We start from the raw sequence: 48,970 nt of genomic DNA on the forward strand, positions 1-48,970 counted from the left end.
TCTCGACAGCAGGGATGCTGTCGTGAAGCCTACAGGGACGTATTCACGGCGTCCCCCGCCAGCTGCAACCCAGCCCGTAGAAAGCGAAAACCGAGATGCGACGGGTATAAAAACACCCATCCTGAGTGCCCGCGTCCCCACAGGCATTAGACATTATCCGCGGCATCTGCAATGATTTCGCCCCCGAGCCAAAAGCAGCTGCCCAGGCGGCATCGCAGAAGGTCCCACCGCCAGTAAACGTTGTCTGGGTCGTTGCATGTGGCATGAGCTTCTGGTGGCGTTGGCGCTGCTCCTGGTGATCGAGGGGGTACTGCCTTTTCTAACGCCGAGCCTGATGCGTCGTGTGCTGTTGGAGGCAGCCCAGCAGAGTAACCAGAGCTTGCGCCTGAGCGGACTGTTCAGCATGCTCGCCGGTGTCGCCCTGCTTTACCTGATCAATTGAATCGATGTTCCCTAGGCCTGGCTGATGACTGACGCACGCTGGCGACTGCCAGACGGCATCGATGAGGTGCTGCCTCCCGAGGCCGCACAGTTGGAGCACCTGCGCCGCGCGCTGCTGGACCTCTACGCGAGCTGGGGCTATGAGCTGGTGATCCCGCCGTTCATCGATTACCTCGAGAGCCTGCTCACCGGCACCGGCAGCGACCTGGACCTGAAAACCTTCAAGCTCACCGATCAGCTGAGCGGGCGCCTGCTGGGGGTGCGCGCCGACATGACGCCGCAGGTGGCGCGCATGGATGCCCATCGGCTGCGTCGCGCTGCACCGACGCGGCTGTGCTATCTCGGCACGGTGCTGCACACCCGCTCCGACGGCTTCGCCGGCACCCGGGCACCCTTGCAGATCGGCGCCGAGGTCTTCGGCCATGATGGCGTCGAGAGCGACGTCGAGATGCTGCGTCTGCTGGTGGCGACCCTGACCACCGCAGGCATCGACAACGCCTATCTCGATCTGGGGCATGTGGGTATCTACCGTGCACTGGCGGCCCAGGCGCAGCTCGACCGAGGACAGGAGCTGGCGCTGTTCGACGCCATGCAGCGCAAAGCGATTCCGGAAATTCATACGTTCATCGAGCGCGCCGGCGTCCCGGCCGCGGTCGGAGACATGCTCCTGGCGCTGCCGGAGCTGAACGGGGATGACGCGCTGACCCGCGCAGAGACGGCACTGGCCCGGGCGGATGCTCCCGTGCAACGGGCCCTGGAGCGCCTGCGGGCGGTGGCCGATGAGCTGTCGCGCTGGCTGCCCGCGCTCTCGGTGCATTTCGACCTGGGCGAGCTGCGTGGCTACAACTACAAAACGGGCATCGTGTTCGCGGCCTTCGTTCCCGGGTGGGGACTGGAGATCGGCCGCGGCGGGCGCTACGACGACATCGGCCAGGTGTTCGGGCGCTCACGCCCGGCGGTGGGCTTCAGCACGGATCTGAAGGGTCTCATCGCGCAAGCGCCGACGCCGGCAACCGGGCAGCAACCGCCGGTCGTGGCGCCCTGGAGCGCCGATCCCACCCTGCAAGCCACGATTGCGCGCCTGCGACGTGCCGGGCGCCGGGTGGTCTATCGCTTGCCGGGGGCGGCGGATGCCAACGATCCCGACGCCGAAGTGTTGGTGGCGGACGGCGACGGCTGGACGCTCAGGCCCGCCGCCGAGGCCTGAAGGAGCGGGTACGGGCGCCGGGGCAACCGGATGGCGCCACCGGCGCGCGGGCTTGCCCCGCGCGCATGAACATCATGTTAACGTATCGGCCAACGAGGCAAGCGGCCGCCAGCGGAGAGCGAACCGAGATGGGCAAGAGTGTTGTTGTCATCGGTACCCAGTGGGGCGATGAGGGCAAGGGCAAGATCGTGGACCTGCTCACCGAGCGCGCCGACGCCGTCGTGCGCTTCCAGGGCGGCCATAATGCCGGCCATACGCTGGTCATCGGCGGCGAGCAGACCATTTTGCACCTGATTCCATCGGGCATCCTGCACCAGGGCGTGACCTGCCTCATCGGCAATGGCGTGGTGCTCTCGCCCGAGGCCCTGCTGGAGGAGGCGGCGACGCTGGAGGCGCGCGGCGTGCCGGTGCGCGAGCGACTCGGCATCAGTCCCGCCTGCGCCCTCATCCTGCCCTATCACAAGGCCCTGGACATCGCCCGCGAGCGCGCCCGGGGCGCCAAGGCCATCGGCACCACCGGCCGCGGCATCGGGCCGGCATACGAAGACAAAATTGCCCGCCGCGGCATCCGTCTCGGCGAGTTGCTGGAGCCCTCGCACTTCGAGGAACGCCTGCGCGAAGTTCTGGAGTACCACAATTTCACCCTCCAGCACTTCCTGCACGCCGAGCCGGTGGATTTCTCCGAGGTGCTGGACGCCACGCTCACCTACGGCGAGCAGCTGGCGCCGATGGTGGACGACGTGGTGGGACGCCTCGCGCGCATGCGCCGCGACGGTGCCAATATCCTCTTCGAGGGTGCCCAGGGCGCGCTGCTGGACATCGACCACGGCACCTATCCCTTCGTGACCTCGTCCACCACCACGGCGGGCGGTGCCGCCAGTGGCAGCGGTGTTGGCCCCCGGGACCTCGACGATGTGCTCGGCATCGTCAAGGCCTACACCACCCGCGTGGGTGGCGGCCCCTTCCCGACGGAGCTGTTCGACGCCGATGGCGCGCGTCTCGGCGAGCAGGGCCATGAGTTCGGCGCCACCACCGGGCGCAAGCGCCGCTGTGGCTGGCTGGATATGGTGGCGCTGAAGCGCGCCTTCATCGTCAACAGCATTTCCGGACTCTGCATCACCAAGCTCGACGTGCTCGACGGCATGGACAGCATCCGTATCTGTACCGCCTACGAGCTGGACGGCGAGCTCCTCGATGCTCCCCCGGTGGGGGCCGACGCACTCGCGCGCTGCAAGCCGCATTTCATCGAGCTGCCGGGGTGGCAGGCATCCACCGTGGGCGTGGAGTCACTCGACGAGCTGCCGGCGGCGGCGCGCGCCTATCTGGACAAGATCGAAGCGCTGGGTGGCACGCCCATCGACATCGTCTCCACCGGCGCTGATCGTGCGCAGACCCTCATCGTGCGCCACCCCTTCGACGCCCGCTGAGTCAGATCCCGGCCACCGCCATCTCAGGCCCCGCCGGGACCGGCGGCACCGATGCCCGCCCGACGCTCCGCACCTCCGAGCAATTGCGCACAGGTCTCCGTAGCCCATGAGCGAAATGACCCTGCTAACCGAAAGCCTGCGCCTGTTGCTGATTGGCATGGGCATCGTTTTCAGCTTTCTGTTGTTGCTGGTGGGCATTTTGCGCTTGATGTCCTGGCTGGCGCTACGCTTGGCACCCGTGCCGCAGACGGGACCATTATCGCCGCCGGCCGCCGACCCCGACGGGCCGCCCATCGCCGCCATTGCCGCCGCCATCGCCCGCTATCGCGCCGGGCGGCGGCGCTGAGACGGCACGGCCTGCAACCCCCTTTCTGTATCCGCGCCCACTGGGCCAGGGATTCGACATGACAGAACAGAAGCCGCTAGGGATCACCGATGTCGTGCTGCGCGACGCGCATCAGTCGTTGCTCGCCACACGCATGCGCCTCGAAGACATGCTGCCCATCGCCGGAAAGCTGGACCAGGTGGGCTATTGGTCCCTCGAGAGCTGGGGCGGCGCAACCTTCGACGCCTGTATCCGTTACCTCGGCGAAGATCCCTGGGAACGTCTGCGCCAGCTGCACGCGGCCATGCCCAACACGCCGCAGCAGATGCTGCTGCGCGGTCAGAATCTGCTCGGCTACCGGCACTATGCCGACGATGTGGTGGACAAGTTCGTCGAGCGGGCGGCGGTGAACGGCATCGGCGTGTTCCGTATTTTCGACGCCATGAATGACCTGCGGAATCTGGAGCAGGCGGTGCGCTCGGCACTCACCACCGATGCCCACGCCCAGGGCACCCTGGCCTACACGGTGAGTCCGGTGCACAACATGGACTACTGGGTCGATCTCGGTCGACGCCTCGAGGATATGGGCTGCCACTCCATGTTCATCAAGGACATGGCCGGGCTGCTCCGGCCCTACGTCGCCGAGGAACTGGTCTCGCGGCTCAAGGAGCACTGCAGCATCCCCCTCGCCATGCAGTGTCATGCCACCACCGGTCTCAGCACGGCCACCATCGTCAAGGCCGCCGAGGCCGGCATTGACCTGGTGGACACCGCCATTTCCTCCATGAGCATGACCTACGGTCACTCACCCACGGAGTCGGTGGTGGCGATCATGCAGGGCACGCCGCGGGATACCGGCCTCGACCTGAAGCTCCTGGAAGAAATCGCCGCGTACTTTCGGCAGGTACGGAAGAAGTACGCGCGCTTCGAGGGCTCGCTGCGCGGCGTGGACTCCCGCATCCTGGTGGCGCAGGTGCCGGGGGGCATGCTCACCAACATGGAGAACCAGTTGCGCGAGCAGGGCGCCAGCGACCGCCTGGACGAGGTGCTGGAGGAGATCCCGAAGGTCCGCGAGGATCTGGGATTCATTCCCCTGGTGACCCCCACCAGCCAGATCGTCGGCAGCCAGGCGGTGCTGAACGTGCTCATGGGCGAGCGCTACAAGTCCATCACCACCGAAACCGCCGGCGTCCTCAAGGGTGCATACGGCAAGACACCGGCGCCGGTGGACCAGGCGCTGCAGGCGCGGGTGCTCGCCGACGGCGAGGCGCCCATCACCTGCCGGCCCGCCGATACCCTCAGCCCGGAACTGGAGCGGCTCACCGCCGAGCTCGAGGACATCGTCACCGAGCGCAAGCTGAGCCTGGCGCAGGCACAGATGGACGACGTGCTCATCTATGCCATGTTTCCGCAAGTGGGGCTCAAGTTCCTGGAGCACCGCCACGATCCCTCGGCCTTCGAGCCGCCACCCTGGGAGCTGGACGCAACAGATCAGGCCGCGCGCGAGGCGGCAGCGCAGCCGGCGCCGGCCGCGGCGTCGGGACCAGAGCACTATCGCGTCGACGTGGACGGACGCAGCTACTCGGTCACCGTCTCCCCCGAGGGCAGCATCGAGCAGGTGGCCGCCGCCCCGGCGGTCTCGCATCCGGCACCGACACCCAGCGCCGCGGCGCAAACGGTGGACTCCCCTCTCGCCGGCAACATCGTGCGCATCCAGGTACGCCCCGGCCAGCAGGTGGCCACCGGTGACGTGCTTTTGGTGCTGGAGGCGATGAAGATGGAGACCGAGGTGCGCACCACCATCGCCGGCACGGTGGTGGAGGTGCGGGTGAAGGAAGGCGACGCGGTGGCGCTCGGCGCGCCGCTGCTGTCCGTCGCCTGACGCCAAGACAAGACGCACACCAATGGATCAGCTGCTGAAGCTCTGGCAGTCCATGGGCATTGCCAACATGGACCTCGGCCAGGTGTTGATGATGGCGGTGGGCTGTGGGCTCATCTACCTCGCCATCGCCAAGAAGTTCGAGCCCTTGCTGCTCGTGCCCATCGGCTTCGGGGCCCTGCTCAGCAACATCCCGGTGGCGGGCATCGGCGGGCCCGACGGCATGATCGGCATGATCTACACCGTGGGTGTCGAGACCGGCATCTTCCCGCTGCTCATCTTCATGGGTGTGGGCGCGCTGACGGACTTCGGGGCACTCATCGCCAGGCCTTCCACGCTGTTGCTCGGTGCGGCGGCACAGTTCGGTATCTTCGCAACCTTGATCGGCGCCGTGCTGCTGAATTTCATTCCCGGCTTCGAGTTCACGCTGCAGGACGCCTCGGCCATCGCCATCATCGGCGGCGCCGACGGGCCCACGGCCATCTTCCTGGCCTCCAGGCTGGCGCCGGATCTGCTCGGCGCCATCGCGGTCGCGGCCTACTCCTATATGGCGCTGGTGCCCATCATCCAGCCGCCCATCATGCGCGCCCTGACCACGCGCGAGGAGCGCCGTGTGGTGATGCAGCAGCTGCGCCCGGTGTCGCAGTTGGAGCGCATCCTGTTTCCCTTCGTGGTGCTCTTGCTCTGTGCCCTGCTGCTACCCTCGGCGGCGCCACTGATCGGCATGCTGACCTTTGGCAATCTGCTGCGCGAATGCGGCGTCGTGGAGCGCTTGAGCCGCGCCGCCCAGAACGAGATCATCAATATTGTCACCATCATGCTGGGGCTCGCCATCGGCTCCAAGCTGTCGGCCGACAATTTCCTGGCGCTGGAGACGCTGGGAATCCTGGTGCTGGGGGCACTCGCGTTTTGTATCGGCACCGCCTGCGGCGTGCTGATGGGGAAGGTGATGCACCGGGCCACGGGCGGGAAGGTCAATCCGCTGATCGGCGCCGCCGGCGTGTCGGCGGTGCCCATGGCGGCCCGGGTGGTGAACCGGGTGGGGCTGGAGGAAGATCATCACAACTTCCTGCTGATGCATGCCATGGGCCCGAATGTCGCCGGAGTCATCGGCTCCGCCGTCGCCGCCGGCGTCCTGCTCGCCCTCACGGGCACGTGATCATGTGGTTCAGGAGGCCTCCGGCGGTGCGTATCCGGTGTGCCTCGTTGCTGACTCCCTTGTGATCCCTAGCCCAGCACGTTACACTTGACGGCTTATGCGCGAGGCATTACCCCTCTCCATCGATCCACGCCGACTGGCCGAGCTGAAGCGTGAGTTCGTCGGCACCCTGACACTGGCGAGATTACCTCGCCTGGCGCAGGTGGTGCTCGCTCCGACGGACACCGCCGCAGGCTATGTCGGTTACAAGCTCGCATTCCATCGCGACGCGAGTCATCGGGATCTGGTGCATGGCGAAGTCAGCGCAACCCTGGGGCTGCGCTGCGAGCGTTGCAATGAGATGCTGCAGCTGCCCGTGGTGAGCGAATTTGCACTGGCGGTGGTGCATGGGCTAGACGAGGCGGCGCAACTGCCTGAAGGCTACGAGCCGTTGCTGCCCGAGGAGGCGACCCTGGACCCGGCGACGCTCGTGGAAGACGAGTTGTTGCTCGCCATACCCGCAGTGCCCAGGCACGCCGCGGGCACCTGTCGTGCGCCGCAGTACGTCAGCGCCGACGCACGCGCAGGAGCTGAGCCGGACGCCGCGCCCGTCGACGATAATCCCTTTGCCGTGCTGCAAGCACTGAAACGCCAGCACTGATTTCGCCGGCCGCACCATCGCCCAGGGCCCGAGTACGGCGTTGGGTCGGCGGCGCTCGCCGTCATCATGCTTTTCGCGAGAAGTTATAGGACAACGGAGCCCCATCATGGCCGTTCAGCAAAACCGCAAAACCCCGTCCAAGCGCGGCATGCGTCGCTCGCATGACGCCCTCAGCAGGCCCACGCTGTCGGAGGATCCGACCAGCGGCGAGATCCATCGGCGTCATCATGTGACCGCGGATGGCTTCTACCGTGGCCGCAAGGTCGTGAATCGCAACGACTGAAGCCCCCCGTCGGGACTGCGAGGTCTGCGCAGGAGCCAAGCGTGAGCCGACGTCCAATCATTGCACTGGACGCGATGGGTGGCGACCACGGCGCCCGAGTGGTCGTGTCCGCCGCGCGCGCATTCCTCGCCGAGGATACGGGCGTCGACCTGATCCTGGTGGGGCAGCGCACGGTCATCGAAGCGCTGCTGGCCGCCGATCCCCATCCGGAGCAGAGCCACAGGCTGCGCATCCATCATGCGAGTCAGACCGTCGGCATGGACGAACTGCCCTCGAAGGCGCTGCGCGGCAAAAAAGACTCGTCCATGCGGGTCGCCATCGACCTCGTCAAGACCGGCGAGGCCGACGCCTGCGTCAGCGCCGGTAATACCGGCGCCCTGATGGCCACCGCCCGCTTCGTGCTCAAGACCCTGCCCAACGTCGACCGACCGGCCATCATCAGCGCCATGCCCTCGGTCAAGGGCAGCACCCACATGTTGGATCTCGGCGCCAACGTCGACTGCACGGCCGAGCATCTCTTTCAGTTCGCGGTCATGGGCAGCGAGTTGGTGAAGGCCGTCACCGGTATCGAGCGCCCCAAGGTCGGATTGCTCAACATCGGTCAGGAAGAGATCAAGGGCAACGATCAGGTGCGCCGCGCGCATGACCTCATCACGGCCTCGGATCTCAACTACGCGGGCTACGTGGAAGGCGACGATATCTTCATGGGCGAGGTGGACGTCGTCGTCGCCGACGGCTTCGTGGGCAATGTTGCGCTGAAGTCCAGCGAGGGTGTGGCCAAGCTGGTGGGCCATATGCTGCGCCGCCACTTCCGCAAGAGCCTCTGGTCGCGTATCGCCGCCATGCTGGCACTGCCGACGCTGAAGGCCTTCAAAGAAGAAACGGACCCGCGCCGCTACAACGGTGCGAGTCTGCTGGGGCTGCGCGGCATCGTCGTCAAGAGCCACGGCGGTGCCGATGCCGAGGCGTTCCAGAATGCCATCCGCATCGCCGAGCACGAGATCAATGCACGGGTCATCGCCCGTATCGAGCACGAAGTTGCGGCACACCTGACCCCAGCACCGGTGCGGGTAAGCGCATGACAGCCTATGCCCGCATTCTCGGCACCGGCGGCTACCTGCCGGAGAAAGTCCTGACCAACCGGGACATCGAGCGCATCGTGGATACCTCCGATGCCTGGATCCGCGAGCGGACCGGCATCGTCGAGCGGCGCATCGCCGCCGCTGGCGAGACCTGCGGTGACCTGGCCGAGGGCGCTGCCAGGCGCGCCATCGAGGCCGCCGACATCGCCGCAGACGATATCGATCTGATCATCGTCGCCACCACGACACCGGACCAGATTTTTCCAAGCAACGCCTGCCTGCTCCAGCATCGTCTGGGCATCCGCGGTTGCGCCGCGTTCGATGTTCAGGCCGTCTGCACGGGCTTCATCTACGCCCTCGGCGTTGCCGATCAGTTCGTTCGCACCGGCTCCGCCCGCAAGGCCCTGGTGGTGGGCGCCGAGACCATCTCGCGCATCATCGACTGGACGGATCGCGGGACTTGCGTGCTGTTCGGCGACGGCGCCGGCGCCGTGGTGCTGGGTGCCGCCGACAGCCCGGGCATCATCTCCTCGCACCTGCACGCCGATGGCGCGCACCGCGAGCTGCTGCAGGTGCCCGCGGGGGTGGGCAACAGCCAACAGGGCTCGCCTTATATGGAAATGAAAGGCAACGAGGTCTTCCGGGTGGCCGTCACCACCCTGGGTCGTATCGTGGACGAAACCCTGGGGGCCAATGCCATGACCCGGGCCGATATCGACTGGCTCGTGCCGCACCAGGCGAATCTGCGCATCATCCAGGCCACCGCGCGCAAGCTGGATCTGCCCATGGAGCAGGTGGTCGTGACCGTAGATCGTCACGGCAACACGTCCGCCGCATCCGTGCCGCTGGCTTTCGATGAGGCCGTGCGCGATGGCCGCATCCAGCGCGGGCAGATCGTGCTGATGGAAGCCTTCGGCGGCGGTTTCACCTGGGGCTCGGTGCTGCTGCGCTACTGACCGACCGCTGAATGGCCGGGCGTGCCGTGGTGACCGGCACCCGCCGTCAAATCCACCGGACGCAAGATCAAATGCCGCTATCCGCATGACCGTAGCCACACTTGCAATGCTATTTCCCGGCCAGGGCTCGCAATCCGTTGGCATGCTGACGGACCTGGCCACCGCCCAGCCAGAGGTGGAGGCGACCTTTGCCGAGGCGTCGGCGGTGCTTGGTCGCGACCTCTGGACCCTCGTGACCGAGGGCCCGGGGCAAGCGCTGGACCGCACCGAGAATACCCAGCCCGCCATGCTCGCCGCCGGCGTCGCCGTCTGGCGCTGCTGGCGGGCCCGCGGGGGGCCCATGCCGGCGGCGATGGCCGGTCACAGCCTGGGGGAGTACAGCGCCCTGGTGTGCGCCGGGGCTTTGGATTTCACGGCTGCCGTGGGCCTGGTCGCCGAGCGTGCACGGCTGATGCAGACGGCGGTGCCCGCCGGCGCCGGCGCCATGGCGGCCATCCTGGGCCTGGACGATGAGCGGGTTCGTGCCCTGTGCGATGAACAGGCGGGCACCGAGGTGCTGGAGGCGGTGAATTTCAATGCACCGGGACAGGTGGTCATCGCCGGCCACAAGGCCGCGGTGGAGCGGGGTGTGGCTGCGGCGAAGGCCGCCGGTGCCAAGCGAGCGGTGGTGCTGGCCGTGAGTGTGCCTTCACACTGTGCGCTCATGCGCGACGGCGCCGCCGAGCTCGCCGAGCGCTTGGCAGCGGTGCCGCTGCGCGCGCCCGAGGTCCCTGTGCTGCACAACGCCTCCGCGGCGCCGGCGGCGGATCTGGATGCGCTGCGCCAGCTGCTGGCCCGGCAGATCCACAGCCCGGTGCGCTGGGTGCAGACCGTGCGGGCACTGGCGGACATGGGCGTTGCCACCGCCATCGAGGCGGGACCCGGCAAGGTGCTGGCCGGCTTGGGCAAGCGCATCGACAAGACACTGACGACCCTGGCGGTATTCGAGCCGGCGGGGCTGAATCGGGCTCTGGAGGCAACCGCAGATGCTTAACGGTGAAATCGCATTGGTCACCGGGGCGAGCCGCGGCATCGGCCGCGCCATCGCCGAGACCCTGCTGGCGCAGGGCGCCGCCGTGGCCGGCACCGCCACCACCGAAGGTGGCGCCGTGCGCATCCGCGACGAGCTCGCCGGGCCCGGCCGACGGGTGCTTGGTCTGCGCCTCGACGTCACCGATCCGGCGTCGGTGACATCGGTGCTCGCGCAGGTGAGCGACGGCCTCGGCGCGATGCCTGGTATCCTCGTCAACAACGCCGGGATTACGCGCGATGGCCTCCTGTTGCGCATGCAGGACGCCGACTGGGATGCGGTCATCGACACCAATCTGACCTCGGTCTACAGGATCACCAAGGCTTGCCTCAGGCCAATGACCAAGGCGCGTCAGGGGCGCATCATCAACATCGCGTCGGTGGTGGCCGCAAGCGGTAATGCCGGACAAGCCAATTACGCCGCCGCCAAGGCCGGGATGATCGGCTTCACCAAGTCCCTGGCACGGGAAGTGGGTGCGCGCGGCGTCACCGCCAATTGTGTGGCGCCGGGCTTCATCGATACCGACATGACGCGCGCGCTCGGCGAGCAGCAGCGCCAGCATCTGCTCGCATCCATTCCGCTGGCGCGGCTCGGCGCGGCGCAGGAGGTTGCGGCGGCGGTGGCCTTCCTCGCCTCACCCGCCGCAGGCTACATCACAGGCGAGACGCTGCATGTGAATGGCGGTATGTACATGGCCTAGCCAGTGCTTCACTAAAACAAGAATAATCAGTAAGCTATAAAAAACGGCCAATAGCTTTTCGAGCTTTTAACCGCACTGATTTGTCACTAGAATACGGCGGTCGCGTGCCCACGCGGCCCACACACGTCAAGCCAGACACGGCACGAGGATTCAACAGATGAGCAGCGTTCAAGATCGAGTCACAAAGATCGTCGTCGAGCAACTCGGCGTTAAGGAAGAGGAGGTCACGCTGGAGGCCTCGTTCGTCGACGATCTCGGCGCCGATTCGCTGGACACGGTCGAACTGGTGATGGCGCTCGAAGAGGAGTTCGACACCGAAATCCCCGACGAGGACGCCGAGAACATCACCACGGTGAAGCAGGCCATCGACTACATCAACGACCACCTGGGATGAGCGCACCCGGGGCCGCGCCGTCATCGGCGCCGGCGCCGTCAGGGGCAGGTCAGCGCCGGGCGGGTGTCAGCGAAGGCGGGCACCAGCCCCGACAGATCATCGAGAGGTGAAGCATGAGAGGTAGAAGGGTCGTCGTCACCGGAGTTGGTATCGTGGCGCCCGTCGGGCAGGACATCGCCTCCGCCTGGGAGAATATTCTGGCCGGGCGCAGTGGCATCCAGCCCATCACCCACTTCGACGTCGGTCCCTTCAGCACACGCTTCGGGGGGCCAATCTACGACTTCGACGTCACCCAGTACATCTCGAAGAAAGACGCCCGCAAGATGGATGCCTTCATCCACTATGGCATCGCCGCCGGCACCCAGGCCATCGAGGCCTCGGGCCTGCCCATCAACGACGCGACACGCAAGCGCATCGGTGTGGCCGTCGGCTCCGGCATCGGCGGCATCACGGGCATCGAGAACAACTACGCGGCCTATGCCGCCGGTGGACCACGCAAGATCTCGCCGTTCTTCGTACCGGCCAATATCGTCAACATGGTCGCCGGCGATCTGTCCATCAAGTATGGTCTCCAGGGGCCAAACTTCTCCATCGTCTCCGCGTGCAGCACGGCCACCCACAACATCGGCGAAGCGGCGTACATGATCCGCTATGGCATCGTCGATGCCATGCTCGCCGGCGGTGCCGAAATGGCCACCTCGCCCGTCGGTCTGGGGGGCTTCGCGGCGGCGCGGGCCCTGTCGACGCGCAACGACGACCCCACAGCCGCGAGCCGCCCCTTCGACAAGGACCGCGACGGCTTCGTGCTCAGCGACGGCGCCGGCGTCATGGTGCTGGAAGAGTACGAGGCGGCCGTGGCCCGTGGCGCGCCCATCCTGGCCGAGATCGTGGGTATCGGGATGAACTCCGATGCCTTCCATATGACGGCGCCGTCGGAGGATGGCGCCGGCGCCGCCGATTGCATGCGGCTCGCGATGGACGACGCCGGCATCGACCCCGAGGCCATTGACTACATCAATGCCCACGGCACCTCCACGCCCGCCGGCGACATCGCCGAGACCAAGGGCATCAAGCGCGCGCTGGGTGATCACGCCTACACGGTGGCCGTCAGCTCCACCAAGTCCATGACCGGCCACATGCTGGGCGCGGCAGGTGGCGCCGAGGCCATCTTCAGCGTACTGGCCATCCGCGATCAGGTGGCGCCGCCGACCATCAACTATCAGACGCCCGACCCCGACTGCGATCTGGACTATGTGCCCAACGAGGCGCGGCGGATGCGCATCGAGTATGCACTGAGTAATTCGTTTGGCTTCGGCGGCACCAATGGCACGCTGATTTTCAAGCGGGTCTAGCCGCCGGCGCGCGACCGGGGGTGGCGGATCGGCGCGCCCCCCCGGCGCCAGCGGCGGGCATACCCACCATGAGCCGCGCGCTGACATTCATCGACGGGCACCCGGGGGATCAGGTGCCGGTGAGTGACCGCGGACTGCAGTACGGCGATGGCCTGTTCGAGACCATCGCCATCCGCCGTGGTCAACCCTGTTTGTGGCAGCGCCACCTCGCGCGCCTGACCAGCGGCTGTGCGCGACTGCAGATGCCGCCGCCCGAGCGGAGCGCCTTAGCCGCCGACGCCGGTCGGCTACTCGCCGCAGCCGCCGCCAACGACGGTGTGCTCAAGCTCACTGTCACCCGCGGCAGCGGCCCCCGGGGCTATGCGCCGCCGCCGTCAGTAAAGCCGCGGTGTATCCTGTCTTTCACGCCCGAGGGGCGCGATTCGGCCGGGGGCACTCGCGCCGATGGCAGACTCATCTTTTGCGCAACGCCCCTGAGCGAGAACCCGCGTCTTGCGGGCCTCAAACATCTCAACCGCCTCGAGCAAGTCCTGGCCCGGGCGGAATGGTCGGACCCGACGATTCTGGACGGACTCATGTGCAATCCGCGCGGGCAAGTGATCTGCGGCACCATGTCGAATCTTTTTGCCCTCGACCACAGCGGACTCACGACGCCGGCGCTGACGACCTGTGGCGTCAGCGGTACGGTCCGGGCGGTGCTCATGGAGTGCGCAGCCGCCCTCGGGATCGCCGTCACCGAGCGCCCCCTGCGGCCCGCGGCGCTCTACGCCGCGTCGGGGCTGATCATCACCAATGCGCTGCGCGGTGCCGTTGCCGTGGGGTATCTTGGTGAGCATCGCTACAGCCCCGAGGCCGTGCCGGCGGCGCTGATCGCTTGCGTACGCCGTCGTGCACTCGAACCGGAGATGCCCCTGTGAAGACCGTGCTCTCGGCCCTGCTGGTGCTGGCCATCGCCGGTGCTGCCCTGGCCTGGGGTGGCTGGTCGCTCTATCGAGACTTCCTGACCACCCCCCTGCAGCTGCCAGCGCCCGAGCTGGTCTACCGGGTGCCCGAAGGCGCCACCATTCGCGGCGTCGCCCATGACCTCGCCGATCGCGGCTGGATCCGCAGCCGTTTCCTGTTCACCCTGCATGCCTACGAGACGGAGCAGCAGAATGCGCTGAAGGCTGGCGAGTATGCGATCGAGGCGACTATGCGCCCTCCTGAGCTGCTGGCGCTGCTGACCAGCGGTCGGTCGATCCAATTCCCCGTGACCATCGTGCCCGGCATGACCTTCCGCGAGGCGCTGGCGGCCATCGAGGCGGCGGAGGTCTTCGACATGACGCTGACGGACCTCTCGGATGCGGCGCTCGTCGAGCGCCTCGGCATCGACGCCGGGCACCCCGAGGGCTGGCTCTATCCGGATACCTATCTCTTCGACCGCGGCACCACCGATCGCGCCATCCTCCAGCGGGCCTACCGGCGGATGCGTGCGGCACTCGATGCGGCATGGGCTGAGCGCAGCGATGCATTGCCCATCGACTCGGCCTACGAGGCCCTGATCCTCGCCTCCATCGTCGAGAAGGAAACGGGCAGGGCGGAAGAGCGCCCGCGCATCGCTGGTGTGTTCACCCGCCGGCTCGAGCGGGGTATGAGACTCCAGACCGACCCGACCATCATCTACGGACTCGGCGACGAATACGATGGCGATATCACCCGCGAGCACCTGCGCCGCCCAACGCCGTACAACACTTACGTCATTCCTGCGCTGCCGCCCACACCCATCGCCCTGCCGAGTCTGGCGGCCATCGAGGCGGTGTTACACCCGGCCGACGGCGACGCGCTGTTCTTCGTCGCCCGGGGCGACGGCAGCCACTATTTCTCGGCCACGCTGACCGAGCACAACTGTGCCGTGCGCCACTATCAGCTCAACCGGCCCTGTGCCAACCTGCGCGACGACGACGCCGAAACGCCCGAGGCGGCGGTGCCGAGCGACGCCGAAACCGCTGCGGCGGACACCTGAGCCGGCGGCGGGTGCCAACACCGAGCACGAGACCCATGCGCGGGCATTTCATCACCCTGGAAGGGATCGAAGGCGCGGGCAAGAGCACCCAGCGTGATGCCGTGGCCGGCTGCCTGCGCGACGCCGGGCTGTCGGTGCTGGTGACCCGCGAGCCCGGCGGCAGCGACATCGCCGAGCGCATCCGCGCGCTGCTCCTGGACCCGGCCAATACCGGCATGCACGGCGACACCGAACTGTTGCTGATGTTCGCGGCCCGCGCCGAGCACCTGCACCGGCGCATCCTGCCGGCACTGACCACGGGTACCTGGGTGGTGTGCGATCGTTTCACCGACGCCACCTATGCCTACCAGGGTGGTGGCCGCGGCCTGCCCGTTGCGCACATCGCGGGCCTGGAGCAACTGGTGCAGGGCGAGCGCCGCCCGGACCTGACGCTGTTGTTCGACCTGCCGGCGGCGGTTGGGCTCGCCCGCGCCCGCGGACGCTCCGAGCCGGACCGCTTCGAGGCGGAGCAGTTGCAGTTCTTCGAGCGGGTGCGCGATACCTACCGCGCCCGCGCCGCCGCAGAGGCCGGGCGCTTCGTCACCATCGACGCCGAGCGCGACCCTGCCACCGTCGCCGCCGACACTATCGCGGCGGTGCAAGCCTATCTGGCCCGGGTGTGCGCCGGACAGCGCAGAACGGCGGTGGATCCATGATCCTGGCCGAGCCCGTTGCCCTCACGCTGCTACCCTGGCAGCAGGCGACCTGGACATCATTGCAGGCGGGGGTACGCTCGGATCGGCTCGGCCATGCGCTGCTGCTGCGGGGCCCCGCCGGCATCGGCAAGCGTCGCCTCGCCGATCTGCTCGCGGCATCGCTGCTTTGTGCGCAGCCGCAGACCGACGGCTTGCCCTGCGGCGTCTGCGACGAATGCCGGCTGCTCAGCGCCGGCAGCCACCCGGACCTGACCCGGCTGGTACCCGACAGCGAGAGCAAGACCGGCGAGATTCTGGCGGGGCAGGTGCGTGCGCTGTGCGGCAGCCAGACCATGACCTCCAGCCGTGGGCGCCGCGCCGTCTATCGCATCGCCCCGGCGGAGGCCATGAACGCCGTCGCCGCCAACAGCCTGCTCAAGACCCTCGAGGAGCCGGCCTCCGCCACCCTCTGGCTGCTGGTGGCCGAAGATCCGGGCAGGCTCCCGGCGACGGTGCGCAGCCGCTGTCAGATGCTGACCCTGTCCGCGCCGCCGGCGGATCAGGCCCGCGCCTGGCTGCGCGGCGAACTGAGCCGTATCGGCGACGACCCGGGCGGGGCGGCCGCCGACGCCGGGCAACTGCTCATGCTCGGCCAAGGCGCACCGCTGCGGGCCCTGGCCCTGGCGGGCGAGAATGATCTCAAGGCGCGCCAGCAATGTCTGCTGGCCTTGCAGCAGGTCAGCGCGGGCAAGTCGGACCCCCTCGCCGTCGCCAAGGCTTGGCAGTCTCTGGAGCCTCGACTCATCTTGGACTGGTGGGTGGGCTGGGTGAGCGACTGGCTGCGGCTGCAGGCGGCTCCGGATGCCCCTCACCTGATCAATCCCGACCAGCGTCGCCGCCTCGCTGCCATGGCGCCGGGCGTCAGCGCCGCGGGCGGACAGCGTTTTTTGCAACAGCTCTACGCTGCCCGCGCCGAGGCGACATCGAGTGTCAATCAACAACTGCTGTTCGAATCACTGCTCCTGCGCTGGGCGATGCTCACCAGCGCGCAGGCCCGACGCACAGGCCGAGCCCCACGAGGCCGTGCCGACGGCTGAGGCGCCCGGCGCATCCGCCGTCATTGGTGCTATCTGCGCCCATCGGGCCGAGCCCACACCCCCGGACAGCCAGCCACAGCAGGCAGAAGCCTATGGACGCCGAATCGCACAGCGGCCGCCAACGCATCCTGAGCCTCGCGATCCGGGACAAACAGGCGCTGCACGCCGCCTACATGCCCTTCTTGCGCAATGGCGGGCTGTTCATCCCCGCCGACAAAGACTTCGACCTGGGTGACGAGTTGTTTGTGCTGCTGCAGCTGCTCGATGAGCCGGAGCGCATCCCGGTGGCCGGCACAGTGGTTTGGATCACGCCGCGCGGCGCCGAAGGTAACCGCCGCAGCGGTGTGGGCATGCAGTTTGGCGACCAAGACCAGGGCGACGTCCGCCGCAGGATCGAGGCATACCTGGCCACAAGCTTGGAAGCCGAGCGCCCGACCCACACCCTGTGATACGAGCGGATCGGACGGCGGGCGTCGTCCGACACCCGCGCAGTGGCACACACCACTGCGCCGCCGACCATCGTAGCGCCGGGGCTCAGCCGTTGGGACTCAACCCGGGTCGCATCGCCCTCGCCGCGACACTCACACCACAGGCAGACCCAAATCCATGCTCGTCGATTCCCACTGCCATCTCGATCGTGTCGACTTGACGCCCTACGGCGGCAGCTTTCCAGACTTGATGCAGGCCATCCGCGACAGCGGCGTGCGCCACATGCTGTGTGTCTGCATCGACCTCGAAGCCTTCGATGCCATGCGCGCCAAGGTCGCAGGCGAGCCGGACGTCTCCATCTCCGTCGGCGTCCATCCCAACGAGCAGGACGTGCGCGAGCCCGGCATCGAAGAACTGGTACGACTGGCGGCCGCCACCGGCGCCGTGGCCATCGGCGAGACCGGCCTCGACTACCACTACAACCAAGGCGATCTCGACTGGCAGCGCGAGCGCTTTCGGGTGCACATCGCCGCCGCACGCCAGAGCGGCTTGCCACTGATCATCCACACCCGCGAGGCACGCGAGGACACCATCGCCATCATGCGCGACGCCGGTGCCGACCAGGCCGGCGGCGTCATGCACTGTTTCACCGAGACCTGGGCAATGGCCGAGCAGGCCCTGGACCTGGGCTTCTACATCTCTTTCTCGGGCATCGTCACGTTCAAGAACGCCGAAGCCCTGCGCGACGTCGCGCGCCGGGTGCCCCTGGAGCGCCTGCTCATCGAGACCGACGCGCCCTATCTCGCGCCGGTGCCGCACCGCGGCAAGCAGAACGAGCCGAAGTATGTCAGGCACGTGGCGGAGAAGATCGGCGAGCTGCGGGACATGCACCCGGAGGCCGTCGCCGAGCGCACCGCCGAGAACTATTTCCGCCTCTTCGGCGAGCCCGGCGGCGCCGCGCCAAAGTCGTCTGCCACGGCGAGCTGACCGGCCTGCGCATGCCCGCCGCCGCCCGTCAGGGCCCGGCGCCGGCCGGCGCCAGCCGTGACGTGGGCAAGGTACTCAGTCAGGCTCCGACCGCAGGCTGTCCCCGCAGCGCACAATGCCGCCGATCTCGCCCCGCTTCTTCTTCAGCGCCTCGCGCATGCCGTCGCAGACGGTCTGCAGCACCTTGATGCGGGCGAAGAGCTTGTCGTCGCCTTCCACCAGGGTCCAGGGCGCGTACTCGGTGCTGGTGCGGGCGACCATTTCGTTGATGGCGGCCTTGTAGTCGGGCCAGCGCTCGCGGTTGCGCCAATCCTCATCGGTGATCTTGTAGCGCTTGTAGGGCGTCTCTTCGCGGTCCTTGAAGCGACGCAGCTGCTCTTCGTCGCTCACCTGCAGCCAGAACTTCATGAGGATGGCGCCGTTCTCCACCAGCTGCTCCTCGAAGGCGTTGATCTCGCTGTAGGCGCGGCGCCACTCGGCCTCGGTGGCGAAGCCTTCCACCCGCTCCACCAGCACCCGGCCGTACCAGGAACGATCGTAGATGATCATATGCCCCGCGCGCGGAATATGCCGCCAGAAGCGCCACAGGTAGTGATGGGCCTTCTCCTCGTCCGTGGGGGCGGCCACCGGGATGGTGCGGTAGAGCCGGGCATCCACGGCCTGGGTGATCCGGCGGATGGCGCCGCCTTTGCCGCCGGCGTCCACGCCTTCGAACACCAGCACCGTGGTACGGCCCTTTTTGTAGGCGCTCCAGGCGAGGTCGTTGACTTCGGCCTGGAGCTGCTTCAGCGTGTCTTTGTAGACTTGCTTGTCCAGCGACTGGCTCAGGTCCAACTGATCCAACAGCGTCACCTGGGCGCTCTCGGATTCGGGTAACTGCAGCGGATCAGACGGCGTCGCCGGCTCGGTGACCACCTGCTGCTGGCCGAGGCGCGCGTGGATGGCCTGCAGCAGCGTCTTACCCACGGTGAGATCCCGGTAGCGGGTATCCTCGGCCTCCACCAGATACCAGGGGGCGATGCCGCGGTCGGATTGGCGAATGACGCGCTCGGCCACATGCTCGAAGTGCAGGTACTGCTCGGAGAACTTGGACTTCTCCGGCAGCATTTTCCAGCGGCTGCGGTCGTCGCGGGAGAGCTCCTTCAGCCGCCGCTTCTGGTCTTTTTCGCTCAGGTGGAACCAGAACTTGACGATGAGCGCATTGTCCTGGGTGAGCATGCGCTCGAAGTCCACGATGCGGGCGAGCTCCGCATCCAGCGCCGCGTCGTCGCAGTGGCCCTGGAAGCGCTGCTCGATGGGGCCCAGATACCAGCCGCCGAACAGGATGCCGATCTCGCCCCGCGGCGGCAGCGCCCGCCAGAAGCGCCAATAGCGCGGGCGCTCACGCTCCTCGTCGCTCATCTCCCAGAAGGCGAAGGTCTGCACACCGCGGGTATCGAGCCATTCGTTGAGGCGGTTCACCACCTCGCCCTTGCCAGCCGCCTCGACGCCGGAGACGATGACGATGACGGAGGTGTCGCTCTCCTTGAGCCGGCGCTGGGCCTCCAGCAGCTCGGTGCGCAGCTCGTCGCGCTGGGCCTTGAAGGCGTCTTTGCTGACGCTGCGGCCCACTTTGGTTGCCTCGAACATCTGCATGCTCCCCGGCGGGGTCCTCTGGCGTGTGCCCGCCGAAATCGTATAAGGGTTGGTCTGCTGTCGCATGGCGGCGGTCCGCGGAGCGGGCGTTAGCGCCGGGCCGCGGCCTGGGGTGCGACGGCCCGGTCAGCCGGGCTGCAGTGTCGCCGCTGTTTCCAGCGTCAAGGCCATGGCCTTATCCAGGTGCTCCGGCGGCGTCCAACCGTGGGGCGAGAATCTTAGGCCACCACCGCGGTTGGCGCACATGAGCCCGCGCCGCATCAGCGCCCGATACAGCGCCTGCTGATCCACCGCCGGCACGCGGAAGGTGACGATGCCGGCGCGGCGCTCGGGCGCCCGCGGGCTGATCAGCTCCAGCCCATGCCGGTCCACCAGCTCCACGAGTCGGTCGCAGCGCTCGGCGATCGCCCCGGCAACGGCGTCGAGCCCCACTTCCAGCAACAGCGACAGGCTCGCCTCCAGGGCATGGATGCCGAGCATGTTCGGGCTGCCGCTCTCGAAGCGGCGGGCGCTGTGCGCGGGCTGCCAGTCCTTGCGGCCAAAATCGCCCATGTCTTCCACCATGTGCCAGCCATACTGGCTGAGCCGCAGGGCATCGCGCAGCGCCGGGCGCACCCAGCACAGCGCCACCCCTTCGGGGCCCAGCATCCATTTGTGGCCATCGGCGGCGATGAAGTCCGCCGGCACCTCGGCGAGGCTGAAGGGCAGGGCACCCAGCCCCTGGATGCCGTCGACGCAGAACAGCACACCACGCGCGCGCAGCCCGTGGCCGAGGCGGGCGAGGTCCAGGCGCAGGCCGCTGGCGTACTGCACCCAGCTCACGGCGCACAGGCGGGTGCGCGCGTCGCAGAGGGCCAGCAGATCCGCTTCCGGGTCATCGCTGGCATTGAGGTCGAGCCGGCGGTACTCGACACCGCGGTCGGCGAGCGCCTCCCAGACGATACGATTGGACGGAAACTCCTGCTCAATGCCGACGACAGTGTCACCCGGCTGCCAGTCCAGGCCCTGGGCGACGAAGGAAAGCGCCTCGGACGTGCTCTTGGCCAGCGCGATGTCCTCCGGCAGGGCGGCGCCGATGAGCGCCGCCAGGTGCCCGCGCAGGCGCTGCTCGGTGGCCTGCCACTGCGGATAGCCCTGGGAGCCGGCGCTGCCGCAGCCGGCGGCGAAGGTCTGCACGGCGGCCACCGCGCGCTTGGGCCAGGGCGCGATGGCCGCATGGTTCAGGTAGATCAGGCCGTCGTCGAGCCCGAGCTCATCGGTGAGGAGATCACGCAAGAGGCTGTCCTTTGGCTGGCGCTAACATCGGGCTGGCATGATGCCAGCGCACAGTCGTGTTTGCAGCATGATTGCGCCGCCGCGGGCATCAGTCGGATCGACGGCCGGAGCACCGACCAGCCGGCGCCGGCGCCCGTGATCGGCGCCCCTGGTCGGCCCCTCCTGGCCAGCCCCCGCAGGAGGCACGGCCGCCTGCAGGACGGGGCCGGCTGTTGTGATCCGGTGCGCGGGCCCGTCCCCGGAGCGCTGCCCGCGGTGAGCCTACACGGTCAGACCAACCCGGGAGGATCGGCGCCGCCGTTATCGCCGTGCTATGACCGGTTGCATCAGTTCGCCCGGCGCGCTGCCGCGCGCCGATGAGGGCTGTCACGCACTATCCGTCTTCGGTGGTGGTCGCTCGACATTCAGGCGGTAAGACCGAATAGCAGGTTTCGGCATTAGTGGTGCAGGCCCAGGTGATCGAATTGGAGTCAGTCGTTTTCGGTGTGAGTATGACCTGGCAGCTGTCAATATTGGAAGTGATGGTGATCACGCCGCTATCAGCGTCACAGCTTGATTCGGTGATATTACCCGTTCCGTTTGTGATCGCCTTATAGCCGGCACAGAGTTCGTTACCCTTCGCAATCTCTCCAGCTGTGATGATATTCTCCGCCACCCTCGCCTTCGCAGCAGCGGCTGCGAGAATTACCTCGGACATCTTCGCCCGCTGCGTATAGTCCATGTATGAAGGAACGGCGATGGCGGCGAGAATACCGATGATCGCCACCACGATCATCAGCTCGATGAGGGTGAAGCCGGCTTGTTGCTGGTTCATTAAGTGTCTCCAATCGTTTGAAGCTGCGAAGGGCGTCGGTGCATGGCTGGCCGGAGGGCCGCTCCCCCGAGGCCCCGGCGCCCATGGGCGGGCGCTCAAGGTCGCGGGCGGACGTCGCCAGCAAACACATCGAAGCAGCTTTCGGGCCAGAACGAACACTGCGACCGTGTCACGACAAGCCGCTGTTTTTGCGAATGACTCCCAATGCGTGTCGCATGACCGGCGAGCAGCGCCAAGCCTGGCCGCCGGCGACCGGGGACCGGATTCGGCGAAAACCGACCATTATTGTCACCCATGGCCCGGGTGATGCGACAACGGTGGTCGGATCGGCGGTCCCAGCCGAGACACGTCTATGGGTGCGCCGGCTCCGTCAGACGGCCCGCAGCGAGCGCGGCGAGCACCTCGCCGATGGCCTCGCACAGCTGCGCCAGCTGAGCCGGTGTAATGATGAAGGGCGGCATCAGGTACACCAGCCGGCCGAAGGGCCGCACCCAGACGCCGCGCTCCACCAGCGCCCGCTGCACGGCGCGCATGGGCACCGGGTCGGTGAGCTCGACGACGCCGATGGCGCCGAGCACGCGCACGTCGGCGACCCCGGGCAGCTGCCGGCAGGGCTCCAGACCGGCGCGCAGGCCCGCCTCGATGGCGGCGACTTCGCCCCGCCAGTCGCGCGACAGCAGCAGGTCGATGCTGGCGTTGGCGATGGCGCAGGCGAGCGGGTTGCCCATGAAGGTGGGCCCATGCATGAAGGCCCCGGGCACACCGCGGGAGATGGTGTCGGCGACGTCTGTGGTTGCGAGCGTGGCGGCGCCGGTGAGATAGCCGCCGGTGAGGGCCTTGCCCAGGCACAGGATGTCCGGTGCGACCCCCGCGTGCTCGCAGGCGAACAACCGCCCGGTGCGCCCGAAGCCGGTGGCGATCTCGTCCAGGATCAGCAGCAGCCCGTGGCGGTCGCACAGCGCGCGCAGCCGACTGAGATACGCCGGCGAATAAAAGCGCATGCCGCCGGCGCCCTGGACGATGGGCTCCAGGATCACCGCCGCCAGCGTATCGCCGTGGCGCGCCATCAGCCCCGCGATCTCGGCGATATCCGCATCGGTGCAGGGCGCCTCGAAGGCCGGCGCGGGCGGGGCGGCGAACACCTGTTTCGGCAGCACGCGCTCGAACAGGCTGTGCATGCCGGTCACCGGATCGCAGACGGACATGGCATCGAAGGTGTCGCCGTGGTAGCCGCCGCGCACGGTGAGAAAGCGCACCCGCTGCGGGCGGCCCGCCGCCTGCTGGTATTGCAGGGCCATTTTCATGGCGACTTCCACGGCCACCGAGCCGGAATCGCACAGGAACACATGCTGCAGCGGCGCCGGCGTCAGTTGCACCAGGCGCTCCACCAGACCCACCGCCGGCGCGTGCGTGAGACCGCCGAACATCACATGCGCCATGCGCCCGAGCTGCGCGGTGGCGGCGGCGTTCAGAACCGGATGGTTGTAGCCGTGAATGGCGCACCACCAGGAGGCCATGCCATCCACCAGGCGGCGCCCGTCCATGAGCTCGATCTCGCAGCCGGCGGCGGCGCGCACCGGGTAGACCGGGTCGCGGTCGATGGTGGCGGTGTAGGGATGCCAGGCATGGGCGGCGTCGACGGCGAGCAGACGCGCCATGTCCAGCGAGTCGCAGGTGCCGGCAGGCGTCGGTGCGTCGCTCACCCAAGCACCTCCAGTGCCCGCACCAGGTTGCGAATGTCCGGCTCGGCGTCCAGGGCCCCCTCCCAGAAACGATAGTGATGCACCGTCGGGCCGTCGCCGATGGTGAGCTCGGCGACAAAGCCCGAGGCGCCCGCCGGTGCCGGATGCGCCCGGGGCGGGCCGAGCTGGGCGCTGAGTGCGGCCAGTGCCTCGGCCTGGGCGCGCTCGAGGGTGCCCGCGGTTGGCTTGTGGCTGGTGTAGTCGCCGGCGTCGATGGTGAACCGGCCGTCCTCGGTGACCTCGATGTTCAGCATGTAATCGTCCTGGCCGACGACGTGATAGCGAATACGGGGCAGTGGGATGGGCTTGGGCATCGGTGGCACTCCTGGGCGCAGATGAGGACGGCGCATGCGGCCGGCCGGAAACACGAGCCCCATGATGCAATGCACGGACCCGTGCCGTGAAGCGGCGGACGCCGGATGCTGGCACCGGGTGTCAACTGTCGGATCAGGACGGTTGGGACAGGCGCTGGCGCCCGGCGCAATCGCGAGCGAATTGGTAGGCGGTGCGGCCGCTGCGCGAGCCCCGGCGCAGCGCCCATTGCAGCGCGGCGCGCTCGACATCCGCGCCATCGACCGCAGCGGCGCCCAGGCGCCGTAGCCAGTGCCGGCAGACGGTCAGATACTGGCCCTGCGAAAACGGCTGGAACGACAGCCACAGACCGAAGCGATCGGACAGCGAGATCTTCTCCTCCACGCCCTCGCCGTGGTGGATCTCGCCGTCGATGAGGCGCGCTTCGCGGTTCTCGTGCTGCAGCTCGGGTAACAGGTGGCGGCGGTTGGATGTGGCGTAGATCAGCACGTTGTCGGGCGGGGCGCTGATGGAGCCGTCCAGCGCGGCCTTGAGCGCCTTGTAGCTGCCCTCGCCAGCCTCGAACGACAGATCGTCGCAATACAGGATGAAGCGCTCGCCGCGGTCCTCCAGCTGCGCCAGGATGCGGGGCAGATCGGCGAGCTCGTCCTTGTCGACTTCGATGAGGCGCAGCCCCGCCTCGCGGTAGGTGTTGAACAGCGCCTTCACCAGGGTGGATTTGCCCGTGCCACGGGCGCCGGAGAGGAGGACATTGTTGGCGCCGGCGCCGGCGAGGAATTGGCGGGTATTACGGTCGATCTCGGTGCGCTGAGCATCCACGCAGCAGAGGTCGTCCAGCGTGAGGGCATGCGGGCGATGCACGGCCTCCAGCCAGCCGGGGCCGCCGACGCCGCTGCCGCGGCGCCAGCGCCAGGCATGGGCGCGCCAGTCGGTGTCGGCCGCCGGCGGCAGGTGCCGCTCCAGGCGCCCGAGCAGGCCCTCGGCACGCGCCATCAGGGTGGTGAGACGGGTGTCTTGGTCAGCCATGGGGATTGCGTCATTCGCGTGTCTGATCATCGCCGGCCGTCAACCGTGCGGCCGCCGGGGGCCAGGCGCGGGCGCGGGCCCATGGCAGCACGACGGCGGTGACCCTGGCCCGGGCCGCGCGCCGTCAGGCGTCGAGTCGCCGGAACTTGAGCCGATGGGGTTGGTCGGCCTCGGCGCCGAGACGGCGGTGGCGATCGGCCTCGTAGTCGGCGTAATTGCCCTCGAACCAGGTCACCTGGGAGTCCCCCTCGAAGGCCAGGATGTGGGTGGCGATGCGGTCCAGGAACCAGCGATCGTGGCTGATCACCACCACACAGCCCGGGAAGGCGAGGATGGCCTCTTCCAGGGCCCGCAGGGTTTCCACGTCCAGGTCGTTAGTGGGCTCGTCCAGCAGCAGCAGGTTGCAGCCGGTCCTGAGCAGCTTGGCCAGATGGATGCGGTTGCGCTCGCCGCCGGAGAGATCACCGATGCGCTTTTGCTGATCCGAGCCCTTGAAATTGAAGCGGCTCACGTAGGCGCGGGAGGGCATCTCGAACTTGCCGACGATGATGTTGTCGGCGCCGCCTGAGACCTCTTCCCACACGGTTTTGCTGTCATCCAGCGCATCGCGGCTCTGATCCACGTAGCCGATGTCCACGGTGGGGCCAATGCGCAAGGTACCGGCATCCGGCTGTTCCTGACCGGTGATGAGGCGAAACAAGGTGGTCTTGCCGGCGCCGTTGGGGCCGATGATGCCGACGATGCCGCCCCGGGGCAGGTTGAAGCTCAGGTCCTGATACAACAGCCGCTCGCCGTAGGCCTTGCGCAGGCCCTCGGCCTCCACCACCAGATCGCCCAGGCGCTCGCCCGGCGGGATGTAGATCTCGTTGGTCTCGTTGCGCTTCTGGAATTCCTGCGATTGCAGCTCATCGAAGCGGGCCAGGCGCGCCTTGCTCTTGGCATGGCGGCCCTTGGGATTGGCGCGCACCCATTCCAGCTCGTGCCGCATGGCCTTGATGCGGGCCTGCTCGGTCTTTTCTTCCTGCTCCAGGCGCTGCTCCTTCTGTTCCAGCCAGCTGGAATAGTTGCCTTGCCAGGGGATGCCGTGGCCGCGGTCGAGCTCCAGGATCCAGCCGGCGACATTGTCCAGGAAGTAGCGATCGTGGGTCACCGCCACCACCGTGCCTGAGTAATCGTGCAGGAAGTGCTCCAGCCAGGCGACGGATTCCGCATCCAGGTGGTTGGTGGGCTCGTCCAACAACAGCATGTCCGGCTTACTGAGCAACAGCCGGCACAACGCGACGCGGCGGCGCTCACCGCCGGAGAGCTTGCCCACGTCCGCCTCCCAGGGCGGCAGGCGCAGGGCGTCGGCGGCAACCTCCAGGGTGCGCTCCAGATTATGGCCGTCGGTGGCCTCGATGAGGTTCTCGAGCTCCCCCTGCTCCTTGGCCAGGGCGTCGAAGTCCGCATCCGGCTCGGCGTAGGCGGCGTAGACGGCGTCGAGACGCTCCAGGGCCTGTTTGATGGGGGCCACGGCCTCTTCGACGTTGCCGCGCACGTCCTTCTGCGGATCGAGCTGTGGCTCCTGGGACAAATAGCCGATCTGGATACCGGGCTGCGGACGGGCCTCGCCCTCGATCTCGGCGTCGAGGCCGGCCATGATCTTGAGCAGCGACGACTTGCCGGCGCCGTTGAGACCGAGCACGCCGATCTTGGCACCCGGGAAGAACGACAGGGAAATGTCCCTGAGAATGACCCGCTTCGGCGGCACGACCTTGCCGACGCGGTTCATGGTGTAGATGTACTGCGCCATGGTATGAGCTGAGAGAACAAATGGACGTTGAGCTGGTGCTGCGCGCGGTGCGCGACATGGCCGGCGCGGGCTGCGGGCCGCCGGGCGCAAACAGCGCGCCCCGAGCCCCGATGCTGGCCGCGGCGGCTGGCCTGCCCCCGGTGGCATTGCCCGCCGGGCGCCGATCCGGGCACGGGCACGCAGCTTCTGACGATGCTTGTGACGATGCTGAGGACACAGCGGCGAGCGCTCGCCGCTGACGACCCCGGAATTTTGCGCGCTCACTCGAGAAATGTCCAAACAGACGGTTCACATCTCGTTCCATCGATCAACCGGGTAAGGACAGCTTTGAAGTGGCCGCGGCCGGCGCCGATGGCCTGCGCGCGCGCTGCCGTGGTGATCACGAGGCACCCGCGCGGGCATGCGGGCCGCATTGGGGCGCCGCCGGGCGAGCCCGCGGGATTGCGCCCGACTCGACGGGCTGCGCCGGGGATGGCCGTTTCGCCGGCCTCACTTCTGCGCGCTGAGATAACAAATCCAGCCGGCGTCGGCATCGGCATGCTCGGCGGGCTGGAAGTCGCCATCCGGCTCACCGTCTTCGCTCCAGCCCTGCCAGTAGACGACGACCCGCCGAAAACCGGCCTCACCGAGCAGCTCGCGGATCTCGGGCAGGGTCCAGAGCCGCCAGCGGTAGCTGAACGCCCGCCGCAGCTCTGTGCCGTCCGGCAAGGCGAAGTCGATGTGACAGTCCATCAGGCCGGTGATGGGATCGTAGCTGGCCTGCTCCCAGCGGTAGGTGAAGGTGCCTTCGTCGTCCTCCACGGTGCGCTCTTCGATGATCGCGCGGAAGGCGTCGTAGCCGCCGTAGGCGTCGAGGAAAAAGACGCCATCGGCCGCCAGATCCCGGTGCACCGCCCGAAAGTAGTCCCGCAGCTCGGCGCGCTCGCGAAACAGCCAGTAGCTGAAGTTCATGGCGATGACGGCATCCGGCGCCTCGCCGGGCGGGGCGGCCCGCACATCCGCCCGCAGGAGCTGCAGCCGTGCCCTCGACGACGGCGGCAGGGGCGCGCGGTTATGCCGCTCCGCCCAGGCGAGCACCGCGGCGTCCGCATCCAACCCCAGCGCGTTGTTCTGGGGATGACGCTCCACCCATTCCCGGCACACCGCGGCGGTGCCACAGAAGTCCTCGCGCAGGCGCCGGGCGTCGCGCCCGCGCAGCCAACGGAAGCGCTCGGTGAGGAAGTCCACCTCCGCCTCCGGGCACTGCACGGCACGCTCGTAGAGGCGGTGGATGTCGGCCTGCCCGGCGGGCGTGGGGGCGGGCGGGGCGGCGCTGCGGGCAGCGGCGGCTGGCTTCGGGGGCATAGGATTTGGTTTGAAATGGTTGGTCGGTTTAGCTATTCTAGCCGGCTCGAGCCTGCGCTATCACGGCGTGGCCAACCGCCGATCGCTCACCGAGTCAGCCCGCTCGGGCCAGAACCAACCGAGCGCCGGCGCGCCGAGAATCCGGAGAGGTGTCCGAGTGGCTTAAGGAGCACGCCTGGAAAGTGTGTATAGGTTAATAGCCTATCGAGGGTTCGAATCCCTCCCTCTCCGCCAAATCAATAAGCTAAGTTTCTGAATTAGAAAGAAATTTTACATGTAACTACTAGCTTGGTCCCCCGATCACTCCCCCACTCAGTAGGGCAAACGATGTCGGGGTCATTCGCGACGAACCGGTCTGTCTGCGTCCTGTGGAAAGACGCACCCCCTTCTGGGGGTGTGACGAACGGCAGCTCTACCGGTAGTCACTACGATCGCCCTTCGTCCTAACCCGTCACGCCCAACCGTCGCCTCGCGAGACTGGCCCGTCGGGCTTGCGTAGCCCACCGCTCCGGTAGTACTTCCGCCTGCTGCAGCACGCTCCACATCCCGACGTCCTGCGGGTCCGGTGCAGCGCCTTATCGTTTCAGGATCTGCTTCGCCTTGATCCGCATCCAGGCTGGGGTCGAGTACCGATGCACCCAGTCGATGGTGACGTTCTCCCGTAGGCTAGCCAGCAGCTCGTGGGTGATCACACGGGGCCGCACGTCGGCCATGATCTGGTTGGTGATCCTGTCGTCCGCTAGTGCAGGCCTTTGTTTGAGCCCTTATTCAGCTGAAGTGGGAAACGCTGCGGCCGAACCGAGCCGCACTCGGATGACTTCGGTGGTGGAGGAAAAGTTTCGTCGCAACCGCTTCCATCCCCGTAGGCGCGAGGAACACGGCCCCCAGGCTGGCGGTAACGCCGGTTGGATCGGTTCATCGCCGCAGGCGCGGGGAACACAAAGCCAACGAGCGGCCAGGGCAGCAAGCGGCCGGTCCATCCCCGCAGGCGCGGGGAACACTGCCCGAACCGGCTCGCACAACGGCACTAATCCGGTTCATCCCCGCAGGCGCGGGGAACACGTAGAGACGCATCTCGACATCGTCGATGGGCTCGGTTCATCCCCGCAGGCGCGGGGAACACAACGCTGCCATCGTGCCCGTCACCGGACCCATCGGTTCATCCCCGCAGGCGCGGGGAACACTCTCCCAGGGCGCGCGCGTCGGCGTCGGTGGGCGGTTCATCCCCGCAAGCGCGGGGAACACTGACCGATGAGCTGCGCCAGGGGCATCGGCAGCGGTTCATCCCCGCAGGCGCGGGGAACACGTCGCCCGGGCCGATGAGCGTGCGATTGATGCCGGTTCATCCCCGCAGGCGCGGGGAACACCCGATTTTCCTGACCAAAGCCGACGGCACGGTCGGTTCATCCCCGCAGGCGCGGGGAACACTGGGCTGAGTTGACAGATTCTGAGACAGGGGTGCGGTTCATCCCCGCAGGCGCGGGGAACACAGCCGGAGGCGCTGCGCATCGCCAGGCGGGCGGGGTTCATCCCCGCAGGCGCGGGGAACACTCTCAAGCCCGCGGTGCCGTTCACATCGCGGGCGGTTCATCCCCGCAGGCGCGGGGAACACTGGTCTGGCCGTAGTCCAGCATCCCCGACAGTCGGTTCATCCCCGCAGGCGCGGGGAACACTCTCTCGTGCCCGATGACGTGATGGAGCGCGGCGGTTCATCCCCGCAGGCGCGGGGAACACGGCCAGCTCGGCCTCCAGGTACTCGCCCATCTCGGTTCATCCCCGCAGGCGCGGGGAACACTGCTCCCCGATCTTTTGCTCCAGCTCGTTGAGCGGTTCATCCCCGCAGGCGCGGGGAACACGAATAGACGGCTCGCCGCCGTGTCGATGGCGTCGGTTCATCCCCGCAGGCGCGGGGAACACCAGGCCAGCTACCTGCGGGGGAAGCGGTATAACGGTTCATCCCCGCAGGCGCGGGGAACACGACAGTGAGCACGAACGCGCCGGGAAAGCCGACGGTTCATCCCCGCAGGCGCGGGGAACACGGCGGCGCCTGCCTGCTGCGTGCGGTAGTAGCCGGTTCATCCCCGCAGGCGCGGGGAACACACTTCACGGAACCGATTGTATTAACAAGAAAAAAAGACTTGTAAAAAAGGTACCGAATTTGCACGCGCCAAATCAGCGCTTCCTGTCGGGTTGTTAAGGAGCTTTGGGTTTGTCACTGGTGGGCAAAAAGCTGACAAGCCGCAAGCCATCAAAATCCACCGGGACTCTACGGTTCCTTCCGAGGGTGACGAAATCGTACCCTGACTCGGTGTTTGTGCTCCAGGCCATGACGACATTGCCGTCTTCCGCCCCCTCGCTAATCTGGTGCCAGATGAATTCGCGCACCCGTTTGGACGGATTACCAATGTAGACACCCGCGCGCACTTCCAGCAGCCAGACGGCGAGCCGCCCGCGCAGCCGTGGCGGCACATTCTCAGTGACGATGACCAACATCTCCGAGTCCCTCGTCCTGCTTGATGGCGGGCGGTACGGATTCCTTTGGTGGTTTGGGTGGCTCCAGTCCTCCGGCAGCCAGGACATCTTCAATGATGGGGATGATCTTGCCTAGCAGGTGGGTGGAGCGGAAGGTGTCGCGACAGGCAAGGCGGACCTCCCGCTCAGGCTGGCGCGGCTCCTTCGCGGCAATCTTGAAAGCGACCGGCACGACCGTCTCGAATTTGACGATGTCGGCGATATCGTAAACGAAGGACAAAGGTTTACCCGAGTGGATGAAGCCGACGGCGGGCGCATAGCCGGCGGCGAGAATAGCCGCTTCAGTGATACCATACAGACAGGCAGTGGCGGCAGACAGGCAAAGGTTTGGCAGGTCGCTCGCGTCCCACTGGGTCGGGTCATAGTGCCGCCCGCGCCATTTGACGCCGAAGCGCTGCGCCATAGACTCGTAGAGCTTCTTGACCCGCGCACCCTCGATCCCGCGCAGTTGATCGACGCTACGCCGCTCTGGCGGCTTCTCGCCGAAGCGCAGTTCGTACATCTTGCGCACCACTTTGAGCCGAGCCTGATCGTCCAGGGCAAGCTTGGCCTGGTATAGCAGACGGTCGGAGCGTGCACCGCCGGGCTGGCCAGAAGCGTAGAGCCGCACTCCGGCCTCACCCACCCAGATGAGTAGCGTGCCGACCCGCGCTGCTAATGCTGCGGCCCGGTGAGAGACGCGGGTGCCTGGCTCCAACATGATGCCGGCAACACTTCCGATGGGGATGTGAGTGCGAACGCCGCGTTTGTCGATAACCACAAAGGCTCCGTCGAGCACATCGATCTCGCCGTACTCGATGAAGATGAGAGAGATCCGTTCCTTCATGGCGATGGGCTTAAGTGGTGGGAGCATCCGTCCTGTCCTAGGTCAGTTAACCGATGTCGTCGGAACGGTCCGCCGCCAATCCGATTATCGGTACGTGCTGGTAATGACGGCGGTGCTTCGACTCCGCGACCGCATGAGCGCTACCTCTCCTGCTTAACTAGTGCAACACTGCTAAAGTTCTGAGACCGTCCGATCTTGACCCAAGCTGATGTCGGCACGGTTCATCATGAGGTATCGAGACTTCAACAGTGTTGCACTAGTGGATCCGGCTGTGGGAGGTGTCGTCAGACTCGCCGCAACAGCAGTAGGCCACAGCCAAAGGCCTTGGCGGGGCCGATACCCTTGTGCACAGCCCCAAGGAAGCGATCCGCATGCAACACCCGCAGTATGCCGTGGTAGTCCAGCGTGCTGAAACGGATCGCCGTTTGCTGACCGCGTTTATTCAACCGATGTTGTCGATAACCGTCTACGTGGATGGCCTCCAGCGCGAAGCCGTTGCGTTCAGCGCGGTCCGCCAGCCACGTAGCCCCTGCACGCTGCACCAACTCCGCTTGGCTCGGTCGTCGACCGGGATCAAGTTCTCGCTCAGCCTCCAAGCGCTTAGCCTGCATGACCACATCGTCTCGATAGCGGCGCTTGTCGGAAGGGTCGGTGCTGGCCTTGCGCGTGCGCACAGGGTTGGCGCGAAGCACGAAGCCGAGCCGCGCACCCGCAGCCAGTGTCGGGGTGAAAGGCTTCGTGGCAACCTGCCATGTTGGGTCCGATGCCATCGGCTGTCGGTCCGACAGGACGTAAAAAGTGGGCCAATGGCCAAGCTGCTCGCGCCGGAAGAGAAAGTCGCGCGCGCCTGCGTCTGTGTCGCTCATCAGTCGCCAGATCACCTGATGGTCGCTGTACGCGTTTTTTGGAATCGCGCTGGCGAGTTGTCGCAGGGGTTGGCCACGGCGGAGTTCAATCTTGCTCAGGTATCGCATCAGCCTGGTCCACCCACCCAGTGGTGTTCGTCGCGCGGTGCGAATTGGTGCCGGAGACGAGATCTGGGCTGGTCGTAGCGCGGTGTCGTTGCGGTGGGTAGCATCGTTCCACTCGGTACTCCAGTCTCCCACCAACAGGGGGCACTTGCCGGCGGCATCGCATTGAGCTGGTCGGCAACCTGGCGCCAAAGCTTGGTTGCAGCCGCCTCGTCGTAGGCGGTTAGCGCCGCAGGTAGGTCTTGCGCCTCGATCACCCGCGGTGCCAAGGGCAATGCCAAGGGGCAGGCGCGTCGGCCCAGGTAAAGCGGAAACCGCGGCCGCAGCAGTGCCAAGGACAGGTCTCGTGGCATCGGAGTATCCGGCGCACCGCGCCAGTACAGGCAGACTGTGTAGAGTGCATCGGCGCGATAGTCCCGTGTGGACAGCACCGTGGTGAGGTTTGTCCGGTCGGCCAGCTCGTTGCGTCTGGTCTGGAGGTGGCGCAGGCGGGCCGTGTTCTTGGCAAGTTGGCTGGTGTGGTAGTCCCGCAAGGGCACGCCCACGGCGTCGACCCTGACGGCGAACCGGTAGCCGTTGGCCAGTGCGGCATGCTGTCGGTCGTCGTTGCGCTGGATCCCGAGGGCAGCGGCCAGAAGACCCAGCACAGCGGACTTGGATGGGTGGTCCGTCGTTGGTCGCCGCTCGCCGACGGCGATATCGCCCCAAGCAGCGAGCGGGCCGTAGAGTCGAAAGGCGATGAAGGTATGCATGGTGCTCACTCCTTGGCGAAGGCTATGAGTTCCTGGAAAGTTCCCTTTTCGGGATCAAGTGTATCCACAATTCGACGCGCATCAGCGCAGGCGCCATAGACCTTATCCATGTTGTCACATGTCTCTGTGAGAGCGGCGATGGCCTCCGCCAGCATGCCGTCCTTACGTCCTTCCACGGGCTTTAGGAATGCGACGGACAGCGACCGCGGCTGCTGATCGCCCCTCTCCGCAAGGAAATAGGACGCCCGCGCGCGGGAGCCGAAGGTGTTCTGCTTACCGGTCGGGGCGACTGTGGTGGCGGCTTCAATCAATGCGCCCAAGGTTCTGTTGCGCAGGTCGATGTCGCCGCCGAGGTTCGCGGTGAGCAAGTCCCGGTCGATGCAGATGTAGAGATAGAACAGCCCAGCGGCGAACTCGGTCTCGCCCAGGTGCCCGGCGCCTACATCCTCGATACCCTCGTTGAGGTCGTCCACTGCGGTAAAGAAGTCGTCCTCTACGGCGACCTTGTGCACGCTGATGGCATGGGCTACCTGGGCAGAGGCATCGGTGTTGTAGCTGGGGTCGGCGGCGAGCATGCGGCCGAAGAGGCCGATGTCCGCAGCGCTGTGCTGGTGGCGAAGTAGCTTCAGGTCCTCGTCCGTCGGTGCGGACTGCGTTTTGATCAGCTTCTCGCAGAGTGCTTCGATGGCGATGTTCTCTTCGGGGCTGAAGTGGGCGAGCTGCTCGATCTCAACCGAGCCCGACTTGACCTTGCCAAACTGTTTCGCGATGGCGGCCGCCCACTCCGTTGCCTGCTTCTCGGAGATTCCAGCCTCGATCAACGCTTGTTTGATACGGGTGCCCTTTTCCTTGGTGCGCACACCGAGGTTGCCTTTGAGCGCGCCCTCGAATACGTCTGAAGTTCGCCAGGCGCGCTTGAGGCTTTGTGACGAGACGCGAAGTCGCGTCACACCGCCCATCACGGCCGTCTTGGGCCGGCCTAAGTCGTCGCGGTTCAGGTTAGCCGGCGGATAGGACGTCAGCAGATGCAGTTGCAGGAAACGGGACATGCTCAGGCTCCTTGTGCGCGGTTGTCGGGTCGTTGTTGCAGCAGGGTGTCGTAGTAGCGCTGAACCCAGTCACGGCGCTGCCGATCGGTCCAGTAACGCACGCTGCGGATGAGGTCAGCTACCGGCACTCGGTCGCCGGCGAGATGAATCGTGCGCAGAAGATTCGGGTAGAGTTCTTTAAGTTCTCGAATGGCCACGAGACGCTGAAAGCGCAGCTCGCTCACACGCGGGCCTAGCCCCGCTCTTGTGGGTGTTGCCAGAAGAGCTGCGACAGTCTTGGCCAGCTGCGGGACTGGCGCTTCTACCGTTGGCTGATCGCCGCGAGCAGCCTCGGACTCGTCGCCCCCGGACTGACTGGAATCCCCCTTGACGTGCGCGAGCAGTCCAGCGACCGCCGCTACGGTTGGCCGGTCCTTCCAACCGAGCGCACTCACCTGGTAGAACAGCCTGTGATACGCGGGTACGAACAGCACTTCTTCTAGGTTCTTGCAGCGGCGCAGCGCGGCCAACTCGCCGCGATTGCTCGGCTTGCCCGTCTCGGGTGGGGTGACGAGGGGCTCCCACCAGGCCAGGGTCGCTTGGACGAAATCTAGTTGGTCGGTGTGCTCGGTGGGTTCTCCCATGCTCTGCTCCTTAAGAGGGGGTGTACTCGGGGGTCCGATCGCCGCACGGTGCGAGCTGCGGGCTCAGTTCTGCTTAAGCTTAAGTCGGTGCGGGTTGCCTCGGCGCTTCCGGAATATCCAACAGATTCTTGATCTGCTTCTTGTAGTTGAAGCGCCGCAGAGCGCGGCGTGCGGCAGCGATGCGACGCGGATGAGACTGCTCGGTGATCTGGTTGTAGTCGGCCCAGCGGTCGAAGGCTTGAAGCGTGTATATCATCAGCTCCCTGTGCCAGCCTTGATAGGCGTCGAAGCGAGCGCTGACGAAGTCCTCGGCCGTGATAACGGCGCGCAGCCAAGCGTAGAAAAAGGGCTCGGTTTCCTGCCAGAAGGCGTCTTCGACATGGTCCAGCTTGGTGGATTTGCGGCGCGGGTCGTTGGGCGCGAACCAGGCATCCTTTAGGGCGCTGCGCAGATTGCCGAAAAAGAGACTGGCCGCCTCGATCATGTGATTGGCGGCCTCGTCGATGACTGCGCGCTCGTCCGGGTCAATGTGGAACAATGGCAACGTGGACTCGACCCAACGGCGTGGCTTCATGTTGTCCATGTCGTAACCGAAGGCCCACAGGCGTAACCGCCAACCCTCATCGCGCAGCCTGTAGCTGGTGTCCCAGAACCGGCTGACGACTCGGGCAGGCACGCGCTTAGCAGTCTTGTCGGAGGCTTCCTGGACGAGTCCTAGCCAGTTTCGATAGCTGATGTCGCTGCGCGGATGAACAGCGCTTAGCTCGTCGTCCTTGTGCGTATAGGGGGTGAGCGTATGCTGCCAGGCACCACCGTAGTTGGTGCCATAGTTCTTGGTGCGATAGCGGGTAACGAGCGCCGGGTGCTCTGAAGCATCGATGCCACAGACACCCGCTGCCGGGCACTCCAGATCGAGACGGATCCGCCTTGGCATGCCCCAGAACATCTGCAAAGGATGTACGTCCTCATGGGTTGTGGGCAGCTTGCCTTTCTCGCTGGTTCGGGTCGGGCCAAGCCAAGGGAAGATGTGCACAGCATCACCCGGTGTCGCCCGATAGCCGAGGGTTTCCTCATCAAGGACGTTCAGCCACAGGGTCTGCCACAGCGTTGGTTGTTGCCCATCGTCTTCTGGGGCGGCGACCACGAGGGTCGTCAGCGGCCCGCCTCCGCGCAGCGATGTGCGATGGCCCGCACCGCCGGATGGCGCATTCGTTTGCAGGGTATACAGCGCTAATGCGGCCATCGCCGGGCTGAAACCGTCTGCTGGAAAATGCTTGACGAAGTGCGTCTCGCTGCCAGCGGTATCGATGAGCAATGCCGTGATAGGCAGGGGTGTTTGCTCACCGAGCGTGTCTTGGTCCTGCATGAATCGCGGGCCGTCACCGCCGAGTTCGAAGGCATGGGCGTAGGGCGCAAACGCACGCCGTAGGGTCGCTGGGTCAGGCGGAGACTCCAGGCGGTCGAACCATTCATCAGCATCTGCCGGGGCAAATGCCGTTTGTAGGAGCCCGATCAGGAACTGTGCCAGCGCACCGTTGAAGTCTGGCCGTGGTGTGTCCAAGGCAATGATCGGGTTGTTGTCGATGGATTCTGTGATCTGCCACGGGGCAATCACCGCCGATGCGCCGTGCCCCTGGGCACGCCCGACCCGGAACCAACCGTCAATCAATAGGTTGAGCTGCATCAACTTGCCTCTGATCCAGTCTTGCGTCGTATCCCGTTGGTACTGTGCGCTGTGGGACTAGACCTTAGTCCGCCTTGCGCTTAGTGAGTCCCCGCTCAGCGACGTAGTCCAGCACCAGCGAACACCCGCGCACGTCGGTGACACGGGCCTCCCAGGCTCCCTCCGCCCCTGGGTGCAGAGGTAGCAGCCTACTCCAACGCCCCTTGTCCGGCACGGTGTCCTGATAGTCGAGGATGGCCTGTCGGAGCGCAGGATCAGTGGGTTCCGGTACAGCGGCGCACCAGTCGGCGTGGACCGAGACTTCGCTCATCGCCCAGTCGCGCAGGTTGCCCTCGCCCCACCAAGGGAGGAGCCGGCTGCCATCCCAGCGCGCGAGTCGCAGTCGCAGGCTCTCGTGGCCGAGACGAGTTGGCGCTTTGATGTCGTCCCAGTAGTCGGACTCTGGGTCGGCGTAGCCGAGATCCAGCCGCAGCGCGTTGTACTTCCCCATGGTCACTGCGTTAAGTGCCTCGCCCTGCGCAGGGGCACTGGCCACTTCGACATCACTGGGCGCCTGTACCGCGTCAGCCCCATACACACTCTCGATCAAGTCGCGCACCGCTTCGGGCATGCGGATACAACCATGCTGATGCAGGAGATAGGCGGTACGCCAGAGGCAAGCGAGGTCCTCGTAGACTTTTGTTGTGCGCGGCAGCAGGGCTGTGAGCCAGTTGCGCTGGGCGGATTCCGAGGGCGACGGGGACAGCACATGGAGATGAGGGGCCGGACGCCACCCTCGGCTATGTCTCTGGAGTCGGCCAGCGCGCTGAATAACCAGGTCCATTGGCGCCAGGTCCGTGACCATGGCGTCGAAGTCAAGGTCCAGCGACTGCTCGACCACCTGGGTTGCGACCAAGATACGGCCACAGCGCTGGTCCGCGATGCTGTCTGGGCCGAAGTTCGCGAGCACCTGCCCTTCCTTCTCCAGGCGGTCGCCGAGAGCAAACCGGGCATGGAAGAGGTCCAACCGTTCGAGAGGCACACCGGCAGCCTGGAGCTGCCGCCAGGCGTCGATGGCATCATCGACGCTGTTGCGCACCCAACAGGCACAGCGTCCCGCACGGTGCGCGTGGACCAATAGGTCAATCACCGCGTCTACGTCGTGTAGGAATTCGACGTGGACCGTACGTCTGACCTCGGGACGGGTGTCGACTGGAAGCTCGTCGGCGTGTTGGGCGTCAACCCTCGTAACCAGAGGGTAGTCGGCGCTGGCAAGCTGTGTCGATGCGGTGCCAAGCCCCTCGCGGAACGCGTCCACCAATCCTTGCCGCATCTTCGTCGGCAGCGTCGCCGACAGGAGGATGGCGTGGCCTCCGATATATGCCTGGAACCTGAGCAGCGCCGCAAGGAGCTGCTGCATGTAGGCGTCGTAGGCATGCACCTCGTCGACGATCAGCACCTTGCGGGCCAAGCCGAGCAGCCGCAGTGATTGATGCCGGGTCGGCAGCACCGCCAGCAGCGCCTGGTCGATGGTGCCGACGCCGAGGTCCGCGAGCAGGGCCTTCTTGCGATGGTCATTGATCCAGCTCGCGCGGAGGTTCGCGGCACTGCTCTCGGCAGCCGTGTAGTCGGCCTCTGCACCCGCGGGCGGTAGGATCTCCGCGCGGTGATTCGTCTCGCGCATGAGGCGTGCTGCACTGTGGGTGAGGACCACGACAGGCTCGTCCACAAACATTCTTGCGCTCAGGCCTTGACCCGCGATTCGCCCGTGCATGGCGTTGGAGGTGGCCATCGTCGGCAATCCGAAATAGATGCCGTCGGCACCACCGCTGGCCAGAATGCGGTGCGCTGCGGTGATTCCGGCCTCCGTCTTACCCGATCCGGTGACGTCCTCGAGGATCAAGAGCTGCGGGGCTTGATGCAACTCGATCTCCGTTGTGAGTCGCTGTAGTGGCGTCGGTTGGTTGAGGTAGTGGAAGAGTTCCAGCTGACTTCGCTGCGCACCTGCTGTAGGCAACACACCGCTGCGCTCAATGGCACACGCAGCCGCGGGCAACGCGTGGTCTTGCCAGTAAGCGTCAAGCGGCATCTCTCTGGTGACAAAGGGAAACAGTTCCCGGTTGGAGCCCAGCCAGTCGCAGAGGACCGCGACACCGGCGAGCCACCACGACGTTAACCGGGTAGCCTTGGAGAACGCCTTCGGGTCTTCGACCGCCAAGGGGCGCGACTCGAGGATCAACTCGCCGGCATCGATGCAGAAGGCCCCAGCCGCTTGCTGATCTGCTGATGTAAATAAACCAGTAGTCCTGATACCTCGCGGTTTCGGCGGCTGGCCGTGATGACCGGTTACGGCCTGCAGCCAGTAGCCGAGGGCCCTCTTCAACGGGCGTGACCTGGTGGATTCTGCGACGAAGCGGTCGACGACGATGCGCTCTAGCAGCTCGAACCAGATCGCAGCGCCGAGGGTGTCGTGCCGGGGATGGTACTGCCGCGCCTGTGGTAGGGTGGAGGGCAGCCCCGGAAACTCCGCTCGCAAGCACTGAAAGCGGTAACTGAACTTGCCGAGATCATGCAACGCCAGCATGAAGACAAGCCAAAGCCCCAGCATCGTCTCGTTCAGCCCCAGCCGAACGGCTAACAGTTGCCGCAACCGCTCGTGACGCTCCACAAAAATCTTGCCGCAGGCGGCTACGTCCAGGGCGTGGTACGCCAACAAGTGGAACTCACCTGTCGAGCCGGCTTTACCCCAGTAGCGGAGGTATTTTTGAGAATCCATACAATTTGAGGCTCTGTTGATCAGTGACCTGTTGTTATTCGATCGATTGGCATTAGGCCTCGACAGTCATTCACTGTGAAAATTGCCGCCGTATATCTTGCATTCGTAGCTCAAATTCATAGTTCTCGATAATCCGATTCACAAGATTCAGACCTTTTGCCTCGTACTCTCAGCGCCGTCGTGGTGCTGGGAGGTCTCGGTCGACGCGGGTTGCGCCTCAAGGTAGTGCGGGAGGGTGATCGAGGCGATGATGGCGAGGATCGCCACCACGATGATCAGCTCAATGAGACCGAATCCGGCGCGGGGTGTCATGCGGGCACCTGTGCTGTTGGGTTGGTCGTCATCGACTTTGGATTGGTCCGGCGGCATCGCTAAGCCGCTGCTGGGCCCTCAGCGTACGTGGTGTCCTCACGGTGGACGGTGCCTAAGGCGCTGTCAGCGTGTCTAGGTCTCCGCTCGCGTATACAGCATAACGCCGAAGCCACGGGTATGTGCAACCCCTCTGTGTTAGCCCGCGCCGTTGCGGACAGCCCCCATGTGCGGTCTGGGAGCGACGGTTGATCATCGTCCTCAAGGCGGTCAGCGCACAGGACTCCCGCGGTGTGTCTCACCCTGGTGACTTTCGGGGCTAGACGGGAGGGACACTGATAGACGACATCTAGGCGGCAACGCTTGTTTGACGTGCGTCAAGTTTATCGGTGTAGTAGGTGTACTACCCTGTGTGCGAACCACCTCGCTGCCCCTTCGCAGGTGCGTTTGTTGCGCACATGCAGCTGCGCATCGTTCGCCCGCGCTGTTATCCAGCCCAACTAGCTTCGTTAGGAGTCGTTCATGTCTCGCCCGATCCTTGTCCCCGCCGCACTCATCGGAGCGCTGTGGTTATCCGTAACACCCTTGTCCAGCCAAGCGGAAGTCTTCTGTGTCGACACCGCCGCGGGCTTGCAGACAGCCCTCTCCACTGCGGCAATCAATGGTGAGGATGACGAGGTCAGGATCGTACAAGGTACCTATGTCGGCAACTTCGTCTATGCCAGTGCGGAGAGTTTCGACGTAGCCGTGAAGGGTGGTTGGGATAGTAGTTGCACCGATCAGGAAATAGATCCTTCTAACACCGTGCTGGACGGCAATCAGGTTAGTACGGTGCTGGCGTTGTCAACACCTGGCGCGACGGCGAACTTCCTGGTGCAGGGCTTGACGCTCAGAAATGGCGACCGTGGCAATAGTGGTGGCGGGCTGTTTGTGAAAGGTGACCGTTCCGGATCACTGACGGCGGAGTTCAACAGAATCATAGGTAACACTGCGGGCGAAGATGGCGGTGGCGTCTACTCCATATTTATCGCTATTGCTAGCTTCACGAATAACCACATCGAGAGCAATGTGAGTGGTCACAGTGGTGGCGGTGTCTACGTTGGCAGCGATACTCTCGCCTTCACAAATAACCGTATTGAGAGCAATGTGAGTGATCTCTCTGGTGGCGGTGTCTACGCTTTTGGTGAAATGCTCAGCTTTACCAACAATATTGTCGAGGGCAACACGAATGTTTTCTTTGGCCGCGGCGGCGGCATCTACACTTTCGGTGATACTATACAATTCACAAATAATACCGTAATGAGTAATGCAGCCAATTATACCGGAGGTGGTATACATATCGGACGATTTAATGCCGACAACAGCGCAAAGCTCTACAATAATATATTCTGGAACAACGCTGCTGACGAAGCTGGAGATATTTATATTGAAAATGATGCAGATGATGACTTTTTCCCGTCGCCCGTTGTACTATCTCATAATAACTTCAACCAGATGCCAGGTTCGGGCTACGAAACGGACTTACCCATCATCATCGACCCTAGCAACCTTGACGCCGTCGACCCCATGTTCGTCGACCCCGATAACGGCGATCTCAGCCTCCTCCCCGACTCACCCATGATCAACGCCGGCGATCCCGAAACACCCGACCTCCCGGCCACCGACATCATCGGTAACCCTAGGGTGTTCGGCGGCGTTGTGGACATCGGCGCCTACGAATGGAGGGATGCACCGGTGCTCGATGGCGAGTGCTTCCTCGACTGGGCCGAATCGCAGTACCCCAGGCGCTTCGCACCGGCCGGCGCCGAGACCGTCGACCGATCCCCACTGTTCTATCGCGTCTACAGGCAGAGCCGCACGGCGCTGGGCTACAACGAAAACACCGCTCGGGTCTACTACCGCAACCGCGAGGGCGAGACCCGCAACATGGGCGCGCTGGAGACCTGGCTTGAACGGGCGGGCTGTCTGACGCAGTAACGGACGCGGTGCTGGCCGGTGCCGCCAGCACACCCCGAAAGCCGCTGGCATCACCAGCGGCTCCCAGACGACCGGGGCATCGATAATCCCCGGCCAACTCCACCTGTCACAGAAGCCCACGTTCCGCAAACGAGGTCCCCTCACCCTCACCGACGATGATGTGATCGAGCACCCGGACATCGATCAGGGACAGGGCGTCCTTCAGGCGGGTTGTGATGCGCACATCCGCCTGACTCGGCTCGGTGACCCCGGACGGGTGATTGTGCGCCAGCACCACTGCGGCGGCGTTGGCGTCCAGCACCAGGCGGACCACCTCGCGCGGATGCACACTCGCAGCGTCGATGGTGCCGCGGAACAGCTCCCGGTACTGGATGACACGGTGGCGGTTGTCCAGCAGCAGCACCGCAAAGACCTCGTAGGGCACGCCCGCGAGCCGGAGCTTGAGGTAGTCGCGGGTGGCCTGCGGATTGGTGAGCGTCTCCTGGCGGACGTGGTAGCGCGCCTCAAGACACGCGATGGCCTGCTGGACCAGCGTACGTTCATCATCGGCCAAAGCGGGTCGGCGGACCTCCTCGGGCTCGAGCGGCAATGCGAACTGGTGGGGGTTGGGATACATCGACATGCTACGTCTCCATCAAAGAACCGCAGGGACGCACGTACCCCGGGCGGGGAGCGTGACATCCCCGCGTGGGTGGGAAGAATGCCGGTGCGGAACCGGCGGTGTTTGTGACTAGGCGTGGGTGCTGAGCAACAGGCGCTCGGCGATACCGAACAGCGCCTGCTTCAGATCAGCGATGTCATCGATGCGGATGGCGAGCGGAAACAGCCGGCTCACATCAGTGCGGATACCAATACCGATCGGCGTGATGCCGGCAGCCGTGGCCGACTGCACCACCGCCAGGGCGCTGCCGAAGTCGTCCGGAAAGCCGTCGGTGAGGGTGAGCAGGACCTTGCGCGTCTCACTGCGTGGGAGCAGATCGGCCGCGGCGAACCACAGCGCACCGGTCATGGGCGTCGAACCCCGCGCCCACTGCACGAAGGCACCCGCGCGTTGCACGACCCCCTGTCCATGCGCCACCACGGCGGTGACTTGGTCCTGCTGACCGGACCGCCCGGGGAAGGCCGTCACCGCCCGCGAGACACCCCGCATGGGCTCCAGCGCCAGGGCCAATGCCATGGCGGCATCCAGCGCCAGCAGGTCCTGACCACCGCCCATCGAGCCGGACAGATCCACCAGCAGGTGCAACGCCGTATTGGGCGCGGTGCGCAGGGTCTGACGCTGGAAGATCCGGGCGTCGCCGACACCGGCGCGATGCAAATGGCCGGGGCTCAGCCTGCGACCGTGACGTGCGGTGCGGTGGCGCGTGAGCGTCTGCGCCTGCACCAGCCCTTGCAGCCGGGCGGTCAGCTTCGCCGAATGCACCCGTACCCGCGCCAGTGCGGCCTTGCCCTGCTGCGGATCACCCCGGTACAGCTCCACCGTCGGCAACAGCGTTGGCACGTGTGGCGCGCGGGCCCGCAGCGTCTCAGCGACCGCCGCGAACAGATCCTCAGGCAGCGCCTCGTCCGTGGCACTGAGCGCCTGGCGCAATGCGCTCGGCGACGGTGGCTGGCTACCCGGCACCTCGATCGCTGTGCCAGCGCTATCAGCGCTATCCCCGCCGGGACCGGACCCGCTCTCCTGCGCGCCGGACTCCGCCGTTTCCGTCCCGCCTGCCTCGGCGGTACCCGTGCCCTGCGCAGGCGCATCGCCGAGTGCATCGCCGGGTGCATCGCCGGGCGCATCGCCGGGTGCATCAGGGGGCGCATCATCGGCGGTGGTGCCATCGTCAGCGCCCTGTCTCTCGTCGTCGCCAGCGCGCGATTGCGCCTGGGGCGACTGTGCCGCCTGTTCCAGCAGCGCCAGTATCCGCTGAGCCAGGGCCAGGGCGTCCTGCGTCGAAGCGAGCTGTGGCATCTCCGTCAGCAGCCCATCCAGCTGGCGGACAAAACCAGCTCCGAAGACCCGGCGCATGACCCGCTGGGCATTCTCGGCGTGCGGGGCCAGCGCGGCTTGCTGGCGGTAGCGGTAGCGGACCAGGGCCAGCAGCCCATTGCCCAGCAGCTGTGCGGGGCTGTCTGTCGCTGCGACGGGGCGCATGCTGCCGGCGTCCACCAGGTGGGTGATTACCGCATCGAGCGTGGTGCGCGTGCCCGGGTAGGCGTGGATGATGGCCTGCTCGATGCGAACATCCTCCAGCACACCTTCGATGAAGCGCCCGAGTGGGTGTTGGCTGCGGGACAGGGCGAAGTCCGTGAACCGCACATGGGCAGCCTCGTGGGCCAGATAGCCATAGGCCAGCGTCCGTGACGCCGGGGTCTCGTCGATCTGCGGGATCTGAATGGTGGCGCCGTCGGTGTAGGCGTCGGTCCCGCCGACTTGCACCGGGACGTTGAACTTGCGCCCATAGGCGGCGGCGACGATGGGCAGGGCCTGGTTCAGGGTGGTCAGTGACATCATGTGCTCCAGACAAAGAAAAGGCCCGCCGAACTTGCGCACGGCGGGCCTGCGGTTGGTGATGACACCCGATGCGTGGCACCGGGTGGGTGGGTTGTCAGAAGAAGAAGCTCTGACTGGGCTTCACGGCGTCCGCCTCCGTAGTGGGTGCCTCCGTGGTGGGTGAGGGCGAAACCTCTTGAGCAACATCGCCCGCGTCTTCGAACAACGACGCAAGCTCTGCCTCGAACGCCGCCAGTGGCATCTGCGCCGGCGCGTCGACCGGGGCCGTGGGTGGCGGCGGCGCTGCGCACGCGTCCTCCTCGCTGTGCCCGGCCTGCGCCAGCTGCCCGGCGCCATGCTGGGCCATGCGCTCGGCATCGGACAGCAACAGCGCCAGACCCATGCCCTCGTTGAAGAGGGCACCGGTGATCGGTGCCGTGAGCGGCAGCCGGCCGAGCCAATCCTCGATGCTGTCCACCACCGGCTGGATGCGGCCATCGACGAACGACAGACAGGCGAGCTTGTCGCGGATGCGATTGAAGGTGCCGAGGGCCCGGCGGTGGAGGCGGTCCTTGCCCGCGAAGCTCCCTTCCAGGTCCCGGGCCATCTGCTCCACCTCGGCGAAGATGCCGTTGCCGAGCTGCTGCACCTCCTCTGTCAAGGTGCCCGGCTGCTCCGCGGGCTTGATCTGCACCAGCTGATAGCCGAAGCGCAGGCGCCCGCCGACCACCTGGGCCGGCTCCACCGCCCGGCGGATGGCAGCCTCGAACGCAGGCAGCTTGGCAATCCAGTCCTCCAGGGCCCGGTCATAGCCGGCGAGGAAGGTCTGGGTTTCGGCGTCGAACTCGGCGCGCAGCACATCGAGCTGGGTCGCCAGATCCTCGGCGTGCGCCTTGGGCACCGCAAAGCCGCCCAGAAAGCGGGTACCGACCCGCAGGCAGGCACGCTCCGCCGACTGCTTGAGGCGGTGGAACGGCTTCAGGGGCTCGGGATCGCAGACACGCTTGGAGCCCAGCGACACCAGCTCCTCGGGCGGGATCTCGCCATCGAGCAGATTCAGATCCTCGGGCTTGAGCTTCTTTCTGCCGCTCCAAATGCTGATTCCCAGCATGACGAGCACGATACGGTCGGTGATGGTCTCGGTGTTGTGCATGGTGGACTCCCGACCGAGCGCGCACGCGCAAGCCTCGCGGCGAGCACGAACGCGGTCCCGGTCTGTTGGGTTGGGGTAGGGTGGGTTGGGGTGAGCGGGGACGGGTGGATGCGGGCGCAGACTCAGGCGGCCTGTGGTGCCCAGTAGTCGCCGAAGACATCGGCGGCGATGCGATGGATGGCCTCACGCTGCTCCGGCTCGGCCCGGGCCGTGAGCGCCTGCTGCAGGGCATACTCGAAGACGTTCGGCGCACCCTTGAACGTCATGCTCAGGGTGGCCCAGCGCACGAGTGTCCGGGTGCTCATGGTCACCGTCAGCTCCCCGGCCTCGCTGTCCGAGCCCATGAACAGCCGGCGCACCTCCGCGGCGACCCGGACCATGCGCTCGGCGATGGCCGCCGGCAGCTGGGGCACCGCAGACAGGATCACCTGCTGCTCGACGCCGACGTCGGGATAATCGACGTGGATCACCCGGAAGCGGTCCATGAACGCCAGATTCTGACGCAGCACACCCTGATACAGCCCGGAAGCATCGCCGGCGCCGGCGCTGTTGCCGGTGGCGAAGACCCGGAAGCGCCGGTGTGGCCAGATCACCTCACCGCCGTTCTCCGCGATCACCAGCGGCTGGCCTTCCAGGATGTCGTTCAGGCCCGCCAGCTCCGCCGGGTCCATCAGATCAGACTCGTTGAGAATCAACAGGTGTCCTTCCCGGGCGGCGATGGCGAGGGGGCCATGGACGAAGTGGGTGGAGCCGTCCATGAGCACGAACTGACCGATCAGGGCGTTCAACTCCATGCGCCCGTGACAGGTCACCGATTGCACCGGCCAGTTCAGCCGCGCGGCGATCTGCGTGACGAGGCTGGTCTTGCCCGCACCAGTCGGCCCGGTCAGGAACATGCCGTCGCCATGTGCATCGTGCAGATAGGCCAGCACATCACGCAGCAGCGCGTTGCGGAACACATAGGGCTGGCGGAGCGGGATTTGCGGATGGGTGTCGTCGGCGTACCCGAGGACTTCGAGCCCAGGGCGGGCCTTGACGCCGAAGGTTGTGGCGACATCGAAACGTTGTGTGGTCATGCGGTTCTCCGGTGGTTGGTCAGCAATAAAACGCGTAGGTCGCGTCAGCGGGTGCAGGGTCGGGGACAGGCGGACTGCCAGCGCGCAGTTGCGCCCAGAACGCCAGGCAGCGGGGCACCAGCGCCTGGTGCAGGAAGCGCTCGTCGCGCTGGATGCGGAACTCCAGGGGTTGCAGCGCGGGCAGGCAGGGGTCGAAGACGAGCCAGCCGCAGTCGGCCTCGGTGACGTAGAGCTGCTGCTGGAGCTGCACCCACGCGAGCTGGTAGGCGGTGGCATCCGATCCTTGCGCGAGCAGCAGCCGGTGGGTCTTCTCGGTGGGAACCTTCAGCTCCACCGGCTCACCCGCCTCGCTCAACCCATCGAGCGAGGCACGCAGCACGGGGTGGGCGGTGGACTCGACGCAGAGCGGTAGCAGCAGGGTGTTGTGGCGCGCCTCGAAGCCCTGACGGACCTGATCCTCCAGGGCGACGCCACGCCGTACCCAGGGCTTGGCAGCGATGTCCTCGGGTACGGCGAGCCCGAGTTGGTGATGCCCGTCTTGGTGATGCCCGTCAGCGAGGTGATGAAGCCGCTGATCCGCAGGCCTGCGTTCATGAGGCTCTCGACAGTTCTTCGTCGCCTTCAGCCGCCCGCAGGACGTGCTGCTGCTCGTCGGGTTGACCGGCTCGCACCCGGATGATGGTTCCGTCCGCAATGTCGCGACGGGATGGACGCGCAAAGGGGCGAATTCCTGGGCGTCAAATCTGCCAGGCCGAGGTGCGGGTGCGCGGTGCGCGTCTGCTGCCGGGCAGCGTCAAGCCCGTGGTGAGCCGAGACATCGACCGCTACGAGATGCTGGGCGTGATCGACGTGGTGAGCGAGATCGAGCTGTTCCGCCGACCGGACCTTCGCGGCAACCCGCTGCTGGAGCTTATCGTTGAGGAACTGCCCGGCACGCCGCCGGCCGAGTTCGAGGTGATCATCGACTACAAGGGCATGAAGCGCCCGGACCTGGATGATGGGCACACGGGCTTCAGCCACATCTACGACTGGCAGATCCACACCTACGCCCATCTGCGCGGGCTGCTGACCACCAAGCCGATCATCGCCGGCGTGCTGGTGTACCTGAACGAGCTGGCGCCGACGCGGAGCGACTTTTTCGACCTGCGGCGTGCGTTGCGGCAGGGTACGCCCGGCGTCCTGGTGCCGGAGCCCAACACGGACGACGCGGATTTGCTCCTGAACTGGAAGGCGTCCAAGCCTGGCGAGGAGCCGCCGCTGTTGTCGTTCCCGTTCCGGCTGCGACGGGCGATCAAGGTGGTGCCCGTGGACGACGCGTCGATGCAGTCAGCGCTCAAGCAGTTCGACGACACGGTGGGCCGCATCGAGACCTGCATCACGCAGGAGGCGCAGAGCGGACGCATCATCAGCTCCTGGGAGAAGAACCCGAGCCACGATCCCACCTGCGAGGCCTGCGATTCCAACACCTACTGCCCGGACCACCACGGAACGACCGTGCCGAGGGTGCCGGGGATCAAGCCCTGAGGCGTTGACGATTGGGGTGGACCTCGGAGCACCTTCCCTGGGCCGCCCCTTGCGCCGATATACAAACGCATATACGCTCCAAGACGTGATCACATGGGACGAATCCAAGCGGCGCATCAATCTCCAGCTGCACGGGATCGATTTTGCCGATCTGGAGGCGTTTTTCGATGGTGACCTCTTGACGCGAGAAGATGTTAGAGAGGCTTACGAGGAACCTCGTTTTCAGAGCATTGGAGTGATCTACGGGGTCGCTCTGTTCGTCGTGTGGACACCCCGCGGCGAAGCGGGCGATGAGCCTCACCTCATTTCAGCTCGTAAGGCAGTGGGTCATGAACAAAAAGCTTGGTCACAGCGCTATCGAAAAGGGCGCTGAAGGCAACACCGACTGGGACAAGCTCCGCGCCCGGCCGGATTCAGACGTCCTTTTCACGGAAGACGCCCCGGAGACTTCCCCAGACGACTGGGCCGGCGCCCTGGCTCATCGGGGCTTGCCGGTGCCGACACGCAAGACTCAGATCGCGCTTCGCGTCGATGACGACGTTCTGGCGTGGTTCAAGGCCCAAGGGGCCGGATACCAAACCCGGATGAACGCGGTGTTGCGGGCATTTCGTGATGCGCATCTGCGTACCAACAAGGGTCAGCAGTAGCGGCACCGCCGACGCCTCCCGGGTCGCCGTCGCACTCGCGCCGGCAACCTGACCGGCGCGGAGGGCGTATGGCGGAATTAGCGTCCAGATGACTGATGCGGCTACCATTGCTTTACCGACGCGCTCTGAGCCGGGCGACCCGGTGGGTGCAGACCTTCGGTCGGGTAACGTGCGGACATCGGACGGCGGCTGGGCCGGCTTGCTCCCGGACGATTGGCTGCCGGTGGTCGCGGCCATCGCGCCCGGTGGGGCACCGCGGGCCGTGCAGCGGCAGGCGCTGGAAGCGGGGTTGCTGACCACTCGCCGTAACCTCATCGTCGCGGCCCCCACCAACTCCGGCAAGAGCCTGGTCGGCATCCTGGTGCTGCTGGAGGCGCTGCGGCACGGGAAGCGGGCGCTGTTGATCGAACCGTTGCGGGCGCTGGCCGGCGAACAGGCGGAGAACGTGCAGCGTATGCTGGCGGCGTGCGCGGACCTGCTCGACGTCAAGCCCTCGGTTCGGGTCACGACCGGCGATTACCGGCTCCAGTCCGAGGAGTATGCAGACCCGGCGCCGGCCGCGGAGCTGAT

At 66.1% G+C, this 48,970-nt stretch carries 47 protein-coding genes, 1 tRNA gene, 1 pseudogene and 1 CRISPR repeat array; of the genes and pseudogenes, 26 read left to right on the forward strand and 23 right to left on the reverse strand.

The genetic code is table 11. The features are described 5' to 3' along the window. Positions 1-256 precede the first annotated feature (256 nt). The 20 genes from QZ588_RS09780 to QZ588_RS09875 all read left to right on the forward strand — a co-directional run bounded on the left by QZ588_RS09780 (position 257) and on the right by QZ588_RS09875 (position 18,103). Entirely contained in the window at positions 257-442 is a 186-nt protein-coding gene (locus QZ588_RS09780; protein WP_295542206.1) for a DUF2065 domain-containing protein, read from the forward strand. Between the two features lie 24 nt (positions 443-466). After that, complete coding sequence (locus QZ588_RS09785; protein ID WP_295542207.1) at positions 467-1,648, forward strand: ATP phosphoribosyltransferase regulatory subunit; 1,182 nt, start codon at positions 467-469, stop codon at positions 1,646-1,648. A gap of 128 nt (positions 1,649-1,776) precedes the next feature. Then, positions 1,777-3,075 (forward strand): adenylosuccinate synthase, encoded by a 1,299-nt coding sequence (locus QZ588_RS09790; protein ID WP_295542208.1) that lies wholly within the window; start codon positions 1,777-1,779, stop codon positions 3,073-3,075. A 106-nt stretch (positions 3,076-3,181) separates the two neighbouring features. After that, a complete protein-coding gene (locus tag QZ588_RS09795; RefSeq protein ID WP_295542210.1) occupies positions 3,182-3,421 on the forward strand; it encodes an OadG family transporter subunit in 240 nt (79 codons plus the stop codon). A gap of 58 nt (positions 3,422-3,479) precedes the next feature. Then, positions 3,480-5,282: a sodium-extruding oxaloacetate decarboxylase subunit alpha gene (gene oadA / locus QZ588_RS09800; protein WP_295542211.1), complete on the forward strand. Its 1,803-nt coding sequence runs from the start codon at positions 3,480-3,482 to the stop codon at positions 5,280-5,282. A gap of 22 nt (positions 5,283-5,304) precedes the next feature. Beyond that, the gene (locus QZ588_RS09805; protein WP_295542213.1) at positions 5,305-6,438 is read left to right on the forward strand and encodes a sodium ion-translocating decarboxylase subunit beta; all 1,134 of its coding nucleotides are present in this window, start codon (positions 5,305-5,307) and stop codon (positions 6,436-6,438) included. 97 nt (positions 6,439-6,535) lie between these two features. Further along, complete coding sequence (locus QZ588_RS09810) at positions 6,536-7,078, forward strand: YceD family protein (RefSeq protein ID WP_295542215.1); 543 nt, start codon at positions 6,536-6,538, stop codon at positions 7,076-7,078. A gap of 106 nt (positions 7,079-7,184) precedes the next feature. Further along, entirely contained in the window at positions 7,185-7,361 is a 177-nt protein-coding gene (gene rpmF, locus QZ588_RS09815; protein ID WP_295542216.1) for a 50S ribosomal protein L32, read from the forward strand. 41 nt (positions 7,362-7,402) lie between these two features. Then, the gene (gene plsX, locus QZ588_RS09820; RefSeq protein WP_295542218.1) at positions 7,403-8,443 is read left to right on the forward strand and encodes a phosphate acyltransferase PlsX; all 1,041 of its coding nucleotides are present in this window, start codon (positions 7,403-7,405) and stop codon (positions 8,441-8,443) included. Further along, positions 8,440-9,399: a beta-ketoacyl-ACP synthase III gene (locus QZ588_RS09825; RefSeq protein WP_295542220.1), complete on the forward strand. Its 960-nt coding sequence runs from the start codon at positions 8,440-8,442 to the stop codon at positions 9,397-9,399. The genes plsX and QZ588_RS09825 overlap by 4 nt, the downstream gene beginning before the upstream one ends. A gap of 85 nt (positions 9,400-9,484) precedes the next feature. Further along, complete coding sequence (gene fabD / locus QZ588_RS09830; RefSeq protein ID WP_295542221.1) at positions 9,485-10,432, forward strand: ACP S-malonyltransferase; 948 nt, start codon at positions 9,485-9,487, stop codon at positions 10,430-10,432. Beyond that, the gene (gene fabG / locus QZ588_RS09835) at positions 10,425-11,168 is read left to right on the forward strand and encodes a 3-oxoacyl-ACP reductase FabG (protein ID WP_295542223.1); all 744 of its coding nucleotides are present in this window, start codon (positions 10,425-10,427) and stop codon (positions 11,166-11,168) included. The genes fabD and fabG overlap by 8 nt, the downstream gene beginning before the upstream one ends. A gap of 157 nt (positions 11,169-11,325) precedes the next feature. Further along, on the forward strand, positions 11,326-11,562 hold the full coding sequence (gene acpP, locus QZ588_RS09840) for an acyl carrier protein (RefSeq protein WP_295542225.1): 237 nt from the start codon (positions 11,326-11,328) through the stop codon (positions 11,560-11,562). Positions 11,563-11,675: 113 nt separating this feature from the next. After that, complete coding sequence (gene fabF, locus QZ588_RS09845) at positions 11,676-12,914, forward strand: beta-ketoacyl-ACP synthase II (RefSeq protein ID WP_295542227.1); 1,239 nt, start codon at positions 11,676-11,678, stop codon at positions 12,912-12,914. A gap of 68 nt (positions 12,915-12,982) precedes the next feature. Next, positions 12,983-13,831, forward strand: a complete 849-nt coding sequence (pabC, locus tag QZ588_RS09850) for an aminodeoxychorismate lyase (protein ID WP_295542229.1) — start codon at positions 12,983-12,985, stop codon at positions 13,829-13,831. Beyond that, on the forward strand, positions 13,828-14,916 hold the full coding sequence (gene mltG, locus QZ588_RS09855) for an endolytic transglycosylase MltG (protein WP_295542230.1): 1,089 nt from the start codon (positions 13,828-13,830) through the stop codon (positions 14,914-14,916). Before pabC ends, mltG begins: the two co-directional genes overlap by 4 nt. 35 nt (positions 14,917-14,951) lie before the next feature. Further along, complete coding sequence (gene tmk, locus QZ588_RS09860; RefSeq protein ID WP_295542231.1) at positions 14,952-15,611, forward strand: dTMP kinase; 660 nt, start codon at positions 14,952-14,954, stop codon at positions 15,609-15,611. Beyond that, on the forward strand, positions 15,608-16,687 hold the full coding sequence (locus tag QZ588_RS09865) for a DNA polymerase III subunit delta' (RefSeq protein ID WP_295542232.1): 1,080 nt from the start codon (positions 15,608-15,610) through the stop codon (positions 16,685-16,687). Before tmk ends, QZ588_RS09865 begins: the two co-directional genes overlap by 4 nt. A gap of 92 nt (positions 16,688-16,779) precedes the next feature. After that, positions 16,780-17,136, forward strand: a complete 357-nt coding sequence (locus QZ588_RS09870; protein WP_295542233.1) for a PilZ domain-containing protein — start codon at positions 16,780-16,782, stop codon at positions 17,134-17,136. Positions 17,137-17,293: 157 nt separating this feature from the next. Then, positions 17,294-18,103 (forward strand): TatD family hydrolase, encoded by an 810-nt coding sequence (locus QZ588_RS09875; RefSeq protein ID WP_295542235.1) that lies wholly within the window; start codon positions 17,294-17,296, stop codon positions 18,101-18,103. 75 nt (positions 18,104-18,178) lie between these two features. On the opposite strand, the gene pap is transcribed toward QZ588_RS09875, so the two are convergent. The 8 genes from pap to QZ588_RS09915 all read right to left on the reverse strand — a co-directional run bounded on the left by pap (position 18,179) and on the right by QZ588_RS09915 (position 28,043). Further along, a complete protein-coding gene (gene pap / locus QZ588_RS09880) occupies positions 18,179-19,732 on the reverse strand; it encodes a polyphosphate:AMP phosphotransferase (protein WP_295542237.1) in 1,554 nt (517 codons plus the stop codon). Between the two features lie 132 nt (positions 19,733-19,864). Further along, a complete protein-coding gene (locus QZ588_RS09885) occupies positions 19,865-21,013 on the reverse strand; it encodes an aminotransferase class V-fold PLP-dependent enzyme (RefSeq protein WP_295542239.1) in 1,149 nt (382 codons plus the stop codon). 373 nt (positions 21,014-21,386) lie between these two features. Next, on the reverse strand, positions 21,387-21,827 hold the full coding sequence (locus QZ588_RS09890) for a pilin (protein WP_295542241.1): 441 nt from the start codon (positions 21,825-21,827) through the stop codon (positions 21,387-21,389). A 350-nt stretch (positions 21,828-22,177) separates the two neighbouring features. After that, positions 22,178-23,491 carry an adenosylmethionine--8-amino-7-oxononanoate transaminase gene (bioA, locus tag QZ588_RS09895; protein WP_295542277.1) on the reverse strand — a complete coding sequence of 438 codons (1,314 nt, stop codon included), beginning with the start codon at positions 23,489-23,491 and terminating at the stop codon, positions 22,178-22,180. A gap of 35 nt (positions 23,492-23,526) precedes the next feature. Next, positions 23,527-23,883, reverse strand: coding sequence for a hypothetical protein (locus QZ588_RS09900; protein WP_295542243.1), 357 nt, complete (start codon positions 23,881-23,883; stop codon positions 23,527-23,529). A gap of 133 nt (positions 23,884-24,016) precedes the next feature. Continuing rightward, entirely contained in the window at positions 24,017-24,907 is an 891-nt protein-coding gene (locus QZ588_RS09905; RefSeq protein ID WP_295542244.1) for an ATP-binding protein, read from the reverse strand. A gap of 124 nt (positions 24,908-25,031) precedes the next feature. Continuing rightward, positions 25,032-26,699 (reverse strand): energy-dependent translational throttle protein EttA, encoded by a 1,668-nt coding sequence (ettA, locus tag QZ588_RS09910; protein WP_295542246.1) that lies wholly within the window; start codon positions 26,697-26,699, stop codon positions 25,032-25,034. Between the two features lie 489 nt (positions 26,700-27,188). Beyond that, complete coding sequence (locus QZ588_RS09915) at positions 27,189-28,043, reverse strand: trans-aconitate 2-methyltransferase (protein WP_295542248.1); 855 nt, start codon at positions 28,041-28,043, stop codon at positions 27,189-27,191. A gap of 143 nt (positions 28,044-28,186) precedes the next feature. Here QZ588_RS09915 and QZ588_RS09920 point away from each other — a divergent pair. Beyond that, positions 28,187-28,277 (forward strand) — tRNA-Ser (locus QZ588_RS09920). A 341-nt stretch (positions 28,278-28,618) separates the two neighbouring features. On the opposite strand, the pseudogene QZ588_RS18115 reads toward QZ588_RS09920, so the two are convergent. From QZ588_RS18115 to QZ588_RS09965, 10 genes and pseudogenes are all read right to left on the reverse strand, one after another. Continuing rightward, a pseudogene (locus QZ588_RS18115) lies at positions 28,619-28,777 on the reverse strand (type I restriction enzyme endonuclease domain-containing protein); the annotation flags it as partial. Between the two features lie 116 nt (positions 28,778-28,893). After that, a CRISPR array of direct repeats spans positions 28,894-30,143; the repeat unit is 29 nt; unit sequence CGGTTCATCCCCGCAGGCGCGGGGAACAC. A 93-nt stretch (positions 30,144-30,236) separates the two neighbouring features. Then, a complete protein-coding gene (gene cas2e / locus QZ588_RS09925; RefSeq protein WP_295542250.1) occupies positions 30,237-30,536 on the reverse strand; it encodes a type I-E CRISPR-associated endoribonuclease Cas2e in 300 nt (99 codons plus the stop codon). Then, the gene (gene cas1e / locus QZ588_RS09930) at positions 30,517-31,428 is read right to left on the reverse strand and encodes a type I-E CRISPR-associated endonuclease Cas1e (protein WP_295542251.1); all 912 of its coding nucleotides are present in this window, start codon (positions 31,426-31,428) and stop codon (positions 30,517-30,519) included. The genes cas2e and cas1e overlap by 20 nt, the downstream gene beginning before the upstream one ends. 257 nt (positions 31,429-31,685) lie before the next feature. Then, positions 31,686-32,375 carry a type I-E CRISPR-associated protein Cas6/Cse3/CasE gene (gene cas6e / locus QZ588_RS09935; protein WP_295542253.1) on the reverse strand — a complete coding sequence of 230 codons (690 nt, stop codon included), beginning with the start codon at positions 32,373-32,375 and terminating at the stop codon, positions 31,686-31,688. Next, positions 32,375-33,124: a type I-E CRISPR-associated protein Cas5/CasD gene (cas5e, locus tag QZ588_RS09940; protein ID WP_295542255.1), complete on the reverse strand. Its 750-nt coding sequence runs from the start codon at positions 33,122-33,124 to the stop codon at positions 32,375-32,377. The genes cas6e and cas5e overlap by 1 nt, the downstream gene beginning before the upstream one ends. A 5-nt stretch (positions 33,125-33,129) precedes the next feature. Further along, a complete protein-coding gene (gene cas7e / locus QZ588_RS09945; RefSeq protein WP_295542256.1) occupies positions 33,130-34,173 on the reverse strand; it encodes a type I-E CRISPR-associated protein Cas7/Cse4/CasC in 1,044 nt (347 codons plus the stop codon). 2 nt (positions 34,174-34,175) lie between these two features. Beyond that, positions 34,176-34,796: a type I-E CRISPR-associated protein Cse2/CasB gene (gene casB, locus QZ588_RS09950; protein ID WP_295542257.1), complete on the reverse strand. Its 621-nt coding sequence runs from the start codon at positions 34,794-34,796 to the stop codon at positions 34,176-34,178. A 79-nt stretch (positions 34,797-34,875) separates the two neighbouring features. Continuing rightward, positions 34,876-36,480: a type I-E CRISPR-associated protein Cse1/CasA gene (gene casA / locus QZ588_RS09955; RefSeq protein ID WP_295542258.1), complete on the reverse strand. Its 1,605-nt coding sequence runs from the start codon at positions 36,478-36,480 to the stop codon at positions 34,876-34,878. A 64-nt stretch (positions 36,481-36,544) separates the two neighbouring features. Further along, on the reverse strand, positions 36,545-39,235 hold the full coding sequence (cas3, locus tag QZ588_RS09960) for a CRISPR-associated helicase Cas3' (RefSeq protein ID WP_295542259.1): 2,691 nt from the start codon (positions 39,233-39,235) through the stop codon (positions 36,545-36,547). Between the two features lie 147 nt (positions 39,236-39,382). Beyond that, positions 39,383-39,604 carry a prepilin-type N-terminal cleavage/methylation domain-containing protein gene (locus tag QZ588_RS09965; protein ID WP_295542260.1) on the reverse strand — a complete coding sequence of 74 codons (222 nt, stop codon included), beginning with the start codon at positions 39,602-39,604 and terminating at the stop codon, positions 39,383-39,385. A 462-nt stretch (positions 39,605-40,066) separates the two neighbouring features. On the opposite strand from QZ588_RS09965, the gene QZ588_RS09970 reads away from it, so the two are divergent. Next, the gene (locus tag QZ588_RS09970; protein WP_295542261.1) at positions 40,067-41,521 is read left to right on the forward strand and encodes a choice-of-anchor Q domain-containing protein; all 1,455 of its coding nucleotides are present in this window, start codon (positions 40,067-40,069) and stop codon (positions 41,519-41,521) included. Between the two features lie 106 nt (positions 41,522-41,627). Here QZ588_RS09970 and radC read toward each other — a convergent pair whose 3' ends face one another. From radC to QZ588_RS09995, 5 genes are all read right to left on the reverse strand, one after another. Next, on the reverse strand, positions 41,628-42,143 hold the full coding sequence (gene radC / locus QZ588_RS09975; RefSeq protein WP_295542262.1) for a DNA repair protein RadC: 516 nt from the start codon (positions 42,141-42,143) through the stop codon (positions 41,628-41,630). A 108-nt stretch (positions 42,144-42,251) separates the two neighbouring features. Continuing rightward, on the reverse strand, positions 42,252-44,060 hold the full coding sequence (locus tag QZ588_RS09980) for a VWA domain-containing protein (protein WP_366929553.1): 1,809 nt from the start codon (positions 44,058-44,060) through the stop codon (positions 42,252-42,254). A 55-nt stretch (positions 44,061-44,115) separates the two neighbouring features. Further along, positions 44,116-45,153 (reverse strand): DUF3150 domain-containing protein, encoded by a 1,038-nt coding sequence (locus tag QZ588_RS09985; protein WP_295542263.1) that lies wholly within the window; start codon positions 45,151-45,153, stop codon positions 44,116-44,118. A gap of 122 nt (positions 45,154-45,275) precedes the next feature. Then, positions 45,276-46,229, reverse strand: a complete 954-nt coding sequence (locus tag QZ588_RS09990; RefSeq protein ID WP_295542265.1) for an AAA family ATPase — start codon at positions 46,227-46,229, stop codon at positions 45,276-45,278. A 19-nt stretch (positions 46,230-46,248) separates the two neighbouring features. After that, positions 46,249-46,947: a YqaJ viral recombinase family protein gene (locus tag QZ588_RS09995; protein WP_295542267.1), complete on the reverse strand. Its 699-nt coding sequence runs from the start codon at positions 46,945-46,947 to the stop codon at positions 46,249-46,251. A gap of 44 nt (positions 46,948-46,991) precedes the next feature. On the opposite strand from QZ588_RS09995, the gene QZ588_RS10000 reads away from it, so the two are divergent. The 4 genes from QZ588_RS10000 to QZ588_RS10015 form a co-directional block, all read left to right on the forward strand. Then, positions 46,992-47,753, forward strand: coding sequence for a hypothetical protein (locus QZ588_RS10000; protein ID WP_295542269.1), 762 nt, complete (start codon positions 46,992-46,994; stop codon positions 47,751-47,753). Positions 47,754-47,838: 85 nt separating this feature from the next. Next, positions 47,839-48,126, forward strand: a complete 288-nt coding sequence (locus tag QZ588_RS10005; protein WP_295542271.1) for a BrnT family toxin — start codon at positions 47,839-47,841, stop codon at positions 48,124-48,126. Continuing rightward, positions 48,083-48,400, forward strand: coding sequence for a BrnA antitoxin family protein (locus tag QZ588_RS10010; RefSeq protein ID WP_295542273.1), 318 nt, complete (start codon positions 48,083-48,085; stop codon positions 48,398-48,400). Before QZ588_RS10005 ends, QZ588_RS10010 begins: the two co-directional genes overlap by 44 nt. Positions 48,401-48,623: 223 nt before the next feature. Next, positions 48,624-48,970, forward strand: a 347-nt coding sequence (locus QZ588_RS10015; RefSeq protein WP_295542275.1) for a DEAD/DEAH box helicase, incomplete at its 3' end; no start/stop codon positions are given.

The sequence above is a fragment of the uncultured Thiohalocapsa sp. genome, from assembly GCF_913062725.1.
In the GTDB taxonomy this organism is placed as follows: Bacteria; Pseudomonadota; Gammaproteobacteria; order Chromatiales; family Chromatiaceae; genus Thiohalocapsa.

Coding starts and splice junctions, on each gene's coding strand:
- casA (WP_295542258.1), bottom strand. CDS start 36,480: ATGCAGCTCAACCTATTGATTGACGGTTGGTTCCGGGTCGGGCGTGCC.
- rpmF (WP_295542216.1), top strand. CDS start 7,185: ATGGCCGTTCAGCAAAACCGCAAAACCCCGTCCAAGCGCGGCATGCGT.
- QZ588_RS09810 (WP_295542215.1), top strand. CDS start 6,536: ATGCGCGAGGCATTACCCCTCTCCATCGATCCACGCCGACTGGCCGAG.
- cas1e (WP_295542251.1), bottom strand. CDS start 31,428: ATGCTCCCACCACTTAAGCCCATCGCCATGAAGGAACGGATCTCTCTC.
- QZ588_RS09865 (WP_295542232.1), top strand. CDS start 15,608: ATGATCCTGGCCGAGCCCGTTGCCCTCACGCTGCTACCCTGGCAGCAG.
- QZ588_RS09970 (WP_295542261.1), top strand. CDS start 40,067: ATGTCTCGCCCGATCCTTGTCCCCGCCGCACTCATCGGAGCGCTGTGG.
- cas5e (WP_295542255.1), bottom strand. CDS start 33,124: ATGCATACCTTCATCGCCTTTCGACTCTACGGCCCGCTCGCTGCTTGG.
- tmk (WP_295542231.1), top strand. CDS start 14,952: ATGCGCGGGCATTTCATCACCCTGGAAGGGATCGAAGGCGCGGGCAAG.
- pap (WP_295542237.1), bottom strand. CDS start 19,732: ATGTTCGAGGCAACCAAAGTGGGCCGCAGCGTCAGCAAAGACGCCTTC.
- QZ588_RS09905 (WP_295542244.1), bottom strand. CDS start 24,907: ATGGCTGACCAAGACACCCGTCTCACCACCCTGATGGCGCGTGCCGAG.
- radC (WP_295542262.1), bottom strand. CDS start 42,143: ATGTCGATGTATCCCAACCCCCACCAGTTCGCATTGCCGCTCGAGCCC.
- QZ588_RS09805 (WP_295542213.1), top strand. CDS start 5,305: ATGGATCAGCTGCTGAAGCTCTGGCAGTCCATGGGCATTGCCAACATG.
- QZ588_RS09965 (WP_295542260.1), bottom strand. CDS start 39,604: ATGCCGCCGGACCAATCCAAAGTCGATGACGACCAACCCAACAGCACA.
- fabD (WP_295542221.1), top strand. CDS start 9,485: ATGACCGTAGCCACACTTGCAATGCTATTTCCCGGCCAGGGCTCGCAA.
- QZ588_RS09990 (WP_295542265.1), bottom strand. CDS start 46,229: ATGACCACACAACGTTTCGATGTCGCCACAACCTTCGGCGTCAAGGCC.
- fabF (WP_295542227.1), top strand. CDS start 11,676: ATGAGAGGTAGAAGGGTCGTCGTCACCGGAGTTGGTATCGTGGCGCCC.
- QZ588_RS09875 (WP_295542235.1), top strand. CDS start 17,294: ATGCTCGTCGATTCCCACTGCCATCTCGATCGTGTCGACTTGACGCCC.
- cas2e (WP_295542250.1), bottom strand. CDS start 30,536: ATGTTGGTCATCGTCACTGAGAATGTGCCGCCACGGCTGCGCGGGCGG.
- cas3 (WP_295542259.1), bottom strand. CDS start 39,235: ATGGATTCTCAAAAATACCTCCGCTACTGGGGTAAAGCCGGCTCGACA.
- pabC (WP_295542229.1), top strand. CDS start 12,983: ATGAGCCGCGCGCTGACATTCATCGACGGGCACCCGGGGGATCAGGTG.
- acpP (WP_295542225.1), top strand. CDS start 11,326: ATGAGCAGCGTTCAAGATCGAGTCACAAAGATCGTCGTCGAGCAACTC.
- QZ588_RS10010 (WP_295542273.1), top strand. CDS start 48,083: ATGAACAAAAAGCTTGGTCACAGCGCTATCGAAAAGGGCGCTGAAGGC.
- QZ588_RS09780 (WP_295542206.1), top strand. CDS start 257: ATGTGGCATGAGCTTCTGGTGGCGTTGGCGCTGCTCCTGGTGATCGAG.
- ettA (WP_295542246.1), bottom strand. CDS start 26,699: ATGGCGCAGTACATCTACACCATGAACCGCGTCGGCAAGGTCGTGCCG.
- QZ588_RS09915 (WP_295542248.1), bottom strand. CDS start 28,043: ATGCCCCCGAAGCCAGCCGCCGCTGCCCGCAGCGCCGCCCCGCCCGCC.
- QZ588_RS09890 (WP_295542241.1), bottom strand. CDS start 21,827: ATGAACCAGCAACAAGCCGGCTTCACCCTCATCGAGCTGATGATCGTG.
- cas6e (WP_295542253.1), bottom strand. CDS start 32,375: ATGCGATACCTGAGCAAGATTGAACTCCGCCGTGGCCAACCCCTGCGA.
- cas7e (WP_295542256.1), bottom strand. CDS start 34,173: ATGTCCCGTTTCCTGCAACTGCATCTGCTGACGTCCTATCCGCCGGCT.
- QZ588_RS09825 (WP_295542220.1), top strand. CDS start 8,440: ATGACAGCCTATGCCCGCATTCTCGGCACCGGCGGCTACCTGCCGGAG.
- casB (WP_295542257.1), bottom strand. CDS start 34,796: ATGGGAGAACCCACCGAGCACACCGACCAACTAGATTTCGTCCAAGCG.
- QZ588_RS09790 (WP_295542208.1), top strand. CDS start 1,777: ATGGGCAAGAGTGTTGTTGTCATCGGTACCCAGTGGGGCGATGAGGGC.
- QZ588_RS09985 (WP_295542263.1), bottom strand. CDS start 45,153: ATGCACAACACCGAGACCATCACCGACCGTATCGTGCTCGTCATGCTG.
- QZ588_RS09795 (WP_295542210.1), top strand. CDS start 3,182: ATGAGCGAAATGACCCTGCTAACCGAAAGCCTGCGCCTGTTGCTGATT.
- QZ588_RS09785 (WP_295542207.1), top strand. CDS start 467: ATGACTGACGCACGCTGGCGACTGCCAGACGGCATCGATGAGGTGCTG.
- QZ588_RS09870 (WP_295542233.1), top strand. CDS start 16,780: ATGGACGCCGAATCGCACAGCGGCCGCCAACGCATCCTGAGCCTCGCG.
- oadA (WP_295542211.1), top strand. CDS start 3,480: ATGACAGAACAGAAGCCGCTAGGGATCACCGATGTCGTGCTGCGCGAC.
- QZ588_RS09900 (WP_295542243.1), bottom strand. CDS start 23,883: ATGCCCAAGCCCATCCCACTGCCCCGTATTCGCTATCACGTCGTCGGC.
- fabG (WP_295542223.1), top strand. CDS start 10,425: ATGCTTAACGGTGAAATCGCATTGGTCACCGGGGCGAGCCGCGGCATC.